Below are 57,269 nucleotides of genomic sequence, written 5' to 3'. Positions count from 1 at the left end.
ACGCTGGTGCGGTAGGCTTCGTCGACCTCGATCTGGCCACGGCTGTTGACCTTGATGCCGATGTTTTCCAGGCCCAGCTTGTCGGTGTTGCCGGTACGCCCGTTGCACCACAGCAAAGCGTCGGCCTTGATCTTCTTGCCTGACTTCAGGTGCAGGATCACACCGTTGTCCAGGCCCTCGACGCGCTCATACTCTTCGTTGTGACGCACGGTGATGTTGTTGTTGCTGAAGTGGTAGCTCAGCGCCTGGGAAATTTCCGAATCCAGGAAGCTCAGCAGCTGGCCACGGTTGTCCACCAGCTCTACCAGCACGCCCAGGCCACTGAAGATCGATGCGTATTCGCAACCGATCACGCCGGCACCGTACACGATCAGCTTGCGCGGGGTGTGGCTGAGGCTGAGGATGGTATCGCTGTCGTAGACGCGCGGGTGGTGGAAGTCGATGTCGGCCGGGCGGTACGGGCGCGAACCGGTGGCGATGATGATGTGCTTGGCATTGAGCTTCTCGACCACACCGTTCGGGCACACCACTTCGACGGTTTGCTCGTCGGCGAAGCTGCCGGTGCCGAAGAACAGGTCGACGCGGTTACGGGCGTAGTAGCCGGTGCGCGATGCAACTTGCTTGGCGATGACCTTCTCGGCGCTTTTCAGCACATCGGGGAACGAGAACCAGCGCGGCTCGCCGATGGCGCGGAACATCGGGTTGGTGTTGAACTGCATGATCTGCCGCACCGAGTGACGCAGTGCCTTGGACGGGATGGTACCCAGGTGGGTGCAGTTGCCCCCGACCTGGCGACGGCTGTCGACCATCGCCACCTTGCGCCCTGCTTTGGCGGCGTTCATTGCCGCACCTTCCCCGGCCGGGCCGGAACCCAGCACCACTACGTCGTAGTTGTAGACAGCCATGCGTACTCCTTCAGAACTGGCCCGCAAGCCACGGTCGCTCGCGGGGCGCGATCATGCCGCCGGGGCGTCATGAGAAAATTCGGGTGCAGTCTAATCAAGCGTGAACGCCGCGCACATTAACCCTTGGTCGCGTCGTAGGCCAATTTTGCCCGCACTACATATGGTGAACCATTCCCTGGCGGCCATCTTCCCTGCTTGCGCTTTCACTCGCCTTTCACCGCCCGTTCGAACGCGGGCGTAGCTCGGGAGACGAAGCCACCCTCGGCCCGAGTCACCAATACAGCAGCCAGGTCATGCGCCACGGCAAAATCCCAGCCGCGTTCAGGGCCCAGGATCAACAGCAGCGTCGAATAGCCGTCGGCCTGCAGCGCCGAGGCGTCGAGCACCGTGACCGCAGCCAGGTCGTGCTGCACCGGGCGCCCCAGGCGGGCATCGAAGGTGTGCGAATAGCGCCGGCCATTCTCCTCGAAATAGTGCCGATAGTCACCCGAGGTCGATACTGCAAGGCCATTGACCGGGATGATCTGACGGGCGATCTGGCGGTCTTCGCGGGGCAGCTCCAGGGCGATACGCCAAGGGCTGCCATCAGGCTTGCGGCCGACCGCCTTGAGCTCGCCGGTAGCTTCGGCGACAAAACTGGCCACGCCCATGGCGCGCAGGCGTGCGGCAATCAGGTCGACGGCATGGCCGGCGGCAATGCTGTTGAAGTCGAGCTGCACCGGGGCATCCTTGCACAAGGCCTGGCCGTCGGCGTGCAAATGCCGGTAGCCCACGCGCTGACGCACCTGGGCCAGGGCCTGCGGGCCGGGCACCTGTTCGTGACGCGCCTGGGGGCCAAAGCCCCACAGGTCGAGCAACGGCTCGACGGTGAGGTCGAAGGCGCCGTCGCTTTGCTCGGCCAGGTGCTGGCCGAAGTTGACCAGTTCGAGCATGTCGGCCGGCAGAGCCAGGCACTGGTTGGCGGGCAACTGGTTGAACTGGCTGACGGTGGAGTCGCCGCGGTAGGTCGAGTAGTGCTGGTCGATGTCGTGCAGGATGCCCTCAACCGCCCCCTGCACCTGGGCCGGTGCCGGGCCACCGGGCTCGCGCACATACTGGATGCTGTAGCTGCTGCCCATGGTCGGGCCGCCCAGGCGCTCCAGGGTGGGGCCCTGGTTGCAGGCTGTGAGTAGCAGGAGGATGAAAAGCAGGGCTATGCGCAAGGTTTGATTTCTCGATTGCCAGTGCCGGCCTCTTCGCGGGTGAACCCGCTCCTACAGGATTGTCGCTGGCCCCTGTGGGAGCGGGTTCACCCGCGAAAGGGCCAGCACTGGCAACACAAATTCTGGATAAAAAAACGGGAACCCGAAGGTTCCCGTTTTTTCATTGCCTTACAAGCGAATCAGCGTGGAAACGCTGGCGGGTTCACACCAGCCATCTCTTCCATCACGCGAACCACCTGGCAGCTGTAACCGAATTCGTTGTCGTACCAAACGTACAGGACAACGCGGTTGTCGTTGCAGATGGTGGCTTCGGCATCGACCACACCGGCGTGGCGCGAACCAACGAAGTCGGTCGAAACCACTTCCTGCGAGCTGACGTAGTCGATCTGCTTGTGCAGTTCCGAGTGCATGGCGGTCTGGCGCAGGTACTCGTTGATCTCGTCGCGGTTGGTGGCCTTTTCCAGGTTCAGGTTCAGGATGGCCATCGACACGTTTGGCGTCGGCACGCGAATGGCGTTGCCGGTCAGCTTGCCTTTCAGCACTGGCAGTGCCTTGGCGGCAGCGGTGGCGGCGCCGGTTTCGGTGATGACCATGTTCAGCGGCGCGGCACGGCCACGGCGGCTGCCCTTGTGGAAGTTGTCGATCAGGTTCTGGTCGTTGGTGAACGAGTGAACGGTTTCGACGTGGCCATTGACGATGCCGTACTGGTCGTTGATGGCCTTGAGCACCGGCACGATGGCGTTGGTGGTGCAGGAAGCGGCCGAGATGATCTTGTCATCGGCGGCGATGTCAGCGTGGTTGATGCCGTGCACGATGTTTTTCAGCGCGCCCTTGCCAGGTGCGGTGAGGATCACGCGGGCAGCGCCCGGGCAGGCCAGGTGCTGGCCGAGGCCGTCGGCGTCACGCCAGACACCGGTGTTGTCGACGATCAGCGCATCGTTGATGCCGTACTGGGTGTAGTCGACTTCGCTCGGGCTCTTGGCGTAGATAACCTGAATCAGGTTGCCGTTGGCGGTGATGGTGTTGTTGGCTTCATCGATGACGATGGTGCCGTCGAACGGGCCGTGCACCGAGTCACGGCGCAGCAGGCTGGCACGCTTGACCAGGTCGTTCTCGGCGCCTTTGCGCACGACGATGGCGCGCAGGCGCAGGCCATCACCACCACCGGTCTTCTCGATCAGGATGCGCGCCAGCAGGCGGCCAATGCGGCCGAAGCCGTACAGAACGACGTCGGTACCTTTGCGCGCCGAAGCGTTCTGCTGGCCAACCACCTCGGCCAGCTCTTCACGGACGAACTGCTCGGCAGTGCGGCCATTGCCTTCCTGCTTGAACTTGTTGGCCAGCTTGCCCAGGTCGACCGAAGCGGCGCCCAGTTTCAGCTCGCTCATGGCCTTGAGCAGGGGGAATGTCTCGTGGACGGACAGTTCGGTTTCGTCGGCCTGACGATGACGCGCAAAGCGGTGCGCCTTGAGGATAGAGATAACCGAACGGTTGATCAGGCTGCGGCCATAAATCGAGCTCACCACATTGTTGTTGCGGTAGAGCTGACCGATAAGCGGGATCATCGCTTCAGCCAGGGCTTCACGATCGATCCACTCACCAAGACACTGGTCGGGCTTCTGAGTCACGGGAACCTTCCACATGTAGGGACAGAAAAAAGGGGCTACATTATGACGCCCCAACGCGTAACGGGCAATGAGCGCCTGTCGCGGCCACGCAAGCCAGCGTTCATGCCCTTTCGAGCCTGACAGCCGGCACCGGCACCGGTACAATCGGTCTCTTTGCCGCAACGCTTGGAGTGCAATCTCCCGTGTCAGTTCTGCGCCTACCGCACATGTCGGCCACGGCCGGCAAACAAACCTGGGGCAACCTGCCCGGTGCCGCCCTCAGCCTGGCCATCGCCGAGGCCGCCAGCAGCGCTGGCCGCTTCACCCTGCTGCTGACGGCCGATAGCCAGGCCGCCGACCGTCTGGAACAGGAGCTGCGCTTCTTCGCTCCGGAGCTGCCGGTGCTACCGTTCCCCGACTGGGAAACCTTGCCCTACGACCTGTTCTCGCCGCACCAGGACATCATTTCCCAGCGCATCGCCAGCCTCTACCGGCTGCCGGAGTTGAGCCACGGCATCCTCGTGGTGCCGGTCACCACCGCCCTGCACCGCTTGGCGCCTACGCGCTTCCTGCTGGGCAGCAGCCTGGTGCTGGACGTGGGCCAGACCATCGACGTGGAGCAGATGCGCACGCGCCTGGAGGCCACCGGCTATCGCTGCGTCGATACCGTCTACGAGCATGGCGAGTTCGCCGTGCGCGGGGCGTTGATCGACCTGTTCCCGATGGGCAGCAAGCTGCCCTACCGCATCGACCTGTTCGATGACGAAATCGAGACGCTGCGCACCTTCGACCCCGAGACCCAGCGCTCGATCGACAAGGTCGACTCGGTGCGCCTGCTGCCGGCGCGCGAATTCCCGATGCAGAAAGAGGAAGTGACCCGCTTCAAGGCGCGCTTTCGCGAGCGCTTCGACGTCGACTTCCGCCGCAGCGCGATCTTCCAGGACCTGGCCAGTGGCATCATCCCTGCCGGCATCGAGTACTACCTGCCGCTGTTCTTCGAAGAAACCTCCACACTGTTCGACTACCTGCCGGCCGATACCCAGGTGTTCTCGCTGCCCGGCGTGGAGCAAGCCGCCGAACACTTCTGGAACGACGTGCGCGGCCGCTACGAGGACCGCCGCGGCGACCTGAGCCGGCCGCTGCTGCCGCCAGCCGAGCTGTTCCTGCCGGTGGAAGACTGCTTCGCCCGGCTCAAGCAATGGCCGCGAGTGGTGGTCAGCAGCGAAGACCTCGACCCTGGCGCTGGCCGCGAGCGCTTCCCGGCACGCGCCTTGCCCAACCTGGCGATCGAAGCCAAGGCCAACCAGCCATTGGCCGAGCTGGCCAACTTCCTCGACCAGTTCCCCGGCCGCGTGCTGTTCACCGCCGAATCGGCGGGCCGTCGCGAAGTGCTGCTGGAACTGCTCGAACGGCTGAAACTGCGCCCGCACACCGCCGACGGCTGGGCCGACTTCATTACCGGTAGCGAGCGCCTGGCGATCACCATCGCCCCGCTGGACGAAGGCCTGCTGCTGGATGACCCGGCCATTGCCTTGGTCGCCGAAAGCCCGCTGTTCGGCCAGCGGGTCATGCAGCGCCGGCGCCGTGACAAACGCGGCGAAACCGCCAACGACGCGGTGATCAAGAACCTGACCGAGCTGCGCGAAGGCGCGCCGGTGGTGCACATCGACCATGGCGTAGGCCGCTACCTGGGCCTGGCCACCCTGGAAATCGAGGGCCAGGCCGCCGAATTCCTCACCCTGGAATACGCCGAAGGTGCCAAGCTGTACGTGCCGGTGGCCAACCTGCACCTGATCGCCCGCTACACCGGTAGCGACGATGCCCTCGCCCCCTTGCACCGGCTGGGTTCGGAGACCTGGCAGAAGGCCAAGCGCAAGGCCGCCGAGCAGGTGCGCGACGTGGCCGCCGAGCTGCTCGACATCTATGCCCGCCGCGCCGCGCGCAAGGGCTATGCCTTTGCCGACCCGTCCGCCGACTACGCCACCTTCAGCGCCGGCTTCCCGTTCGAGGAAACCCCCGACCAGCAAGCCGCCATCGAGGCCGTGCGCACCGACATGCTGGCGCCCAAGCCGATGGACCGCCTGGTGTGCGGCGACGTTGGCTTCGGCAAGACCGAAGTGGCCATGCGCGCCGCGTTCATCGCCGTGCACAGTGGCCGCCAGGTGGCCGTGCTGGTGCCCACCACCCTGCTCGCCCAACAGCACTACAACAGCTTCCGCGACCGCTTCGCCGACTGGCCGGTGAGCGTGGAAGTGATGAGCCGCTTCAAGTCGGCCAAGGAAGTGGCCGCCGCTGCCGCAGACCTTGCCGAAGGCAAGATCGACATCCTCATCGGCACCCACAAGCTGCTGCAGGACGATGTGCGCTTCAAGGACCTGGGCCTGGCCATCATCGACGAAGAGCACCGCTTTGGCGTACGCCAGAAAGAACAGCTCAAGGCCCTGCGCAGCGAGGTCGACATCCTCACCCTGACCGCCACGCCGATTCCGCGCACGCTGAACATGGCAGTGGCGGGCATGCGCGACCTGTCGATCATCGCCACGCCACCGGCGCGCCGCCTGTCGGTACGCACCTTCGTCATGGAACAGAACAAGAGCACGGTCAAGGAAGCACTGCTGCGCGAGCTGCTGCGCGGCGGCCAGGTGTACTACTTGCACAACGATGTGAAAACCATCGAGAAATGCGCCGCCGACCTCGCCGAACTGGTTCCCGAGGCACGCATCGGCATCGGCCACGGGCAGATGCGCGAGCGCGAACTGGAACAGGTGATGAGCGACTTCTACCACAAGCGCTTCAACGTGCTGGTGGCCTCGACCATCATCGAAACCGGCATCGACGTGCCCAGCGCCAACACCATCGTCATCGAGCGCGCCGACAAGTTCGGCCTGGCCCAGTTGCACCAGCTGCGCGGCCGGGTCGGCCGCAGCCACCACCAGGCCTACGCCTACCTGCTGACGCCAACCCGGCAGAAGGTCAGCGCCGACGCCGAGAAACGCCTGGAGGCGATCGCCAACACCCAGGACCTCGGCGCGGGCTTCGTGCTGGCCACCAACGACCTGGAAATCCGCGGCGCCGGCGAGCTGCTGGGCGAAGGCCAGAGCGGGCAGATCCAGGCCGTGGGCTTCACCCTGTACATGGAAATGCTCGAACGCGCGGTCAAGGCGATCCGCAAGGGCACCCAACCCAACCTGGAGCAGCCACTGGGCGGCGGCCCGGAGATCAACCTGCGCCTGCCGGCGCTGATCCCCGAGGACTACCTGCCCGACGTGCATGCGCGGCTGATCCTGTACAAGCGCATCGCCTCGGCCGCCGACGAAGAAGGCCTCAAGGACCTGCAGGTCGAGATGATCGACCGCTTCGGCCTGCTGCCGGAGCCGACCAAGAACCTGATGCGCCTGACCTCGCTCAAGCTGCATGCGGAAAAGCTCGGCATCAAGAAAGTCGACGCCGGCCCCAATGGCGGCAAGCTCGAATTCGAGGCCGAAACCCCGGTCGACCCGCTGACCCTGATCAAACTGATCCAGGGCCAGCCCAAACGCTACAAGTTCGAAGGCGCCACCCAGTTCCGCTTCCTGGTCCCGATGGAACGCCCTGACGAACGCTTCAATACCCTGGAGGCGCTGTTCGAGCGCCTGACCCCACAGCCTGCCTAAGAGAAGACCCATGCGTGCCATCCGTTGCCTGACCCTGTTGCTTGCGCTGTTCGCGCCAGCTGCCTTCGCCGAAGGCCTGTATCAGGTAGAAATGATCCTGGTGCGGCAGAACAGCGTGCCCGCCTTCACCAGCCCGTTCGCCCCCGAAGACTGGAGCGCTGGCGCCCCGCGCCTGGAAAAAGACGCCGAGCGCCGCTTGGCGTTGGAAGACGAAGCCACCCGCCTGGAGGCCACCGCCGACTACACCGTGTTGCTGCACAAGGCCTGGCAGCAGCAGGTCGGCAGCGAACCCAGCCGTATCGCCCTGGGCGAAGGCGCCGAGCAATTCGGCCACTTCCCCATTGAAGGCAACCTGAGCATCGCCGAAGGGCGCTTCATCGCCGTCGAGGCCAACTTCTGGGTCAACCAGCTGGACGGCAACGGCAGTGTCTTGCAAAGCGAGCAGTTCAAGCAGAGCAACAGCAACGTCAAGGGTGGCCAGCTGACCTTCCTTGACGGTGGCCACCTGGCGCTGCTGCTGAAGGTGACGCCGCCGGGTACGCCAAAGATGCCGGTGATGGACCCGGAGATGATGGAGCAGTGATGTGAGCGATGGCGATGCGCAGCAGCTGCTGAGGGCCTATCCGGGCTGGGTCGACTTTATCGAGGCCGGCGCGCTGGCACGAGGCCGCAATTATGCAGAGCAAGAGCGCTCGCGCATCCTTTCGCAGCAAGGCCCCAAGGTCGAGGCAATCTGCAAAGGTTCGGCCGGCCAGACCTACCAGCAGACTATCAAGTTGGTCATCAATCATGGTGACCTGCACGTGTTTGGGCGCTGCACCTGCCCAGTCGCGCTCAACTGCAAGCATTGCATTGCAGCACTGCTGCAACTACAGGACGGCAGCGATGGCCCAGACACCGCAACCCCTGCCGAGCAAGCCGCCCTGTCGTTGCCACCAGACCTCAACCTGTGGGTCGAGGCCCTCGAATCGCCCTCCCAGCCTACAGCCCCGCGCGAGCCCGCGCGCAAAGGCCCGGCGATCTACTACCGCATTCACATGGAGCGGGAACACTGCCGGCTCGAACCGATCAAGGGCACCCGGCAAGCAGATGGCACCCTGAAGATCGGCCGCATCACCTCGATGCCCGAGATGATCTACTACACCCCCCGCTACGTTACGGAAGATGATGCACGCTTGCTGCGCCTGATCGACGCCCGCAGCCAGACGCTCACTCCGGTAGCGCAACTGGAAGGCAAGCAGGGCGCGGAGCTCTACAGCTACGCCCTGGCCACGGGTCGCCTGCTGTTCGAGGACGACGCTGAGCCGTTATCTCCTGGGCCGGAACTGGACGCCGAATTTCGCTGGGTCAGGCTGGACAATGGCAGCTACCGCGGCGCCTGGTACCACGATGGCCACCAGCTGCTGCAGGTGCTGCCCATCGAACCCATGCACTATGTCGACAGGCATTCGCATCAGACTGGCAAGCTGCGCCATGGCCTCGACCCCTTCATTGCCAGCCAGCTCGCGCGCGCGCCTGTTGTTCCCGAGCACTTGGTCATCCCCTTGAGTCATCGATTGAACGCCTTGAACCGCCACGTTCCCACCCCCACCGCCGTGAGCACCGAGCAAGTCGAAGACATCGCACCAAGAGGGCGACTGACCCTCGGCAGCCTCGAATTCAGCGCCTACATGCCCAAGACCGGGCGCATGCAACGGCAAATGCAACACCGCGCCGCACTGGCATTCGACTACGATGGCCTGCGCGCCAGTGGCAGCGACGACAAGCCACTGACCCGCCTGATTGGCAACACAAGCCAGCGCATCCGTCGCCAGCCGCAAGCAGAGCAAGCGTTGCGCAAGGTGCTGCGCGACTTCGGCTTCAAGCCCGCCACCCGGCAGAGCAAGGCTTTACCCGACAGCGCCGGCGAAATGTACCAGTTGCCCGACGACGAAGCCTGGCTGCGCTTTGCCCGCGAAGGCCTGCCGCGCCTGCGCGAGGCCGGCTGGGACATCGACATCCACCGCGACTTCGCCTTCAACCTGCAGGACGTGGACGACTGGTACGCGACCATCGAAGAAGCCCCAGGCCATGAATGGTTCGATCTGGAGCTGGGTATCGTGGTCGATGGCCAGCGCCACAGCCTGCTGCCGATCGTACTGCAACTGCTGCGCAGCAACCCGGAACTGCTGCGCCCCAGCGAACTGGCCCGGCGCAGTGACGACGAGCACCTGCTGATCGACCTCAACCGCGGCCGCCTGGACGCCCCGGCGTTGCGCGTCGCCCTGCCCTACGGCCGGATCAAGGCGGTAATGGGTACCCTGGGCGAGCTGTACCTGCACGAACCCACCGCTGGCCCGTCCCTGCGCCTGGACCGTGCCGATGCCGCACGCCTGAACGAAATCGAAGGCCTGCCCCTGCACTGGGAGGGTGGCGAGCATGTGCGCGACCTGGGCCGCCGCCTGCGCGATGCCCGCGACCTGCAAGTGGCGCCGCCAAGCGGGCTGCAGGCCAGCTTGCGCCCCTACCAGCAACAGGGCCTGAACTGGCTGCAAGCGCTGCGCGAGATGGGCACCGGCGGCATCCTAGGCGACGACATGGGCCTGGGCAAGACCCTGCAGGCCTTGGCCCACCTGCTGCTGGAGAAAGAGTCCGGGCGCCTCGGCACACCTGCTCTGGCGGTGATGCCTACCAGCCTGATACCCAACTGGCTGGACGAAGCCCAGCGCTTTGCCCCCAACCTGCGCGTGCTGGCCCTGCACGGGCCGGGGCGCAGCAAACATTTTGCCAAGCTGCATGAATACGACCTGGTCCTGACCACCTATGCCTTGATACCGCGCGACCTTGAACACCTGCGCGCCCAGGCCTGGCACGTGCTGGTTCTGGACGAGGCGCAGAACATCAAGAGCAGCACCAGCAAGGCCGCCCTCGCCGTCTGCGAGCTACAAGCTACCCAGCGCCTGTGTCTGACCGGCACACCGATGGAAAACAACCTGGGCGAGCTGTGGTCGCTCTTCCATTTCCTCATGCCCGGCTGGCTGGGTGACCTGAAACGCTTCAACCAGGACTACCGCACACCGATCGAGCGCCACGGCGACAGCGAGCGCCTGGCCCACCTGGTCACCCGCATCCGCCCGTTCCTGCTGCGTCGCACCAAGGAGCAAGTGGCCACCGAACTGCCGGCCAAGACCGAGATGGTGCACTGGGTGGAGCTCAGCGACGCCCAGCGCGACACCTACGAGGCCGTGCGGGTGGCCATGGACCAGAAAGTCCGCGACGAAATCGCCCGTAACGGTGCTGCGCGCAGCCAGATCGTGATCCTCGACGCCCTGCTCAAGCTGCGCCAGGTGTGCTGCGACCTGCGCCTGGTCAAAGGCGTGGAAAGCAAAGGCAACCAGGCTGACAAAGGCAAGCTCGGCGCGCTGCTGGAAATGCTTGAAGAGCTGCTTAGCGAAGGGCGCCGGGTGCTGCTATTCTCACAGTTCACCTCGATGCTGGCATTGATCGAGCAGGAACTGGAAAAGCGCAAGATCCGCTACAGCCTGCTGACCGGCGACACCCGCGACCGGCGTACGCCGGTGCAGCAGTTCCAGCAGGGTGACAGCGAAGTGTTCCTGATCAGCCTCAAGGCAGGTGGCGTGGGTTTGAACCTGACGGCCGCGGACACGGTGATCCATTTCGACCCCTGGTGGAACCCGGCCAGCGAAAACCAGGCCACCGACCGCGCCTACCGCATTGGCCAGGACAAGCCAGTGTTCGTGTTCAAGCTGATCACCCGGGGTACGGTGGAAGAGAAGATCCAGCTGTTGCAGCAGGAGAAGGCGGCGCTGGCGGCAAGCCTGCTGGATGGTGGGCAGGCCGGGCAGTGGCGGCTTGGGGATGAGGAAATCGAGGCACTGTTTGCGCCGCTGCCAGGGAAGCGTGGGCGTTAAAGCCTGAGTATTCTGCTGCCTGTACTGGCCTCTTCGCGGGCTTGCCCGCTCCCACAGGGATCGCACCGCTGGCGAGGCCTGTGCAGTACTTGTGGGAGCGGGCAAGCCCGCGAAGAGGCCAGCACAGACCTACATCAATCCCCAAATCAGCGCCGCACCTGTGGGAGCGGGTTTACCCGCGAAGAGGCCAGCAAGGTCAATCGACCAGTTGGGCTTCCTTCAACGCCGCCAACGCCTCCAGCCACCGCGGCTGCTGACGATAATCAGTCCGCGCGAACCCTTGCCCGCGCATACGCGCAATCCGCGGCGACGGCTTGACCTTCATCCGCTGCGCCGCAGTCAGCGCCAGCTCTGCCGCCGCCCGGTCATTGCATACCAGCCCCATGTCACAGCCGGCACTCAACGCCGCTTCGATACGACTGGCCGCATCGCCAACCACATGCGCACCGGCCATCGACAGGTCATCGCTGAAGATCACCCCGTCGAAGCCCAGCTCACCGCGCAGGATGTCCTGCAGCCAACGCCGCGAAAAGCCGGCCGGCTGCTTGTCAACCTGCGGGTAGATGACATGCGCCGGCATCACCGCCGCCAGCTGCCCGCTCAGGCGGCTGAACGGCACCAGGTCGGCCTGGCGCAGCTGCTCGAGGCTACGCTCATCGGTAGGGATGGCCACATGCGAGTCGGCCTCGGCCCAGCCATGCCCCGGGAAGTGCTTGCCGCACGCGGCCATGCCCGCCGCGTTCATACCGCGGATGAACGCCCCGGCCAGTTGCGTGGCACGCAGCGGGTCACCCTCGAAGGCGCGGCTGCCGACCACGGCGCTGCGCTGATGGTCCAGGTCGAGCACCGGGGCAAAGCTGAGGTCCAGGCCAACCGCCAGCACCTCGGTCGCCATCAGCCAGCCGCACTGCTCGGCCAGGTATTCGGCGTTGTCGTTATCGGCCAGCGCACGCATGGCCGGCAGGCGCACGAAGCCCTGGCGCAGGCGCTGCACGCGGCCGCCTTCCTGGTCCACCGCCAGGATCAGGTCGGGACGAATCGCGCGGATGGAGGCGCACAGCTCACGCACCTGGCGCGGGCTGTCGATGTTGCGGGCAAAGATGATCAGGCCAGCCACTTCGGGCTGGCGCAGCAGGTGACGGTCTTCGGCGGTCAGCCATTTACCGGCGATATCCACCATCAGGGAGCCTTGCAGGCTGACGGTCATGGGTAATCCTTCATTGAAGACTGAACAGAAGCGGCGCTAGCTTAGCCCAAGCGCCCCGCCCCGCCCAGCCTTCAGGCTTTGGCCGTGGTAGCGCCGGCGCCGCTTTTGCTGCGCGGGCGCAACTGCGCCGCCGCCATGGCCTCGTCGGTAACGCCGCTGTCAGCGCGCATGCCTGCAGCCAGGAACGGCACCATCAGGCGCATTACCTGCTCGATCGAGGTGTTGATACCGAAATCGGTTTCGGCAATCGCCCTCAGGGCCTTGATGCCAGACATGCTGAAGGCGGCGGCACCAAGCATGAAGTGCACGCGCCAGAACAGCTCCAGTGGAGGGATGCGTGGCGCGGCCTCGTTGACCAGCAGCATGTAGCGGCGGAACACCTTGCCGTACATGTCTTCCAGGTAACGCCGCAGGTGGCCCTGGCTCTGGCTGAAGGCCAGGCCCAGCAGGCGCATGAAGATCGACAGGTCGTTGTTGCTGCGCGGCTGCACGGCCAGGGCCTGCTCTACCAGCATTTCCAGCAGCTCTTCGAGGCTGGGCTTGTGCTCCGGCCTGGCCTGGCGCCGCTCCAGCTCACGCTCGAGGCTGGTGCAGAACGGCCCGAGGAAGCGCGAGAAAACCGCCTGGATCAGCGCCTTCTTGGAGCCGAAGTGATAGTTGACCGCCGCCAGGTTGACCCCGGCCTTGCTGGTAATCAGCCGCAACGAGGTTTCGGCGAACCCCCTTTCCGCGAACAACTGCTCGGCAGCATCGAGAATGCGTTCAACGGTTTCCGATTGGGCCATGACTACTCCGACTACTCCGCCAGACAAACAGGTGTTTGAAACATACGTTTCAGCCCTGCTTCTGTCAAGGCTCGGTGACCGGGCGGTCGCCATTTAAAAGCGCCAGGCGGCCCACTGCAAGTACAGCCCCTGCTGTTTATTACAGGTTTTTTCTTGCAGCGCATCCAGTACTGTATATAATCCCAGTCACTGTACAAAAAGACAGAGCGCTCACCATGTTGAAACTGACGCCACGCCAAGCCGAAATTCTCGCGTTCATCAAGCGCTGCCTGGAAGACAACGGCTTCCCGCCAACGCGCGCCGAGATCGCCCAGGAGCTGGGCTTCAAGTCGCCCAACGCCGCCGAGGAGCACCTCAAGGCCCTCGCCCGCAAGGGGGCGATCGAGATGACCCCGGGCGCCTCCCGTGGCATCCGTATCCCTGGCCTCGAGGCCAAGGCCGAAGAAAGCGGCCTGCCCATCATCGGCCGGGTTGCCGCCGGCGCGCCGATCCTTGCCGAACAGCACATCGAACAATCCTGCAACATCAACCCCGACTTCTTCCACCCCCAGGCCGACTACCTGCTGCGCGTACACGGCATGAGCATGAAGGACGTCGGCATCTTCGACGGCGACCTGCTGGCGGTGCACACCTGCCGCGAAGCCCGCAACGGCCAGATCGTCGTGGCCCGTATCGGTGACGAAGTGACCGTCAAGCGCTTCAAGCGCGAAGGCAGCAAGGTCTGGCTGCTTGCCGAAAACCCCGAATTCGCCCCCATCGAAGTCGACCTGAAAGAACAGGAACTGGTGATCGAGGGCTTGAGCGTCGGCGTCATTCGCCGCTGATCCAGGAGGCGTCATGCAGCAGTTCATTCACGCACCCGAGCAAGTCCAGTTGCCACTGTTCGAAGCATTCCTCGCCCAGCCCGTGCTACCGGGCCTGAAAGCCAGCGAACTGGCGCGCAAGAGCAGCCAGCCCGAGCTGTTCAGCGAACTGTCGCTGCGTGGTGCCCCCGGGCATTGCCACAGCCTGCTGGCACCGGTTTTGCGCGAACTGAGCGAAGAGGACGAAACCCGCTGGCTGACCCTGATCGCCCCGCCATCGAGCCTGACCCAGGCCTGGCTGCGCGATGCCGGGCTCAACCGTGAACGTATCCTGCTGCTGCAACCTCGTGGCAAGCAAAGCCCGCTGCAACTGGCCTGCGAAGCCTTGCGCCTTGGCCGTAGCCATACGGTGGTCAGTTGGCTGGGCAACGTCAATGCCACTGCTCGCCAGCAACTGCTGCGCGCAGCCAGTGCCGGAAACGCACAAAGCCTGAACATCCGCCTCGGCTGATGTTCAGGCTTTGCCTGTCAGTTCAAAAAGCCTGATGCCCTGCTGCACCTTCAGTGCAGCACGCGCGGCCCTTCATCACGCTCGAGCTCGCCATCCATCAGGCGACCGGCCATCTGCACGCCCACACTGAGCATGGCCTTGGCCACTTCCACATGCTGGCCCTGCAGGAACGCCTTGGCGTCTTCCGAGAAATCCAGGGTTACCAGAGAGCCCTCATCCTCGGCGCGACGCAGTTCGATGCGGCCATCAGGCAACTCGACAATTTCCAGAAAAGACGTAGACATAAATGGCAGTTCTCCGCGAAAGGCCAGTATTGTACCAGCCGTAACGGCACTCAGCACTCACTCAACGCGTCGCGGAAACGTCTCACCAAGCCCTTGAGGTTGTTGCGCCAGCTTTCCAGCTCGGCTTGCGACAGCGCAGGATGCTCGGGCTCATCGAGGTTGACGGCCTGGATCAGTGGCTGGGTGACATCGGTTTTCGCGGTTTTCTTCGCGACCGGTGGTCGGAACAAATCGGCATAAGCACCCAGCATTTGCGCCAGCCAGGTTTCCCGCTGGCGAGCCAGTTCCAGCAGTTCGGCCACTTCCGGGATGGCGATGCCGTTCAGGGCGTCGTCGGCCAGTGCCTGCTCGACCGTTGCAACCACAGGCAAACGGTAGAATCCACCGATCTCATGGCACAGGCCCAGCAGCGCGCCATACAGATGGAACAGTGCAGCCTCGCGCTCGGCCTGGACCAGGCCCTGGGCGTTCATGGCCTGGCTTTGCTCGGCCTTGGCCATGGACTCCAGGGCGAGGCCGGCGAAGAACAGTTTCTGGTTGGTGCGGGTGTAGAGTTCCTGGGCCATTTCAGTGCCCTCCCATCAGGCTGCAAGGCGGATAGCTGCATCATAAATGATTGGGGCCGCTTTGCGCCCCTTCGCGGGCTTGCCCGCTCCCACAAGTGCAGCGCCACATTCAAGGACGGCGCGATACCTGTGGGAGCGGGCAAGCCCGCGAAGGGGCGCGAAGCGGCCCCAATTACAGCACTGACAGATCAGCGCTTGTCTTCAACCTTCCACGCACCACCGTCGTAGAAGGCTTTCCAGCCGGTCGGCTTGCCATCGACTTCGGACTGCACGTACTGCTCCTTGGTCTTGCGGCTGTAGCGGATCACCGCCGGGCGGCCGTCCGGGTCTTTCTGCGGCGCATCGCACAGGAAGTGGTACTTCGGATCGATCTCATGCTTATGCGGCACGATCTCCAGCACCAGTGGTGCGCGGGTCTCACGGTTCTTGGGGAACTGGCTGGCGGCCAGGAACAGCCCCGAAGCGCCGTCACGCAGCACGTAGGTATCGTCGACCTTCTCGCACTTGAGCTCCGGCATGTCCACCTTGTCCATCTTCGGTGGCGCCGCCTCGCCGCTCTTGAGCAGCTTGCGGGTGTTCTTGCACGCCGGGTTGGTACAGCCGAAGAACTTGCCGAAACGGCCGGTCTTCAACTGCATCTCGCTGCCGCACTTGTCGCACTCCAGGCTCGGCCCTTCGTAGCCCTTGATGCGGTAGCTACCTTCCTCGATCTCGTAGCCGGCGCAATCCGGGTTGTTACCGCAGATGTGCAGCTTGTGCTTCTCGTCCAGCAGGTAGGCATCCATCGCCGTGGCGCAGATCGGGCAGCGGTGCTTGCCCAGCAGCACGCGCGATTCCGATTCGCCCTCGTCGTCAGCGGCAATCTCGTCGCCCGGCACGAGGTTGACAGTAGCCTTGCAGCGCTCTTTCGGCGGCAGGCTGTAGCCCGAGCAACCGAGGAACACGCCGGTGGAGGCGGTACGGATCATCATCGGCCGGCCACATTCCTTGCACGGAATATTGGTCATGGTCGGCTGGTTGGCGCGCATGCCGTCTTCGCTGGACTCGGCGGTCTGCAGCTTCTTGCTGAAATCGCCGTAGAACTCGTCAAGCACGTTCTTCCAGTCACGCTCGCCCTGGGCCACGTCGTCGAGGTTCTCCTCCATGTCGGCGGTAAAGCCGTAGTCCATCAGGTTGGAGAAGCTTTCCGACAGGCGCTCGGTAACGATATCGCCCATCTTCTCGGAGTAGAAGCGGCGGTTGTGCAAGGTCACATAGCCACGGTCCTGGATGGTCGAGATGATCGCCGCGTAGGTCGACGGGCGGCCGATGCCACGCTTTTCCATCTCCTTGACCAGGCTGGCTTCGGTGAAGCGCGCCGGCGGCTTGGTGAAGTGCTGGCTCGGGTCGATCTGGATCAGCTTCAGCGCTTCGCCCTGGACCATCTCTGGCAGCACGTCGTCTTCGCCAGGCTTGCTCTGCTGCGGCAGCACACGGGTGTAACCGTCGAACTTGAGGATACGGCCCTTGGCACGCAGCTCGAAGTCGCCTGCTGCCACGGTGACGCTGGTGGACAGGTACTGCGCCGGCGGCATCTGGCAGGCCAGGAACTGGCGCCAGATCAGCTCGTACAGGCGTTCGGCGTCACGCTCCATGCCACTGAGCTTGGTCGGGTGGGTATTCACGTCGGAAGGACGAATCGCTTCGTGCGCCTCCTGGGCACCTTCCTTGCTGCCGTACACCAGCGGCGCATCTGGCAGGTACTGCTTGCCGAACTCGCGCTCGATGTAGCTACGCGCCATGTCCAGGGCATCGGCTGACAGGTTGGTCGAGTCGGTACGCATATAGGTGATGTAGCCGGCTTCGTACAAGCGCTGGGCCATCATCATGGTTTTCTTCACGCCGAAGCCCAGGCGGTTACTGGCCGCCTGCTGCAGGGTGGAGGTAATGAACGGTGCCGATGGCTTGCTGCTGGTCGGGCGGTCTTCGCGCTTGACCACGCTATAGCTGGAAGCCTTGAGCTTTTCCAGCGCAGCCATGGCCTGGGCTTCGTTCAGCGGCTTGAACGCCTCACCCTTCTCGCGTGCCACCTCGAAGCGCACCTTGGCGTTCTTGGCAGTACCGAGGTCGGCGTGGATTTCCCAGTATTCTTCCGGGATGAAGGCACGGATTTCGCGCTCGCGCTCCACCACCAGCTTCACCGCCACCGACTGCACCCGGCCGGCCGACAGGCCACGGGCGATCTTGGCCCACAGCAACGGCGAAACCATGTAACCGACCACGCGGTCGAGGAAGCGCCGCGCCTGCTGGGCATTGACCCGGTCGATGTCCAGCTCGCCCGGCTGCGAGAAGGCATCCTGAATGGCCTTCTTGGTAATTTCGTTGAACACCACGCGCTTGTAGCGGGTGTCGTCGCCGCCGATGGCCTCGCGCAGGTGCCAGGCAATGGCTTCCCCTTCGCGGTCCAAGTCGGTTGCGAGGTAGATGGTGTCGGCATCCTTGGCCAGGCGGCGCAGCTCTTCGATCACCTTTTCCTTGCCGGGCAGGATCTCGTACTTGGCCTTCCAGCCCTGGTCGGGGTCGACGCCCATACGCGCCACCAGCTGGCGACGGGCCTTTTCCTTCGGCGAAAGCGCCGGTGCCTCACCCGCAACCTTGCCACGCTTGGCGGCCGGCTCTTTGCTTGCGCTGGCCGAACCGCTGGTGGGGAGGTCTCGGATATGGCCGATACTCGACTTCACCACGTACTGGTTGCCCAGGTACTTGTTGATGGTCTTGGCCTTGGCCGGGGATTCCACAATGACCAGCGATTTGCCCATGGATCGGAGTATTCCTGAATCTGAAGATGAAAAACGCGTCAGGTGCCTAGACGCGGCACCGCTATATATAGTGGCAAAAGTGTGAGGTCAAGTTCGAACGATCACTCGTGCGACTTACCCAGCAACCCGGGCAGCCCCTCTTCGGCCTTGACCAAAGCAAAGCGTGGCACCTGCTCGCCGTCAACCTCGACGGACTCCTGGAACATCGAAAGTGGCCGCACCCAGAAGCTGTAATCACCATACAGGCATTGGTAGAACACCATCCACTCTTCGCTCTCGGAGTGCCGCGCAACACTGAAGACACGGTACTCAGGCCCTTTGTAATGCCGGTATACGCCTGGTTGTATCTGCATGTTGCCCACCCTCTTGAATAAAACCTGAAAAAACAAAACCGGGGCACAAGGCCCCGGTCGCTGTCCCGCTACGCGATCAGACGCGTTCGAAGACAGTGGTGATACCTTGGCCGAGGCCGACGCACATGGTCGCCACCCCGAGGGTACCGCCATTTTGCTTCATGACATTGAGCAGGGTGCCGGAAATACGTGCCCCAGAGCAACCGAATGGGTGGCCCAAGGCAATGGCGCCGCCGTGCAGGTTAACCTTCTCATCCATCTTGTCGAGCACTTTCAAGTCTTTCAGCACTGGCAGGGCCTGTGCAGCGAAGGCTTCGTTGAGCTCGATGAAGTCGATGTCGGCCATGCTCAGGCCGGCACGCTTGAGGGCCTTCTGGGTCGATGGTACCGGGCCGTAGCCCATGATCGCCGGGTCGACACCGGCCACCGCCATCGAGCGGATCACCGCCAATGGCTGGATACCCAGGTCCATGGCACGCTGGCCAGACATGACGATCATGCACGACGCGCCGTCGGTGATCTGCGACGAGGTACCGGCAGTGACGGTGCCACCTTTCGGGTTGAATGCAGGCTTGAGCGACGCCAGGCCTTCGAGGGTGGTTTCCGGGCGAATGGTTTCGTCGAAATCGAACACCTTCAGGAAGCCGTTCTCGTCATAGCCCTGCATCGGGATGATCTCGTCCTTGAACTTGCCTTCGACCGTGGCCTTGTGGGCCAGCTGGTGCGAACGCAAGCCGAACAGGTCCTGCTGCTCACGGGTGATGCCGTGCATCTTGCCGAGCATCTCCGCAGTCAGGCCCATCATCCCGGAAGCCTTGGCGGCATGCAAGGACAGGTGCGGGTTGGGGTCGACGCCGTGCATCATGCTGACGTGGCCCATGTGCTCCACCCCACCGACCACGAACACATCGCCGTTACCGGTCATGATCGCCTGGGCAGCAGTGTGCAGCGCGCTCATCGACGAGCCGCACAGGCGGCTGACGGTCTGCGCCGCGGAAGTGTGTGGGATCTGGGTCATCAGCGAGGCCATACGGGCGATGTTCCAGCCCTGCTCCAGGGTCTGGTTGACGCAGCCCCAGATCACGTCCTCGACTTCTTTCGGGTCGACCTTGTCGTTGCGTTCCAGCAGCTTGCTGATCAGGTGCGCCGACATGTCTTCGGCGCGGGTATTGCGGTGCATGCCACCCTTGGAGCGGCCCATTGGCGTGCGACCGAAGTCGACAATCACCACGTCTCTTGGATTCAGGCTCATATCAAATCTCTCGCTCTAGCTCGTTGGCCGCTCAGTTGAAGAAGCGCTGGCCGTTCTTGGCCATTTCACGCAGCTTCGCGGTCGGGTGGTACAGCGGCCCCAGGTCGGCGTACCGATCGGCCAGGGCAACGAATTCGGCCACACCGATCGAGTCGATGTAGCGCAGCGCACCACCGCGGAAGGGAGGGAAGCCAATGCCGTAGACCAGGCCCATGTCGGCTTCGGCGGCGGTTTCGACGATGCCGTCTTCCAGGCAGCGCACGGTCTCCAGGCACAGCGGGACCATCATCCAGTTGATGATGTCTTCGTCGGTGACTTCACGCTGCTCGAAGACGATCGGCTTGAGCACGTCGAGCACACTGGCGTCGGCGACCTTCTTCGGCTTGCCGCGCTTGTCGGTCTCGTAGGCGTAGAAGCCCTTGCCGTTCTTCTGGCCCAGGCGGTTGGCCTCGTACAGCGCGTCGACGGCCGAGCGGCGCTCGTCCTTCATGCGGCCCGGGAAGCCTTCGGCCATGACGTCGCGGCCGTGGTGGCCGGTGTCGATGCCGACCACGTCCATCAGGTAGGCCGGGCCCATCGGCCAGCCGAACTTTTCCATGACCTTGTCGATGCGCACGAAGTCGACGCCAGCGCTGACCAGCTTGGCGAAACCGCCGAAGTACGGGAACAGCACGCGGTTGACCAAAAAGCCCGGGCAGTCGTTGACCACGATCGGGTTCTTGCCCATTTTCTTGGCGTAGGCCACGGTGGTGGCGACTGCCACGTCACTGGACTTCTCGCCACGGATCACTTCCACCAGCGGCATCATGTGCACCGGGTTGAAGAAGTGCATGCCGACGAAGTTTTCCGGGCGCCTGAGCGTCTTGGCCAGCAGGTTGATGGAGATGGTCGAGGTGTTGGAGGCGAGGATCGCATCATCCTTCACCTGGCCTTCCACTTCGGCCAGCACGGCCTGCTTCACTTTCGGGTTCTCGACCACCGCTTCGACCACGATGTCGACATTGGCGAAATCGCCATAGGACAGGGTCGGGCGAATGGCATTGAGTGCCTCGGCCATCTTGGCCGGGGTCAGGCGGCCTTTCTCGACGCGGTTGCCGAGCAGCTTGGAGGCCTCGTTCAGGCCCAGCTGGATGGCTTCCTCGCGAATGTCCTTCATCAGGATCGGGGTGCCCTTGACTGCCGACTGGTAGGCGATGCCGCCACCCATGATGCCGGCGCCGAGCACGGCCGCCTGCTTCACATCGTGGGCGATCTCGTCATGGGCCTTGGCCTTGCGCTTGAGCTCCTGGTCGTTCAGGAACAGGCCGATCAGGCTCGCGGCGACCGAGGTCTTGGCCAGCTTGGCAAAGCCTGCGGCCTCGACTTCCAGGGCCTTGTCACGGCCGAAGTTGGCGGCCTTCTGGATGCTTTTGATGGCTTCGACCGGGGCCGGGTAGTTCGGGCCGGCCTGGCCGGCAACGAAGCCTTTGGCGGTCTCGAAGGCCATCATCTGCTCGATGGCATTGAGCTTGAGCTTTTCCAGCTTCGGCTGGCGCTTGGCCTTGTAGTCCAGCTCGCCACTGATCGCGCGCTTGATCAGGTCCAGGGCACCGGCCTGCAACAGCTCAGGGGCGACCACGGCATCGACGGCGCCGACTTTCAGGGCGTCTTCTGCACGGTTTTCCTTGCCGGCGGCGATCCACTCGATGGCGTTGTCCGAGCCGATCAGGCGCGGCAGGCGCACGGTACCGCCAAAGCCCGGGTAGATACCCAGTTTGACTTCCGGCAGGCCAATCTTGGCGCTGCTGGACATGACCCGGTAGTCGGCAGCCAGGCACATCTCCAGGCCGCCGCCCAGGGCGATGCCGTTGATGGCAGCGACGGTCGGCACTTCGAGGTCTTCGAAGGCATTGAAAATGCGGTTGGCTTCCAGGTTGCCGGCGACCAGTTCGGCCTCGGGCAGCTTGAAGTTGTCGACGAACTCGGTGATGTCGGCGCCGACGATGAACACGTCCTTGCCACTGCTGACGATCACGCCCTTGACCGAGGCGTCGGCCTGGATGGCTTCGACGGCCTGGCGCAGCTCGTTCAGGGTCAGGCGGTTGAACTTGTTGACGGACTCACCCTTGAGGTCGAACTTGAGCTCGACGATGCCACTTTCAAGAGCCTTAACCGTGATGGCTTTACCTTCGTAAATCATCAACTGATCTCCACGATATGGAAGCTGAACTGTACACGCCGATCGCTGCAGCAAAAGCAGGCCTAGCTGCCCTGCCCCAGGCACACCCGTCAGCGCGCTAGTCGGAAGTATGGCTTGGCGTCATGACATACAAACGCTCAATTCATACGCCCGTTTGATTTGGGTGTGCACACATTCTCCGAAAAGATCGGCGTTGTCAAATGCTCACGAGCACAGCCGAAACGCGACTTTCCGGTCATTTTGTATCGTCCTGGTACAAAATATGATGACGGTGATCGCTGGCCATTCATGTCAGCGATTGACCACAAACATTTGCCCAGTGCTGCAACTTTCGCCTTGCGCGGCAACCTTGGGCGACTACACTGGCACTTGCTTGAATGAATACCCGGCCTGCCTGGCCTTTCTGCGCAGCAGAACGCAAAGCGGCGACTTGGCACCCCACCCCTTCAGGGGATCGGCCAAGCCGCCGCTTTGTCGTTATGTGCTATTGAATTCAACTCGTTCCCTGTGGGAGCGGGCGTGCCCGCGAAACTGGCAACTCGGTGTGTGGCACCGGCTTTGCCGGTGTTCGCGGGCGTGCCCGCTCCCACAGGGATCGGTGTCAGCTCATGAATCAGCTGTCAGGCCAAGGTTTCGAGGACGTAGGCAACATCCTGCAATACAGCCGTATCGCCCCGCTCGGTCCAGTACAAGGCAATCATCCGCGCATCGGCTTCGACCTTGTACACACTCGCCGGCAAGCGCGCCAAGGCCTCCATGAAGCGCGGGTCTTCGCAGGGTTCGCGCCACTGGTTCCACCACACCCCCGGGCTGATCTGCCAGAAGCTGAAGCTGTCTTCATGCCCGCGGCGGCGGGCCCGGTGGTATTGCGGGCAAGGGCTTGGCGGCTCCTTCTCCAGCCAGTGCGGCCACTGCTGCGGCGCCAGTTGCATGGCCAGGCCCATGCGCCGCGCCTCCAGGCGCAGCTTCATCTGCTCGCTCTGCTTGCGCGAGGTGCGCAGCCAGGAAAGCGGGCTGAGAATCAGCGCAAGGATTGACACCACCAGCAATACCGTCATATCAGTAGTTCCCATAAAACGTTGCAAATGAGCTGGTTAGCCATTTTTCACGGAAGACCCGCTCGAAAGCGACCATACTTCTTCTATCGCGATTGTCAGGAGTACCGCTCATGTCCTACGAACATCTTCTGGTCGCCGTCGACCTGACCGAAGAATGCGACCCGGTGATCAAACGCGCCATGGCGCTGGCCGCCCCATCGAATGCCAAGGTTTCGCTGGTGCATATCGTCGAGCCGATGGCCATGGCCTTTGGCGGCGACGTGCCTATGGACCTGTCGCAGCTGCAACAGCAGCAGTTCGACCAGGCCAAGGAGCGCATGGAGCGCCTGTTCAACAAATACCCTGACATCAACCGCGGCGACTCGCACCTGACCTATGGCCAGCCGCGCCAGGAAATCCATCAGCTGGCCAAGGACCAGCAGTGCGACCTGATCGTGGTCGGTAGCCATGGCCGTCATGGCCTGGCATTGCTGCTGGGCTCCACGGCCAATGACGTGCTGCATGGCGCGCCTTGTGATGTGCTGGCGGTGCGCTTGCAGAAGAAGGAATGATTCAGCCTGGGCCGGCCCTATCGCCGGCAAGCCAGCTCCCACAGGGACACCACAAGGTTTGAAATCCATGGTGCCTCTGTGGGAGCTGGCTTGCCGGCGATAGGGCCGGATCAGGCTAACAACTATCAGCCTTCCAGCTCAGCCCAGCGCTCCACCAGCGCATCCAGTTCGCCCTGCAGCTTCTCGATCCTGGCCAGCACTGCCGAGGTTTCCGCGATCGGCCGCTGATAGAAGCCCGCCGCATTCACTTCTTCCTGGGCCTCGGCCATACGCTGCTCCAACTCGTCGATCTGCCCTGGCAGCATCTCCAGCTCTCGTTGCAGCTTGTAGCTGAGCTTCTTCTTCGAAGGTTCTTCCGCTACCGGCGCAGCAGCAGCTGCAGGCTTGGCCTCGGCCTTCTCCACCACCGCGCTGTTGAGCTCGGACTTGCCGCCCTTGCTTTCGGTCACGCCCAGCAGCTTCGGCGAGCCACCCTGGCGAATCCAATCCTCGTAACCACCCACGTACTCACGCACCTTGCCCTCGCCTTCGAACACCAGGGTGCTGGTGACGACGTTGTCGAGGAAGGCCCGGTCGTGGCTGACCATCAGCACGGTGCCCTTGTAGTTGGACAGCACTTCCTCGAGCAGCTCGAGGGTTTCCACGTCCAGGTCGTTGGTCGGTTCGTCGAGCACCAGCAGGTTGGCCGGCTTGCTGAACAGCTTGGCCAGCAACAGGCGTGCACGTTCACCACCCGACAGCGCCTTGACCGGCGTGCGGGCACGCTGGGGGCTGAACAGGAAGTCGCCCAGGTAGCTCAGCACATGGCGGTTCTGGCCGTCGATCTCGATGAAATCGCGGCCTTCGGCCAGGTTGTCGATAACGGTCTTTTCCAGGTCGAGCTGGTGGCGCATCTGGTCGAAGTAGGCCACTTCCAGCTTGGTGCCGCGCTCGACCTTGCCTGCGGTCGGCTCCAGGTCACCGAGCATCAGCTTGAGCAAGGTGGTCTTGCCGGTACCGTTGGCGCCCAGCAGGCCGATACGGTCCTCACGCTGCAGGACCATGGAGAAGTCCTTGACCAGCATCGGCCCGTCAGCATGATGGAAACTGACGTTTTCCAGCACCATCACCTGCTTGCCGGACTTTTCCGCCGCCTCGATCTGGATGTTGGCCTTGCCCTGCCGTTCACGGCGCTCGCCACGCTCCACGCGCAAGGCTTTCAGTGCACGTACGCGGCCTTCGTTGCGGGTACGGCGGGCCTTGATGCCCTGGCGAATCCACACTTCTTCCTGGGCCAGGCGCTTGTCGAACAGCGCATTGGCGGTTTCTTCGGCGGCCAGGGCGGCCTCCTTGTGCACCAGGAAGCTGGCGTAATCACCGTTCCAGTCGATCAGGCCGCCGCGGTCCAGCTCGAGGATGCGAGTGGCCAGGTTCTGCAGGAAGGAACGGTCGTGGGTGATGAACAGCACCGCGCCGTTGAAGCCACGCAGGGCCTCTTCGAGCCAGGCGATGGCGCCGATGTCCAGGTGGTTGGTCGGCTCGTCGAGCAGCAGCAGGTCGGGCTCCGACACCAGCGCCTGGGCCAGCAGCACACGGCGACGCCAACCGCCGGACAGCTCGGCCAGGGTCTTGTCGGCCGGCAACTGCAGGCGGCTGAGGGTGCTTTCCACCACCTGCTGCAGGCGCCAGCCGTCACGGGCCTCCAGCTCGTGCTGGACGTGCATGAGTTTTTCCAGGTCTTCATCGCCCTGGATGTTCAGGCTCAGGTGGTGGAACTGCGCCAGCAACTCGCCAACGCCATCCAGGCCGGCAGCCACCACGTCGAACACCGTGCGCTCGTCAGCCACCGGCAGCTCCTGCGGCAGCTCGCCGATCTTCAGGCCCGGGGCACGCCAGATTTCGCCATCATCGCCCTTCTGCTCGCCCTTGACCAGGCGCAGCATGCTCGACTTGCCGGTGCCGTTGCGGCCGATGATGCACACCCGCTCGCCACGAGCGATCTGCCAGGACACTTTGTCCAGCAGCGGCATGGCGCCGAATGCGAGGGACACATCGCTGAATTTGAGCAGGGTCATGTTGGTCTCCATAAATCGGGCGCGCATTCTACCTGACTTGGCCCCTGACGGCATCCGCCTGACCATCCGAGCAAGGCTTTGCGACATCTGGTCAAACTTAATATCCCGATACAAGCGCAGTGCTTTCACCCGCTACCGGCAAACGGCTAAGCTAAGGCTATAGCTTCCAACAGTGCTGGCTCCGCCGTCACTTCCCCATGGTTCAACTGCCCGGACGTATCATGCGCAGCCGCCTGTTACATATTGCATCCTGCCTGCTGCTCACCGCCGCCACCTGCGCGGCGCAGGCCAGCAACCTCACCCTGCAACGCCAGTACTACGACGAGGCCAAGCGCGCGCTGGCCAAGGGCGACAAAGGCCCATACCTGCGCTATGCCCAGGCCCTGAGCGACTACCCGCTGACGCCCTACCTGGCCTACGACGAGCTCACCACCCGCCTGAAAAGCGCCAGCAACCAGGAAATCGAAGGTTTTCTCGCCAAGCATGGCGACCTGCCCCAGTCCAACTGGATGAAACTGCGCTGGCTGCGCTGGCTGGCCGAGCGCGGCGAATGGAACACCTTCGTCAAGTACTACGACCCCAAGCTCAACTTCACCGAGCTGGACTGCCTCAACGGCCAATACCAGCTCAGCCACGGCCTGCGCGCCGAGGGCTACGCCACGGCCGACAAACTGTGGAACGTCGGCAAGTCGCAGCCTGCGGCGTGTGATGCCCTGTTCGGCATGTGGGCGGCCGAAGGCCAGCTGACCGAGGCCAAGCGCTGGCAACGCACCAAGCTGGCGGCCGAGGCGCGCAACTACGGCCTGGCCAACAACCTGGTCAAGACGCTGACCACCCTCGGCCCGCAGGGGCGCCTGTTGGTCGCCGTGGCACAGAAGCCCGAGCTGCTCAACCAGCCGTCGCGCTTCACCCCGGTCAACGAGGCCATGTCCGATGTGGTCAGCCTGGGCCTGCGCCGCCTGGCCCGGCAGAACCCGGAGCGGGCCATGGCGCTGCTCGACGACTACGCCCAGCGCATGCACTTTTCACGCGACGAGAAGGTCGCCATCGCCCGCGAAATCGGCCTGACCCTGGCACGCCGCTACGACCCGCGCGCGCTCGACCTCATGACCCGCTACGACCCCGAACTGCGCGACAACACCGTCAGCGAGTGGCGCCTGCGCCTGCTGCTGCGCCTGGGCCGCTGGGAAGACGCCTACGAACTGACCCGCCGCCTGCCCCAGGACCTGGCCAGCAGCAGCCGCTGGAAGTACTGGCAGGCACGCAGCCTGGAGCTGGCACAGCCGAACAACCCGCAGATCCCGCTGCTGTACAAGACCGTGGCGCGTGAGCGTGACTTCTATGGCTTCCTCGCCGCCGACCGGGCACAGACGCCGTACCAGTTGAACAACAAACCGCTGGTGCTGAGCCCGCAGTTGGTCAGCAAGGTGCGCAATACCCCGGGCATCCAGCGCGCCCTGGAGTTCCACGCCCGCGGCCAGATTGTCGAGGGCCGCCGCGAGTGGTACCACGTCAGCCGCCACTTCAACCGCGACGAAATGGTCGCCCAGGCGCGCCTGGGCTATGACCTGCGCTGGTACTTCCCGGCCATCCGCACCATCAGCCAGGCGAAGTACTGGGACGACCTGGACATCCGCTTCCCGATGGCCCATCGCGATACCTTGGTGCGCGAGGCCAAAGTTCGCGGCCTGCATTCGAGCTGGGTATTCGCCATCACCCGCCAGGAAAGTGCATTCATGGAGGATGCACGCTCCCCGGTGGGTGCCAGCGGCCTGATGCAGCTGATGCCGGCCACGGCCAAGGAGACCGCGCGCAAGTTCAGCATCCCGCTGGCGTCACCGGCGCAGGTGTTCAACCCGGACAAGAACATCCAGCTGGGCGCAGCCTACCTCAGCCAGGTGCATAGCCAGTTCAACGGCAACCGGGTGCTCGCTTCCGCGGCCTACAACGCCGGGCCCGGACGGGTACGGCAGTGGCTGAAAGGCGCCAAGCACCTGAGCTTCGATGTGTGGGTGGAGTCGATCCCGTTCGACGAAACGCGCCAGTATGTGCAGAACGTGCTGTCGTATTCGGTGATCTACGGACAAAAGCTGAACTCGCCGCAGCCGCTGGTGGACTGGCATGAGCGGTATTTCGATGACATGTAATATTTGTTGAGCCTGTGCTGGCCTCTTCGCGGGTAAACCCGCTCCTACAACAATTTGCAAACCCTTGTAGGAGCGGGTTTACCCGCGAAGAGGCCAGCACAGGCAACACAGCTATTCCAGAACCTCCACTTCCATTCCCACCTCCAGCCACCCACAACCATCCACCGCCAGGTTCTGCCCGAACAGCACATCCCCCTCCTTCTCGCGAAAGCTCTTCAGTGTGGCCATCGGCTCGCGGTCGGCACTGCGTTCCCCGGTTGCCGGATCGATAGTGGTGAAGATGCACCGCACACTGGGCTTGAGCACGCGAAATTCCAGGCTGCCGATACGAATCCGCTTCCAGCCATCCTCGGCAAACGGCTCCGCGCCCTGTACCACCAGGTTGGGCCGAAAGCGCAGCATCTCCATCGGCCGGCCAATACGCCGATTGAGCTCATCCAGCGAGCCCTGGCCAATCAGCAACAAGGGGAAACCATCCGGGAACGCTGCCCGGTCACTGTTGAAGCCATAGCCATTGGGCAGGTAACGCGCACGCTGTTCCGGGCAGTGCACCAGGCGCACGGCCTTGCCCAGCAACGCGCTAAGCCAGGCCGCCGCGGCATCGCCAGCGTCCGGTACGCGCAAGGTATCGCGCCAGATGGTCACCCCACGCAGGGCGTCATCGGCAGGCGGCACCGGCACAGCCAACGGCGCCAGCCCAGGGGCCAGCAGCAGCAACTGGCCGCTGTCGTCATCGCGTGCCTCGATCTGGCCAAGTTGTGGCCAGGCACGCTGGGTCAGGAAGCGTCCGTTTTCCTCCTCGACCACCATCCAGCGCCGGTCACCCTGCAACCCCAACAAACCCACAGTGGATGCCTGCAGGCTTTGCGCCTGCGCTGACTTCACCGGGTATCGATACAGCTCACTGAGAAACATCCCTGCCGCCTCGCGTCATGGCAAATGCCAAGCTTATACCTGGCAGGGCCCGGTATCACGCAGTGGCGGCATCCAGCAGCAGGCGTTGCTTGACCACATCGACCAGACGATCAGGCTGGAACTTGGACAGGAAGTTGTCACAGCCTACCTTCTTGACCATGGATTCGTTGAAGCTGCCCGACAGCGAGGTATGCAGCACCACGTAAAGCCGCCGCAGACGGGCATCGCTGCGAATCTCGGTGGTCAGCCGGTAGCCGTCCATTTCCGGCATCTCGGCGTCGGTGAACACCATCAGCAGCTTCTCGCACACATCCTCGCCAGCGTCGGCCCAGCCCTTGAGCATGCGCAGTGCCTTCAAACCATCACTGGCCACGTGCAGCTTCATGCCCAACTGGGACAGGGTGTCACGCAACTGCGCCAGGGCCACGCTGGAGTCGTCCACCAGCAGCACCTCGCGACCGCGGGCCCGGGCCAGCACCGGGTCGGCAAGTTTTTCGCCGGAAACCCGGGCGTTATAGGGCACGATCTCGGCCAGTACCTTCTCTACGTCGATCACCTCCACCAGCTTGTCATCGACCTTGGTGATGGCGGTCAGGTAGTGTTGCCGCCCGGCGCTGGAAGGCGGCGGCATGATTGCCTCCCAGTTCATGTTGACGATGCGGTCGACCCCGCCCACCAGGAAGGCCTGCACCGAGCGGTTGTATTCGGTGACAATGATGGTGCTGTCCGGCCCCGGCTGCAGGGGGCGCATGCCGATCGCCTGGGACAGGTCGATCACCGGCAGGGTCTGGCCGCGCAGGTTGACCACCCCGCAGACAAAGGCGTGGCGCTGGGGCATCAGGGTCAGCTTGGGCAGTTGCAACACTTCCTGCACCTTGAACACATTGATCGCGAACAGCTGGCGGCCGCCCAGGCGAAACATGAGAATTTCCAGGCGGTTCTCACCCACCAGTTGCGTGCGTTGGTCTACCGTGTCGAGAATGCCAGCCATTGGAAAACCCCCAGGCTTGAGTCGAAAAAAGTGAAGTCATCCACCCTGTATCGGCGGCTTCACGCACACCTTGACCCTTGCGGGAAAATGCCGCGCAGACAATTGATATCACTTTAACATCATGTTTTACTGCGGGCACTCTGGATCAAAACAGCGAGGCAGAAAAAGTTCCTCACCTTAGCGCCGCATCAGGGAAACCCTTAGAGACAATCGGGTACAACCTGATGTTCGCGATATCCTTTAGCCATTAATGTGACGCCATTCTCATTGCATGAATGGAGTCAGGCTTTTGCTAGCTATCGTATCGGCGTGCCCGTCCCCTGCGCCACGCGCCGGGGGTTCATGATGGACAGCGCCTTATCGTTCAATGACGCCCTGCAGGGCTTCCTGCTGGATGCCCAGGTGTTGCTGACCCAGGCCCAGGAGTGCCTGCAGCACCTGGAACTGATCGACAACGACCCAGATGCCTGCCACTGCCTGGACCACACCCTCGACAGCCTCGCCCAGCAGGCCACGCGCCTGGGCCTGCGCGAAGTCGCCCACTACAGCACTGCCCTGCAGCAGTTGCTCGCACCGGCCTGCGACGGTGGTTGCCTGCAGCGCGAGGCCTTGCCCGCGATAGGGGCCTGCCTGACACTGCTGGCCTGGCAGCTGGAGTTGGTCGATACCCGTACCGGGCGGCTGAACCTGGACATCGGCGAGCAATTGGTGCTGCTGGGTGAGCTCGCCAAGGTCGTGCAGCAACCCTTCGCGCAAACCTGCACGTCCTGCGACGAGCAAGGTAGCGTATGCATCCACCCGCATAGCGAAGCGTTAGCCGGCACGCGCCCCGGCCGCTCATATCCAACGCATTAAGCCGAGGAAAAGTGCAACTAAGCACGTATATACAAGCCCCACCAAGGTCGAACTTGGGAAGTTCTCCAAGTTCACACGGGCCAAGTTGAATCATTGCCGCGCAAGTTACACGGCAAGTGCGTGTTGCGCGATCAATGGGTGGCACTCTGCTACCCCGAACCGCCCCACAGCCAGGCGTTTCAAGGCGTTACCCAGCCGCGACCGATGCACTGCGAAGTGGTAATATGCGCCCCCATAAACGCTTGCAACCTAGAGAAAGGTTGAAAGATCACGTGCTCGTACAAACATCGAAAGTACTGCGCCAAAGCCTCTGACAAGCATTGTGCAAGGCCTCCATCAGCAATACTTCAGTGGCTTCCCTACCTATGCTCCCACGCTTGAAGACTCTTTTGCGTTGCTGCTCCCGCGCTGACCTGCTGCGTTGGGTGACAGTTGGGCTGTGCGTGGCCTCCCTGGTCGCCAACCTGTCGCTGTACCTGGCCGACCGGGCGGTCCCGACCAGCCTGCTGGTGCTGCAGTTGGCCGCCACACTGGGCGTTGCCCTGCATCTGGGCCTGGGCGCCAGGTCGATCAGCCTGCGCCCGGCAGAACTGGCCGAGCGCATGCTCAAGGTGCAGGAAGACGAGCGCCAGCACCTGGGCCGGGAACTGCACGACGACATCGGCCAAATGCTCACCGCCGCCAAGCTGCAGTTGCAGTGGTTGCAACGGCGCATGCCCGACGAGCTGCAAGGTCACTGCGACGCCCTGCGCAGCACGCTGGACGACACCCTGGGCAACGTGCGCGATGTGTCCACCCTGCTCAACCCACGGCAGCTGGCCAGCCTTGGCCTCGAAGCCAGCCTGCGTGAGCATCTGGTGCGCACCCTTGCCAGCAGCGGCGTGCACTGGAGCCTGGCGTGCAACCAGCGCCTGGGCGGTATCGACGATGCCGTGGCCATGGCGGTGTTCCGCATTACCCAGGAGGCCGTGACCAACATGCTGCGCCACGCCCAGGCACGCAATCTGGTCATTCGCCTGCAGCGCACCCCGGAGGGGCTGGCATTGTCGATCCACGATGATGGCCGCGGCTTCGTCCCCGCCAGGCACCCGGCCGAGGCTGGCCAGCGCGGCCTGGCCGGCATGCAGGAGCGGGTAACCGCCTTGCAGGGCACCCTCGACATCACCAGCCAGCTCGGCCTGGGCACCTGCATCGAGGCGGTGTTCCCGTGGCCACCGCGCGCCCAGCAACGTGCCAGGAGTACTACCACCCATGACCTGTAGGCTGCTGCTGGTAGACGACCACTCGCTGATTCGCGCCGGGGTGCGCGCACTGGTCTGCGACATCCCCGGCTATTGCGTGATCGGCGAAGCCGATGACGGCAGCCAACTGCTCGAACAGGTGCGCACACTGGCACCGGACATCATCTTGCTGGACATCTCCATGCGCTCGACCAGCGGCCTGGATGCACTCACCCAACTGCGCGCCAGCGGCAGCACCTGCAAGGTGCTGATCCTGTCGATGCACACCGACCCGGACCTTATCATGCGGGCCCTGGAAAGCAGCGCCCATGGCTACCTGCTCAAGGACACCAGCGCCACCGAACTGGAACAGGCCTTGGGTGCGGTGCGCAACGGCGAGCGCTACCTCAGCCCGGCCATCGCCCACACGGTCATCAACCAGGCGCTGCGGCACACCAAGCAGGACAAGCAAGCTGGTAGCGAGCGACACAACCTCACTGCGCGGCAACTGGAAATCCTGCGCCTGATCGTGCGCGGCAAGTCGACCCGGGAAATCGCCACGGGCCTGGGCCTGTCGATCAAGACCGTGGAAACCCATCGCTCGCAAATCATGAAACGCCTGCAAATCCATGACGTGGCTGGCCTTGTGCTGTTCGCCGTGCGCGAGAAAATCATCAGCCTGGACGACTGAGCAATGGCGACCCTGCCGGCAGATGCAGGCGCAGTGCGGCGGGCCTGGCCTGGAAGCGCAGGTTGTCGGCCTGCAACGGCTCGCCATCGAGGTTGATGTCCAGCCCCTGCGAGCACTTGATCTCGACCCAGGGCAACCTGGCCCGGATGAACAGGCCGTCACCGGCCAACAACTCACGCAGGGCCCCTACCACCTCTTGCGGTGCTGGCAGGATGGCGATGTCGAGCAAGCCGTCGTTCACCACGGCCTCGGGGCACAATACCTGCCCGCCCCCGGCCTGGCGGCCATTGCCGATACCCAGCGCCAGCAAGTCCCCCTGCCAGTGGAAATCCGGCCCCTGCAGCTCCACCGAGGCCGCCTGCAGTTCGCTGAAGCGCGACAGCCCGGTGAACAGGTAGGCCGCGCCACCCAGCACTTTCTTCAGGTCTTCGGAGGTATTGGCGGTGACCTGGCTGCCAAACCCACCCGTGGCCATGTTGAGGAACAAGTGGTCGCCGGCCTGGCCCAGGTCAATCGCCTGCGCCGGTGCGTCCAACAGCGCCAGCGCCGCGGCAGGCTCCAGGGGCACGCCGGCAGCCTTGGCGAAATCATTGGCCGTGCCCAGCGGCAACAATGCCAGGCTGGCCTGGGCGCCCGCCAGCCCCATGGCTTCAGCGACATCGCGCAAAGTGCCATCCCCACCGCCAGCGACAATGTGGGTGTAGCCGCCAGCCAGCGCTTCGCCCACCAGTCGCTGGGCATCGCCTGCCTCCCAGGTTACCCGCACATCCAGCGGCCAGCCGCTGTCGCGCAGGCCATGTACGGCAGTGCGCAATTCGCCATTCATCGCCTGCTTGCCGTGCAGGATCAGCATTACCTTGCGCCCTTGCATCGCGCTTCTCCGTGAAGTGGACCAACCCAGATCTCGACCGTTTGCACTTACGAATCGTTGCATGCCCCGCAAAAAATAGCCGACTGACGCTCCTACAGTAGATCGCGTTGGCCGGTCATTTTTCCCACGCTCGAGAATGCGCGGCTATGCTCAGCAAATACCCTCTTTGCCAAGGACGCGCCCCCGGCAGTGGCTCACCACCTGCCGACAACGGGCGCGTCCTGTCATCTGCAGCATTCAGCGAGGATTCCGGGTCATGCGCATTCTCTGGACTCTGCCTTATCTACCCTGGCCGACCACCAGCGGCAGCAAGACCCGGCAATACCACCTGATCCGCGCACTGGCACAGCGGGGTCACCGGATTACCCTGCTAGTACAATCGAAAATCCCCCTCAGCGATGCGGCACGCGATACCCTGGAACCACTGCTCGAACGCCTGATCGTGCTGCCCCGGCGGCCACTGCACAGCCCAATGAACCTGCTGGCTGCGCCGATCATCGACTACCCCATGCGGGCAATCATCAATGGCCTGTCCCCTTGCCTGCGGCACTGCTTCGAGCAGTTGCTGGACGAGCCCTGGGATGTGATCCAGATCGAGCACAGCTACAGCTTTCAACCGTTCGAAAAAGCCCTGCAGACGCGCGGGCTACCCTACATGCTCAGCGAGCATACCCTCGAGTCGGTAATGGGCGGCGCCTGCCACGACCGCCTGCCCCTGTGGTTGCGCCCACTCAACGCCTTCGACCGCTGGCGCTACCGGCGCTGGGAACAGCGAGTGCTGCGCCAGCCCACCGAACTGGTGGCGGTCAGCGCCCACGATGCCGAGCTGATCGCGCAGATCAACGGGCGCCCGGTTAACGTGGTGGTGAATGGCGTGGATTGTGATTTCTACCAGCACGTGCAACCTGCACTGCACAGCCAGCGCCTGTTGTTCGTCGGCAACTTCGAGTATGGCGCCAACCTGGAGGCCATCGAGTGGGCGCTGGAAGAAATCATGCCGCAGGTGTGGATGAGCAACCCGGCGGTGCGCCTGGCGATTGCCGGGCATGCCATGCCGGCCAGCTGGAAGCTGCACTGGAACGATCCACGCATCGAATGGCTCGGCTACCGCCCCGATCTGCGCGAACTACAACGGCGTTCGGCACTGTTCTTCGCACCGCTGCGCTATGCCGGTGGCTCCAAGGTGAAAATCCTCGAAGCGATGGCCGCCGGCCTGCCGGTGATCACCACCGGCAAAGGCGTATCAGGCCTGGCGGCAAACAACGGCGAGCACTACCTGGGCAGTGATGACGGCGACCAACTGGCCCTGCTGATCACTCAGTTGCTCAACCAACCCTGGCGCATGAGCCAGCTGAGTGATGCCGGGCGCCGCTTCGCCCGCCAGCGTCATGACTGGAGCATGGCCGCGCAGCAATTGGAGCATGTACACATGCGCCTGGCCCAGGCGGCGGGGGCCGAAGCAGCGCCGCTGGCCAGTGCCTGGCTGGGCCGCTCAGCCAAGTAGCTCGCTGAAGGGAATGAATGGCACGCTGTCGCCCGGCTTCGGCGTGCTGCCTTCCCGTACTTCCACCAGCCCTTCGGCCCAGGCCGCGCTGCGCAGCACGCCAGAGCTCTGGTTCTTGTAGATGCGCACCTGGCCTTGCTCGATGCGCGCGCGCAGGTACTCGCGCCGCGTGCCAGGCTTGGGCCAGTCGAACCCTGCCGGCATGTCGAAACGCAGTGGTATGACATCGACCACGCCCTGGCGCCGCAACAGGTAGGGCCGGGTCAGCAAGCCAAAGGTGACCAAGGTCGAGGCCGGATTGCCCGGCAGGCCGATCACCGGTACCCCCTGGAAGTGGCCGAAGGTCAACGGCTTGCCTGGCTTGATCGCCAGTTTCCACAAGGCCAGCTCGCCGGCTTCGCGCAGGGCGGCACCGAGGTAGTCGGCTTCGCCCACCGAAACCCCGCCGGTGGACAGAATCAGGTCGACATCGCCCAGCTCGGCCAGGCAGGCGCGGGTGCGTGCCAGGTCGTCCGGCAGGATGCCCGCATCGACCACCTCGCAGCCCAGCCGCTGCAACCAGCTGACCAGCAGCCGGCGGTTGCTGTTGTAGATCTGCCCTGGCCCCAGTGGCAGGCCGGGCTCGACCAGTTCGTCGCCAGTGGATAGCACGGCCACCCGGACCTTGCGTATCACGTCCAGACGGCCATACCCCAGGGTCGCCGCCAGGCCCAGCTCGATCGGCCCAAGGCGCGTGCCAGCGCACATCACCTGCTCACCCTTGCGGGTTTCCTGGCCCTGGGGGCGGATGTTCTGCTCGGTTTTCAACGCTTCGAGAAAGCGTACCCGGCCATCGTCCAGCACTTCGGTGTTTTCCTGCATCTCGACGCAATCGGCACCTTCGGGCACCGGCGCCCCGGTGAAAATGCGCGCACAGGTACCCGCTTGCAGCGGTTGTGGCGCATGGCCGGCGAAAATCCGCTGGCTGACCGCCAGTGGCTCGCCCTGCCAGTCGGCCAGGCGCAGGGCATAACCGTCCATGGCACTGTTCGGCCAAGGGGGCAGGTCGAGCGTGGCGACCAGGTCGGTTGCCAGCACACGGCCTTCGGCCTCGGCCAGCGACAGGTTCTCGATGTCCCGGATCGGCGCCGCCTCGGCCAACGCCAGCAACCGTTCCAGGGCTTGTTCCACCGGCATCAGTGGCCGGGCCTGGCTGACCTCAGCCACGGCTATCACAGGCCGCTGCCTGCTTCAGGTGCGGCACAAAATTGCACGGCCGATGGCGCGCATCGAGCTGTTCGGCGAGGATACCGTCCCAGCCGGTGCGCACCGCATTGGTCGAACCCGGCAGGCAGCACACCAGGGTACCGTTGGCCAGCCCGGCCAGGGCACGCGACTGCACGGTGGAGGTGCCGATATCGGCCACGGAAATCTGCCGGAACAACTCACCAAACCCCTCCACCTGCTTGTCCAGCAGACAGGCCACGGCCTCGGGCGTGCTGTCGCGGCCGGTAAAACCGGTGCCGCCGGTAATCAGCACCACCTGCACGCTGTCATCGGCAATCCAGGTGGCGACCTGGGCGCGGATCTTGTACAGGTCGTCCTTCAGCAGCACGCGCTGAGCCAGGCGGTGGCCGGCTGCGCTCAGACGGTCGACGAACAGCTGGCCGGAGGTGTCGGTATCGAAAGTGCGGGTGTCGCTAACCGTGAGCACGGCGATATTCAGCGGCACGAAAGGGGTATCTGCCTTGGCTTTCATGGGGTCCGTCACAAGAAGATGGGATGGTCGCAGTTATAACACAACGCGTGCCCTGCACAGCGTCGTGCCCATGGCCCTTGCCCTCGATCAATGCCCTGGTTTTGCCGCTATGCTGCACTGTAGAAGGAACTTGCGTGGACGCCCTGCGTCTTAACTGTCATCAAGCACCATCGCACTGGAGAAACACGATGATTCAACGGACCCTACCCGCTTTCCTGCTCGCCCTGGGCCTGGGCGCCCTCGCGGGCTGCGCATCGCCCACCGTCATTACCCTGAACGATGGTCGCGAAATCCAGGCCACCGACACACCGTCGTATGATGAAGACTCCGGCTTCTACGAATTCGAGCAACTGGACGGCAAGCGCACACGCCTGAACAAGGACCAGATCCGCACCGTCAAAGAGCTCTGATCGGGACCTCCGATTTTGCAAACGCCCTTTTAACAACAAGGGCTTGCGTGCAAAAACGGGATGCAGTAGGATTTGCTCCATCGGAGTGTAGCGCAGCCAGGTAGCGCGTCTCGTTCGGGACGAGAAGGCCGCAGGTTCGAATCCTGTCTCTCCGACCAAATCCTGATCAAAAAAAGCCCGCTATATAGCGGGCTTTTTGTTGTGCCTGGAAAAATATCGCAGGCCTGATAGGCGGCCTATGGGTGCAACTGTCTTACTATTGCCTGGACTGGCCTCATCGCCGGCAAGCCAGCTCCCACCTCGACGGCATAGGCCTCAAGCCCTGTGCAGTACCTGTGGGAGCTGGCTTGCCGGCGATGAGGCCGGCCCAGGCAATACAAGACAGTTGCTCCCATGGTTTGAAGCCCTATGCGGTCCTTGTGGGAGCAGCGTGGTCCGTGTCAGGCGCTCAGGCGGGAGGTGACTTCGCCCAGTTGCCCCGACAACCCATGCAGGCGCTGCCCCGCCTGCTCGGTATGCTGTACCGCCTGCTGATTGGCCGTGGCGATGCGGGTGATTTCGATCAGGTTGCGCGAGATGTCCTCGGCCACGCTGGTCTGCTCTTCGGCTGCCGTGGCGATCTGCCGATTCATGTCGCGGATCGCCTCCACCGCCAGGGTAATGCGCTGCAGCATCTGCCCCGCCTGCTGCACCTGTTCGGCGCCCTCTTCACTGCGCTGCTGGCCGCTTTCGATGGCCTTGACCGCTTCCACCGCTCCCGACTGCACCGCTTCGATGATCTGGTGGATCTCGGCGATCGACGCCGCTGTGCGCTGGGCCAGGCTACGCACCTCATCGGCCACCACCGCAAAACCACGCCCGGCCTCGCCGGCGCGGGCCGCTTCGATAGCCGCGTTGAGCGCCAGCAAGTTGGTCTGCTCGGCAATGCCACGGATCACTTCGAGGACCTTGCCAATCCGTGTGCTGTCATGTTCCAGCTCACGAATCACCACCGCCGTGCTGGCGATTTCGCGGTTGACCACGCCGATGATGTCGATGGTCTGCTGCATCACCTGCTCGCCCGCCTGGGCGCTATGGTCGGCATCGTCCGCCGCACGAGCGGCCTCGGCGGCGTGGCGGGCAACTTCCTGGGCAGTGGCCGACATTTCGTGCATGGCCGTGGCCACCTGGTCGGTACGCTGGAACTGGTCATGGGTGCCGCTGGCCATGTCGCCGGCGATACTGCGCAACTGGCCGCTGGCACCTTCCAGCTCCTGGGCATTGTCCTTGAGACGGCCGACGGTGTCGGCGAGGAAGTCGCGCAAGGTGTTGGCTGCCCGTGCCAGGCGCCCCAGTTCGTCCTCCCGGCGGCTGTCCACCCGGGCGGCAAAGCGGCCCTGGCTGAGCTGCGCGACATACTCGATCAACTGGCGGATCGGTTCGACCAGGCTGCGGTTGACCAGCCACAGGCTGAGCAGCCCTACCAGCACCGCCGAGCCCAGCATAACCAACAGGCCCAGCCATACCGTGCGCTCGGCGCTGGCGTTGAGGCTGACGGCGCGCTGGCGGGCATCGGCGCGCAGTTGCTCGACCAGTTCGCTCATCTGCTCGCTGGCGGCGCGGTCCACGCCCTTGACCGCCAGGTCGCCGGCAACCGGGTCGCCACCAGCGGCGATGAAGGCCTGGCGGCCCTGGGCATAGGCCTGGCCCAGCTGGCGGTGGCTATCACGCAGTTGCTGCAGCGGCGCTTTGAGCCTAGCGTCGCTGCTGTCGATCAGTTGCCCGAGCAGTTGCTGCACCTGCTGCTCGCGGGCCTGGAACTGCTGCCAGTACTTGTCCATCTCCGCCGGCTGGCGCCCGCGCAGCAACACGTTCTTCCATTCCTGCACCTGGATCTTGAACTGCAGGTTGGCTTCGTCGATCAATTGCGAAGTCCGCAGCGGCCCGTCGACCAGCTCGGCATAGCCACGCACGCTGGACGAGAGAAACTGGAAACACACCAGGGCGATCAACAACATCGTCACCAGGCTGCTACCGAGCAGGAAGAGAATTTGCATTCTGAGGGATTTACGCACCATCTTGGATCTCGGGAACCAGGGGAAAGGCTGAGGGCCGCGATGCAGCCCCCGTTACTGGCAGGCCAAAAAAAAGCTGCCATCAAGCAATGGCAGCCAGGTCGAGCACTTACGCAACAGTTGAGCTAGATACTCTCAGGCAATTACTACAAAAATGTTACAACCCCGCGACAAGCTAGCCGCTGCTGAACTGCAAGGCCGCCAGCCGTGCATACAGCGGGCTTTCCTCGATCAACTGGCGATGGCTGCCCACCGCCACCAGTCGGCCCTTGTCGATTACCGCAATACGGTCGGCATGCTGCACCGTGGCCAAGCGATGGGCGATCACCAACGTGGTACGCCCGGCCATCAGGCTGGGCAGCGCCTGCTGGATCAGGTGCTCGCTCTGCGCATCGAGGGCACTGGTGGCTTCGTCCAGCAACAGGATGGGCGCATCGACCAGCAACGCACGGGCAATGGCCAGGCGTTGCCGCTGCCCGCCGGACAGGCCAATGCCGCCCTCGCCCAATGGCGTCTGGTAACCCTGCGGCAACTGCCGGATAAATTCGTCGGCATGGGCACCGCGGGCCGCCGCCTCTACTTCGGCCAACGTCGCTTCGGGTCGACCATAGCGAATGTTGGCCTCGACCGTGCCGCGAAACAGCGAGGGGTTTTGCGCCACCAGGGCGAACTGCTGGCGCAACTGGTCGGGGTCGAGTTCGGTAAGCGCCTGGCCATCGAGCAGGATGCGCCCTTGCTGGGGGTCGTAAAACCGCAGCAACAAGTCGAACAGGGTCGACTTGCCCGCCCCCGAGGGGCCCACCAGGGCCACGGTCTGCCCTGGCTCGATGGCCAGGCTCAGGCCATCGATGGCCGCCACCGAGGGACGTGACGGGTAGGCAAATACCAACTGTTGCAGCTCGATACGCCCGGTAGCCCGCTGCTGCGGCAGTGCCTGCACCACGGCAGGCGGCAGGATCGCACTGCGCGCCGCCAACAGCTCGGCAATGCGCTCGGCTGCGCCTGCCGCACGCTGCAGCTCGCCGATCACCTCGCTGAGGGTGCCAAAGGCGCTGCCGACGATCAGGCTGTAGAACACGAAAGCGGCCAGCTCGCCCGCGGAAATACGCCCGGCGATCACGTCCATGCCACCAACCCACAGCATCACCCCCACCGCACCCAGCACCAGCACGATCACCAAGGTGATCAGCCAGGCACGCTGGGCAATTCGCTGCCGGGCCACGCTAAACGCCGCTTCGACCGTACCGGCGAACAGTTCGCGGTCATGCGCCTGGTGGTTGTAGGCCTGCACGGTCTTGATCTGCCCCAGGGTCTCGGCCACGTAGCTGCCCACATCGGCGACCCGGTCCTGGCTCTGCCGCGACAGGCTGCGCACCCGGCGGCCAAATAGCAGGATGGGCGCCAGCACCAACGGCAGGGCCACCACCACGATGCTGGTGAGCTTGGGGTTGGTGATGAACAGCAACACCACCCCGCCAATGACCATCAGGACGTTGCGCAGGAACATCGACAGCGATGAACCGATCACCGACTGCAGCAAGGTGGTATCGGCGGTCAGCCGCGACTGGATCTCGGAACTACGGTTGTCTTCGAAGAACCCCGGATGCAGGCTGATCAGGTGGTCGAACACGGCACGGCGGATATCGGCCACACAGCGCTCGCCAATCCACGACACCAGGTAGAAACGGCTGAAGGTGCCCACCGCCAGGGCCAGCACCAGCACCAGGAACAGCCCGATGGTCTGGTTGAGCTGATGCGCGGAGCGGGTCATGAAACCCTGGTCCACCAGCAGGCGGATGCCCTGGCCCATGGACAAGGTGATGGCGGCGGTGACCACCAGGGCCAGCAAGGCCAGCAGCACCTGGCGACGGTACGGACGAACGAACTGCCAACCCAGGCGCAAGGCGCGGCGTTGGCGAGGGGAAACCGATTCGGGCATGGCGGCGACCAAAATGGCGGGGAAGCCGCAGACTACCACTCATCCAGGCCCGGGGAACCCTTGCAGGTCGCTATAGCCTATCGATCTAAGCAGGCTCTGGAGCTTTACCAGCGTTTCTGCTGGACTGTTCCTGCCGTGGCACCGCAGGCCCTGTCACAGGCCAGTCACGGCGCAGGGTTAGCCTGAGCTTGAACCTGATGAGGAGACAATACATGAGCTTGCAGCATGGCAGCGACAACCAGAAGCCCCAGACCACCCCACAAGCGCAGGTGTGCGGTTCGGTCATCGATGCCAAGGGGCGCGAAGTACCGATCACCGAGCAGATGATCCAGCAGGCCTGCAAGACACTGGAAGAAAGCCGGGACGAGCGCGTGCGCAAGGGTTGATCGGCGAATTTCTTGCAACCCGGCGCTTGCGCCGGTTTTTTATTGGGAGCAACTGTTTGTATTGCCTGGGCTGGCCTCATCGCCGGCAAGCCAGCTCCCACCTCGACCGCATGGGCCTCAAGACCTGTGCAGTACCTGTGTGTGGCTTGCCGGCGATGAGGCCAGTCCAGGCAATAAAAGACAGTGCTCCCACAGGTAACGCGCAGATCTAAAGCTTTGCGCAATCCCTGTGGGAGCTGGCTTGCCGGCGATGCTGTCAGACCAACACCCCACCCAAGGCACTGACCAGCTGCGCCAACTGCGGCGACTCCCCGCGCAAGCGCACCGCCAGCCCTTCGATCTCACGCCGTGGCGGGTACTGCTTGCGCAACTGGTCGAACGCCGCCCGCTGCTGCTGCGGGTCGTCGCTCAGGCTGCGGCGAAAATCGGCATCGTCCCGGCGCGGGTCGTACACGGCGCGGCACAGGGTCGCCAATGCCCAGGCCGGGTCGCTGCTGGCATCCAGTTCGATCTGCGCCAGCGGCGGCCTGGGTAGCAGGTCGGCCAGTTGCACCTGTTCATCCACACCCAGGAAGCGGCACAACGCCTGGTAGATCTGCGCAGTGCCACGCTGGCGGCCATCGAGGCTGTAGCCGGCAATGTGTGGCGAAGCCAGCGTGCACAGGTCGGCCAACGTCAGGTCGACCTGCGGCTCGCCCTCCCACACATCGAGCACCGCATGCACGTCTTCACGGTCCAGCAACAGCTCGCGCAGGGCCGCGTTGTCCACCACCGGGCCACGGCTGGCATTGACCAGCCAGGCACCCGGGCGCAGTTGCGCCAGTTGCGCCTGGCCCAACAGGTGCCAGGTCGGGTGCTCGCCGCCGCGCTGCAATGGGGTATGCAGGCTGATCACATCGCATTGCTGCAGGATGGTCTCGAGGCTGACGTAGTCGCCGCCCTCGGCGGCCTGGCGCAGCGGGTCGCACACCAGCACCTTCCAGCCCAGACCATGCAGCACTCGCACCAGGCGCCCCCCCACCTCACCCGCGCCCACCACGCCGTACACGCGTTCAGGCAGTGCCACGCCGTCCAGCTCGGCCAGGGTCAGCAGGCTACCCAGCACGTAATCCACCACGCCGCGGGCATTGCAGCCCGGCGCACTGCTCCAGCGAATGCCGGCTTCGGCAAAGTAGTCCAGGTCCAGGTGGTCGGTGCCGATGGTGCAGGTACCGACAAAACGCACACGGCTGCCTTCGAGCAACTGGCGGTCGACCTTGGTCACCGAGCGCACCAGCAGTATGTCGGCGTCCTTGACGCTTGCCGCATCGAGGCTTCGGCCCGGGTAGCGGCGGATTTCGCCAAAACCCTGGAAGAAGGCATCGAGCAGCGGGATGTTCTCGTCGGCAACTATCAGCATGGCGCTCTCCTGTCTGGGGAACGCAGTGTAGGCGCAACGCCGGGCGTGTTCCAGAGCGGTTCAGTCGGCTTTCTTGCGGATCCAGTACAGGAAGGTACCGGCGTGCTCCTGCTGCTGCAGCAATTCGTGGCCGAGGAAGTTGCAGAATTTTGGGATGTCGCGGCGGGTCGAGGGGTCGGTGGCGATGACCTTGAGCAGGCCGCCAGCGGCCAGGTCACGCACGTGCTGGTGCAGCATCATCACAGGTTCCGGGCAGTTCAGGCCGGTGGCGTCGAGGATGGCGTCGGGGGTGAAATCGGTCATGGGGGGCTCCGCAAATGATGGTCATTGTCGCGCATAGCGCGACGCCGTCCAAGCACCGCTTGCAAGCCCACCGCTGCCGCTACCGCTCTTGATCTTGATCTTGATCTGGCTTTTGATCTTGATCTTGATCTTGATCTTGATCTTCGCGACTTCAGGAGGCCGAACGCAGGTCTTGCGGAGGGAGGTGACGGGCATGGATGCCCGTCAAGCGCTGAGGCCCCATGGATGGGGCCTGCAGCGCGTACTCCCGGGAGCGAGGCCGGAGTGAGGGAACCCCGGAGCGCAGCGCAGGGGCCGGATGATGGGAGCGCAGCGTTTTTTGGTTACTTTTTGTCGCGTTTGACAAAAAGTGACTCGCCGTAAGGCGAAAAGGTGAGTATGCGTCGCCATCGCAAACGGACTGTTCGCCGTTTCAATACCGCCGCATAAGCTCTTGCTCTTGCTCTGAGGGCGTGGGCCTTAACACAGTGTAAACATTCGTTCGCGATGGTGGCGCCAAGTCACCTTTCCGCCCTTCCGGCGGGTTACTTTGGTCTTGGCCAAAGTAACCAAAGCCGCCCGCTCCCATCATCCGGCCCCTACGCTGCGCTCCGGGGTCCCCTCGCTACGGGCATGCTCCCGGGAGTACGCGCTGCAGGCCCCATCCATGGGGCCTCAGCGCTTGACGGGCATCCATGCCCGTCACCTCCCTCCGCATGCCCTTCGCTCGGCCTCCTGAAGTCGCAATCTGCGGCGCCTGAACTATCGCGCGCTTAGAAGCAAAAGCAAAAGCGGAAGCGGAAGCGGAAGCAAATCGATAGCTTCGCTCGCGCTCGTCAGCGCGCTTTCAGATCCAGCCGGCGCAGATGGCAGGTCACTTCCTCACGGTCGTGATACAGCTGCTTGCAGGCAATCGATACCTTGATCTTGCGCGCCTTGAACGTCGCCTCCATGCGGTCGAGCAGCCGCCGCACTTCGGCGTAGCGTTGCTTCATCGGCAACTTCAGGTTGACCACCGCCTCGCGGCACAACCCCTCGCCCAGCCAGGTTTCGATCAACGAAGTGGTGCGCGCCGGCTTCTCGACGATGTCGCACACCATCCAGTCCACCGGCTGCTTCGGCTGCCAGGTAAAACCATCGGCCATCAGGTGCTGAACCAGCCCGGTATCCATCAGGCTCTCGGCCATCGGCCCGTTATCGATGGCAGTCACCAGCATGCCGCGACGCACCAGCTGGTAAGTCCAGCCGCCCGGCGAGGCGCCCAGGTCGACGCCGGTCATGTCATCACCCAGGCGCTGCTCCCACTGCTCACGCGGGATGAACTGATGCCAGGCTTCTTCCAGCTTGAGGGTCGAACGGCTAGGTGCCTCGCGGGGGAACTTCAAACGCGGGATGCCCATCGGCCACAACGCGCTGTTGTTGGCCGGGGCAACGCCGGCGAATACCCGTCGGCCGCTGATGAAGGTGAGCAACAGCCGTGGGCGGCTGGCGTCGTCGACCAGGCGACCGGCCTTTTCCAGGGCCTTGCGCAGCGGTACTTCGAACTTGCGACAAAAGGTGGACAATTCCTTGCCTTCGTTGCTGTCCAGCACTTCCAGCCACAAGCTGCCGAACACCGGGAAGTCGGCCAGATGCTCCAACAGCACGCTGATACGATCGCTCTCCGGCAGTTCCACATAACCGCCACGGGCCCACTGCCGTGGGAAAATTAGCTCGCTGAAACGCAGGCCCCCCATCAGCCGCTCGGCACCGCCCTCCTCAGTACAGACAAACTCGGCGCTGGCGCTTTGCGGCTTGCCTTTGGCATAGCCGGCAATGCCCAGGCGGGCGGCATGTTCGCTGATTTCGGCGCAAACCTCGCCCTCGAAACCGGGCCGGCAATGCATGAACAGGGTATTCATCTTTCACTCCACTACGGCTGGCGCGCCACAGGCGCCGGCAGGGCGGCGATGATAAAGGAAGATCGGAACCTGCGACACACCCCGCCGGTCCAGAAAAGGGTCAGGTGGCGCAAACCGGTCTAACCTGACCATTCAGCCAGGTCCGTGCCGTGCGGACCGATACACAACGGTGCCACCGGCAACCCCTGAGTCGTTGCCGGGCACCGGCGCAGAAGGAGTTGGCAATGCCCTCGCTCGATAGCCTGAACACCCTCAAACCCCTGAAGGTCGGCAACCAGACCTACCACTACTTCAGCCTCACCGAGGCCGCCCGCCAACTGGGCGACCTGCAGCGCCTGCCCATGTCGCTGAAGGTGCTGCTGGAAAACCTGCTGCGCTGGGAGGACGGCAAGACCGTCACCGGCGACGACCTGCGCGCCCTCGCCCAATGGCTGGGCGAACGCCGTTCCGACCGGGAGATCCAGTACCGCCCGGCGCGGGTGCTGATGCAGGACTTCACCGGCGTGCCGGCCGTGGTCGACCTGGCCGCCATGCGCGCGGCCATGGCCAAGGCCGGTGGCGATCCGCAGCGGATCAACCCGCTGTCACCAGTGGACCTGGTGATCGACCACTCGGTGATGGTCGACCGCTACGGCACGCCGCAGGCCTTCGGCCAGAACGTCGACATCGAGATGCAACGCAATGGCGAGCGCTACGCCTTCCTGCGCTGGGGCCAGAGCGCCTTCGACAACTTCCGCGTGGTACCACCGGGCACCGGCATCTGCCACCAGGTCAACCTGGAATACCTGGGCCGCACGGTGTGGACCCGTGAAGCCGATGGCCGTACCTACGCCTTCCCCGACACCTTGGTCGGCACCGACTCGCATACCACCATGATCAACGGCCTGGGCGTGCTCGGCTGGGGTGTCGGTGGCATCGAGGCCGAGGCGGCCATGCTCGGCCAGCCGGTGTCGATGCTGATCCCCGAAGTGATCGGCTTCAAGCTCACCGGCAAGCTGCGCGAAGGCATCACCGCCACCGACCTGGTGCTGACCGTGACGCAGATGCTGCGCAAGAAAGGCGTGGTGGGCAAGTTCGTCGAGTTCTATGGCGACGGCCTGGCTGAACTGCCGTTGGCCGACCGCGCGACCATCGCCAACATGGCCCCGGAATACGGTGCCACCTGCGGTTTCTTCCCGGTCGACCAGGTGACCCTGGACTACCTGCGCCTATCGGGCCGCCCCGAGGCGACGGTGCAACTGGTCGAGCAGTACTGCAAAGCCCAGGGCCTGTGGCGCCTGCCGGGCCAGGAGCCGCTGTTCAGCGACGCCCTGGCGCTGGACATGAACGAGGTCGAGGCCAGCCTGGCAGGGCCCAAGCGGCCGCAGGACCGCGTGGCGCTGGGCCAGGTCAGCCAGGCCTTCGACCACTTCATCGAACTGCAACCCAAGCCGTTGGCCAGGGAAGTTGGCCGCCTGGAAAGCGAAGGTGGCGGCGGCGTGGCGGTAGGCAACACCGACCAGGCCGGCGAGATCGACTACAGCCATCAAGGCCAGACCCACACTCTGCGCGATGGCGCCGTGGTGATTGCCGCGATCACCTCATGCACCAACACCTCCAACCCCAGTGTGATGATGGCAGCCGGGCTGGTGGCGAAAAAAGCCCTGGAAAAAGGCCTGCAACGCAAACCCTGGGTCAAGAGCTCGCTGGCACCGGGCTCCAAGGTGGTCACCGACTACTTCAAGGCGGCTGGGCTCACCCCCTATCTGGACCAACTGGGTTTCGACCTGGTCGGCTATGGCTGCACCACCTGCATCGGTAACTCCGGCCCGCTGGATGAAGCCATCGAGAAAGCCATTGGCAGCGCCGACCTCACCGTGGCCTCGGTGCTGTCGGGCAACCGCAACTTCGAAGGCCGCGTGCACCCGCTGGTCAAGACCAACTGGCTGGCTTCGCCGCCGCTGGTGGTGGCCTACGCCTTGGCCGGCAGCGTGCGCCTGGACCTGACCCGCGACCCGCTGGGTACCGGCAAGGACGGCCAACCGGTGTACCTGCGTGACATCTGGCCCAGCCAGCAGGAAATCGCCGCTGCCGTGGCCAAGGTCGACACGGCGATGTTCCACAAGGAATACGCCGAAGTGTTCGCCGGCGATGCACAATGGCAAGCGATCGAGGTGCCACAGGCGGCCACCTATGTGTGGCAGGCCGACTCCACCTATATCCAGCATCCACCGTTCTTCGACGACATCGGCGGGCCGCCACCACAGATCGTCGACATCCAGGGCGCGCGGATCCTGGCGCTGCTGGGCGACTCGGTAACCACCGACCACATCTCCCCGGCCGGCAACATCAAGGCCGACAGCCCCGCCGGGCGCTACCTGCGCGAACAGGGTGTGGAACCACGCGACTTCAACTCCTACGGCTCGCGGCGTGGCAATCATGAAGTGATGATGCGCGGCACTTTCGCCAACATCCGTATCCGCAACGAAATGCTCGCAGGCGAGGAAGGCGGCAATACCTTGTACGTGCCCACTGGCGAGAAGCTGTCGATCTACGACGCGGCCATGCGCTACCAGCAGGAAGGTACCCCGCTGGTGGTGATCGCCGGCCAGGAATACGGCACCGGCTCAAGCCGCGACTGGGCAGCCAAGGGCACCAACCTGCTGGGGACCAAGGCAGTGCTGGCGGAGAGTTTCGAACGTATTCACCGCTCCAATCTGGTGGGTATGGGCGTGCTGCCGTTGCAGTTCAAGGCCGGGCACAACCGCAAGCAACTGGGGTTGACCGGCAAGGAGCGGATAGATGTGCAGGGCTTGAACGGCGCGCAGATCCGCCCGGGCATGAGCCTGCCGTTGCGCATCACCCGCGAGGATGGGCAGCAGGAACAGATCGAGGTGTTGTGCCGGATCGACACTTTGAATGAGGTGGAGTACTTCAAGGCGGGGGGGATTCTGCATTATGTGTTGCGTCAGCTGATTGCTGGTTGAAACGGGTAGATCCGGCTGGAGATTTGCCCTGCTCTTGAGATCGAGCGCCGCCCGCGTGGCGCTCGATGCTGGCTCTCGGCCCGCCGATCAGTCATCATTCGACTCATCCGTCATTAAACAGCAGTAAAAACGCAATAATGACGCCAACTGGCTTGAACTTGCTCGCTGACTACTCCAAATCGAGTAATGGCTCATTGCCACAGATCAAGCATATTAAATATCCATTCAATAAAACCAGTGGCTTGCCGATACCTATCGAAAGCCCTGCGGACTATCAACCCATGCGTAACAACCAGCCGATTACCCAGCGAGAACGGACTTTCCCTGCCCAGCAGCGGTTGATCTCCACCACCAATGCCAAAGGGGTGATCACCTACTGCAACGATGCCTTCATCGAAATCAGCGGTTTCACCCGCGAGGAGCTGACTGGCGCGCCGCACAACCTGGTACGCCACCCCGACGTACCGCCTGCTGTGTTTGCCCACATGTGGCAAACCCTCAAGCAGGGCCAGCCGTGGATGGGCATCGTCAAGAACCGCTGCAAGTCCGGCGACCACTACTGGGTCAACGCCTATGTCACGCCAGTTTTCGACAACAACCAGGTAGTCGGCTTCGAGTCGGTGCGGGTCAAGCCCAGCGCCGAGCAGATACGCCGCGCCGAGGCGTTGTACCAGCGCATCAACCAGGGCAAACCGCCGGTACCGCGCCGGGACAAGTGGCTGCCGGTGCTGCAAGACTGGCTGCCGTTCATCCTGATCAGCCAGGTGGGCTTCCTGATCGGCAACTGGCTTGGCCATTCCTGGGGCTTCGCCCTGGCCGCCGGGCTTTCCGTACCCCTCGGCCTGCTCGGCCTGAGCTGGCAGCAGCGCGGCCTCAAGCGCCTGCTGCGCCTGGCCGAGCAGACCACCTCCGACCCGCTGATCGCGCAGATGTTCACCGATAGCCGCGGCGTGCAGGCGCGCCTGGAAATGGCCATGCTCAGCCAGGACGCACGCATGAAAACCTGCCTGACCCGCCTGCAGGACAGCGCCGAACACCTCAGCGAACAGGCGCGCCAGTCCGACGCCCTGGCGCACAAGAGTTCCTCGGGGCTGGAGCGCCAGCGGGTAGAAACCGAGCAGGTCGCTGCCGCGGTCAACCAGATGGCCGCCACCACCCAGGAAGTGGCCAACCACGTGCAGCGCACAGCCGACGCAACCCAGGAAGCCAACCGCCTGACCAGCCAGGGCCGGCAGATTGCCGGGGAAACCCGCGAGGCCATTGAGCGCCTGTCGGCGGCGGTGGGCGAGACCGGCCAGACGGTCACGCAGTTGGCCAAGGACAGTGACGAGATTGGCGGCGTGGTGGACGTGATCAAGGGCATTGCCGACCAGACCAACCTGTTGGCGCTGAACGCAGCCATCGAAGCGGCGCGTGCTGGTGAGATGGGCCGTGGCTTTGCCGTGGTGGCTGACGAAGTACGCCAGTTGGCCCAACGCACCGCCGAGTCCACCGGGCAGATCCATGGCCTGATCGCCAAGCTGCAACAAACCGCCAGCAATGCCGTGCTGACCATGGAAACCGGCCACCGCCAGGCGCAGGAAGGCGTCGACCGCGTGATGCAGGCCGACGAGGCACTGGTGGGGATCAGCGAAGCGGTGGCCAACATTACCGACATGGCCACCCAGATTGCCGCGGCGACCGAGGAACAGACTGCGGTGGCCGACGAGATCAGCCGTAATATCAGCACCATCGCCGAGCTGGCCGACCAGACCGCCGAACAGGCCCAGCACTCGGCACTGCTCAGCGAAGAACTGACCAGCACGGCGGGAAGCCAGTACTCGCTGGTGGAGCGGTTCAACCGCTAAGGCCTGGCACACACTTTCCCTGTGGGAGCACCTGTCTTGTATTGCCTGGACTGGCCTCATCGCCGGCAAGCCAGCTCCCACAGGTACGGTGCTGGCTTCGAGTTAACGCTGTGCCGTGGGAGCGGCCTTGTGTCGCGATAGGGCTGCGCAGCAGCCCCAGCGATACCAGCGGCCCCACAAGGACTGTAAAAGCCCGACTACCTGCGTTACCAGTCCAGGCAAAGACGGCTCTCGAAATAGCGCTCTTCGCCGCTCAACGGGTCCTTGAAACGCAAGCTCTGCGCCAGCAATTTCAACGGCCGCTGATAGTCATCCTCTTCCTTGAGCAACTGCGGATAGAACGGGTCATTGCAGATCCCTGCCCCCAAGGCCGCCATGTGCACACGCAACTGATGGGTCTTGCCGGTTACCGGTGACAACCCGTAGCGCCACAGCTCACCGTTCTTCTCCAGCACTTCGGCCAGGGTTTCGCTGTTGTCCTCCCCTGCCACCTCATGCATGCGGAAAAACGGCTCGCCATGCACCAGGCGGCTTTTGTGCACCAGCGGAAAGTCATGCTGCGGCATGGCTGCGGCAATGGCCTGGTAACGCTTGTCGATACGCCGCTCGGGGAACAGGCGCTGGTAGGCACTGCGGGTGTGCGGGTTGGCGGAGAACAGCACAAGCCCGGCGGTATGCCGGTCGATGCGGTGCAACGGCACCAGATGTGGATTGCCCAGGCGGCGGATCAGGCGGCGCAGCAAGGTCTGCTCGACATATTCACCGGTCGGCGTGACCGGCAGGAAATGCGGCTTGTCGGCCACCACCAGGTGCTCATCCACATGCAGCACTGCCTCCTGCACTGGGATCGGCCGTTCGTTCGGCACTTCGCGGAAGTAGTGCAAACGCATGCCACGCTTGTAAGGCAACCCGGCCGAAACCGCGCGCCCCTCGGCATCCAGCACCCGGCCACGGGCAAAGCGGTCGAGCCACTGGGCCCGGCCGATGGCCTTGAAATGGTCACACAGGCAATCAAGCACCGTCGCCCAGTTACCGGGTGGCAGGCACACCGTACTGGCTTGCTGGCGGGCGGGGTCGAAAGGCGCGGTCATGGCAAGGCTCGAAACATTCACGGCCGTGCATTATCCCCCAAGCCCGCGCCCTCAACCAGCCTGGCTCATCGCCTCGCTGCGCTCCTTCAGCCAGCGCAGCACCTGCACAGGCTCCCAGCGGCCTGGGTCGTAGAGGGCATACAGCAAACCCTGGTAGCCCACCACATCCAGCCCGCGATGGTAGCCGGCACGCTGGAACAAGGCTTCGATCTCGGCGAAACAGGTATTGAAGTGGACCTTGCCGAACGGCGTACGGTCTTCGGTCACCAGGCCCTCGAGGCGCAGTTCCAGAACGGCGTCAGCCACCCGCTCGACGGGCATGCGATTGACGCTGTACTTGAGTTGCTCGACGTTGAGCATGGATTCACCTCGATACTGTATTTATGTACAGCATACGAACATCCCCTTGCCGCCGTCAATGCGCTTCATTGCAGCCCCGGCAGGTAGCCGGTGCCTTTGCGGATGGTCAGCACCTGCCGCCGAGGCGCGCCGTGCGTCACGGACAGGTGCACCCAGCTGTCGAACTCCAGGATAAGTTGATCGAAGGGCACGGCACTTTCGCTGATCCGGCGCACGGTTTCACGCGGGCAGACTTCGATCACCGTGAAGTCTGCCGCCAACCCTTGAACATGCTGGCTATTAGAGACGCCGCCAATCAACCGATTGACCTTCTCACTGCGATAACCGCTGCTGACGATAATTGGCACGTCGAACAGTGCACGCACCTGTTCGAGCGCACAACACAGCAATTGCAGGTTGGCCCGGGCTTCGGGGGGCGGTGTGTTATCGAAGCCGTCCCTGGCGGCGAGCTGGGAAACGGTCATTTCATCGAACGTGAAATGTGGCGTGATCAACATGGCGAGGTATCCCGATGATGGAGAAGGAGACCGGCAGCAGTGCACCGGCACCTGATCATCAGCGCGCATCACTCGCCATGGAGCAGGGTTGAAACTCCTCTGATGCCATCATTGCCCAAGGAACGCCACCACCTGCTCGGCATCGAACGGCCAGTGCAGCTCGGCGCCATTGTCGCAGCGTCGCAGTACCGGAATGATCAGGCCATAACGCTCGAACAAGGGCTCGCTCTCGGCGATATCGACCAGTTCCACCAGCAGGCCATGATCGACGAAGGGCATCAGCACCGCCTCGGCCACTTCGCACAGGTGGCAGCCGAGGGTGCCGAACAGTTGGCATTCAGGCAGCATGGGGCAAGTCCCGGTTTGGCAGAGAGAAAAGCCTATTCTAGGTCCGTCCTGCCTTCCGTGCACCTGACCTGGCTCAATCCTGGCTGGTGGCGCCGATACGGTGCAGCGACAGGTCCGCGCCCTGGAACTCCTGCTCATGGCTCAAGCGCAGGCCATGCAACGCTCGAATCGCACCGTAGACGGCAAAGCCGCCAGCCAATGCCACCAGCACACCCATCAGGCTGCCCAGCAACTGGCTGACCAGGCTGACGCCACCCATGCCGCCCAGGGCCGCCTGACCGAACACGCCGCAGGCAATGCCACCCCATACCCCACACAGACCATGCAGTGGCCATACACCCAGCACGTCATCGATCTTCCAGCGGTTCTGCGCGGCGGTGAAGGTCCAGACGAACAACGCACCCGCCACCAAGCCAGTGGCCAGCGCGCCAATCGGGTGCATCAGGTCGGAACCGGCGCAAATGGCCACCAGCCCGGCCAACGGCCCGTTATGCAGGAAGCCCGGGTCGTTACGCCCGGCCAGCAAGGCTGACAGGGTGCCACCGACCATGGCCATCAGCGAGTTGATCGCCACCAGGCCGCTGACGCCCTGCAGGGTCTGCGCACTCATGACGTTGAAACCGAACCAGCCGATGATCAGGATCCACGACCCCAGCGCCAGGAAGGGAATGCTCGACGGCGCAAACGCCACCAGCCGGCCATCGCGGTAACGCCCGCGACGCGCGCCCAGCAACAGTACCGCCGCCAGTGCCAGCCAGCCACCCATGGCATGCACCACCACCGAGCCGGCGAAGTCATGGAACGGCGCGCCGAAACGTGCCTGCAACCAGGCCTGCAGGCCCAGGTTGCCGTTCCACACCACGCCCTCGAAGAACGGGTAGATGAACGCCACGATCAACGCCGTGGCACACAACTGCGGCACGAAGCGCGCCCGCTCGGCAATGCCCCCGGAGACGATCGCAGGGATCGCCGCGGCGAAGGTCAGCAGGAAGAAACACTTGACCAGCGCGTAGCCATGGTCGGCAGCCAGCTCCGCCGCTGGCTGGAAGAAATTGACCCCGTAGGCGATCCAGTAGCCGATGAAGAAGTACACCAGCGCCGAGATGGCGAAATCGCTGAGGATCTTCGACAAGGCGTTGACCTGGTTCTTGTGGCGCACCGTGCCCACTTCGAGAAAGGCGAAGCCGGCATGCATGGCCAGCACCAGGATGGCGCCCATGAGAATGAACAAGGTGTTGGAACCGTGGACCAGGGAGTCCATCGCGCTGTGCATGTTTTCCATGAAATAGGCAGACCTGCTGAAAAAGGCACCAGGACAGTTCAAGAACCTGCATCCTTGCACCGAATCGGTGCCAGCCCCCTGCCCTGTTTCGGTGAGCCGGGCGGAGCCTGCGTGGTTTTTTCTTGGGTTTGTCGTGGATTGGGTTAAGGTTTATCGGTACCCGCTGCGCTGGCGCCCCGAATCGGCGCAATGCCCAGCGGTGGCGCCCCGCAACGTGGCAAAGGCTTAGCAAGGCCCATACCAGCGTTGGCACTTGAACCTTCTGCGCGTGCTATCACTCGAACTACCAACACTCATCGACAGGGAGAGACCCATGGCCAGCAAATCGGCAAAGACTGCACAAGAGATATTGATGGCTGACTTCCAGGCCTTGGTCCGCGACACCGAGAAGCTGCTGGCCGACACTGCCAACCTGGCCGGCGACCAGGCGGACGAGTTGCGTGAGCAGATCCACGAGCGCCTGGCGCAGGCCCGCGAAACCTTGCAGCTGACCCAGGACTCGGTGCGCGAACGCGGCCAGGCAGCGTTGGGCGGCGCCGAGCAGTACGTGCAGGAGAATCCCTGGCAGGCGATCGGCATCGCGGCCGGCGTCGGGCTATTGATCGGCCTGCTGGCCAACCGGCGCTAAGGGGTTCCCATGGATAATGACGCCAACGGCGCCAGCGCTTCGGGCAAGCGCCTGGGCGCCGCCGCGCTGGGGCTGCTGCACAGCCATATCGAACTGTTCGGCATCGAATTGCAGGAGCAGAAGGGGCGCACCCTGAGCCTGCTGCTGTTCGCCGGCCTGGCCCTGGTGTTCGCCCTGCTGCTGCTGACGGCGCTGTCCGGGCTACTGCTAGTGCTGCTGTGGGACAGCTACCGCCTAGCCGGCATCATCGGCCTGTGCGTGTTCTACGGCATCGCCGCGTTGTACTGCGGGCTGCGTTTGAAGGCGGCGGTGTTCGACGAGTCGTCGCCCTTCGGCGCCACCCTCGAAGAACTCGCCAAGGACCGGGAGCGCCTGTTGCCATGAGCCTGCCAGAACTGCCAAACACGCGTAACCCGCGCGAACTGCGCAAGGCGCTGCTGCGCCTGCGCATGGAAATGCACCGCCAGGAAATCCGCCATGAGTCCGGGCAACTGCTGGAACCGCTGCGCCGCGTGCGTGGCATGGGCAGTTCGCTGCAGGGCGGGCTGGGGATCAAGTATGCACCGTTGTGGGGGATCGGCGCCGTGGTAGCGCTGGGCTTTCTCACCGGTAAAGGCGTGCGCAGCGGTAACCTGACGCGCCTGGTACGGTTGGGCACCAGCCTGCTGCCGCTGGTGCGCCTGTACCTGCAAGGCTCGCGCCGCCCCTGATATCTCTGTGGGAGCGGTGTCGACCTGCCCCTTGCGCAGATGCAGACGACACTGGAAGCTATACTCTTCGATCCACAGGAGACCGCGCCTTGGACTGGCACACCCTGCTCACCCGCGAACGCCTGGGCAAAGCCCTGTACAGCGCCGATGAACTCGGGCGCAGCCCTTTTCACAAGGACCACGACCGCATCATCTTCTCCGGCGCCTTCCGCCGCCTCGGGCGCAAGACCCAAGTGCACCCGGTTTCCAGCAACGACCATATCCACACGCGCCTGACCCACTCGCTGGAAGTCAGCTGCGTCGGCCGTTCGCTGGGCATGCGCGTCGGCGAAACCCTGCGCGACAGCCTCCCGGACTGGTGCGCTCCCAGCGACCTAGGGATGATCGTGCAATCAGCCTGCCTGGCCCACGACATTGGCAACCCGCCGTTCGGCCACTCCGGCGAAGATGCCATCCGCCACTGGTTCCAGCAGGCTGCCGGGCGTGGCTGGCTGGACGACATGAACGACGACGAGCGGGCCGACTTCCTCAACTTCGAAGGCAACGCCCAAGGCTTTCGCGTGCTCACCCAACTGGAGTACCACCAGTTCGACGGCGGTACCCGGCTGACCTACGCCACCCTCGGCACCTATCTGAAGTACCCCTGGAGCGCACGCCATGCCGACGCCCTGGGCTACAAGAAACACAAGTTCGGCAGTTACCAGAGCGAACTGCCCCTGCTCGAGCAGATCGCCCGCAAGCTCGGCCTGCCGCAACTGGAACATCAGCGCTGGGCGCGCCACCCGCTGGTCTACCTGATGGAAGCGGCGGATGACATCTGCTACGCGCTGATCGACCTGGAAGACGGGCTGGAAATGGAGTTGCTGCAATACGCCGAAGTCGAAGCACTGCTGCTCGACCTGGTCGGCGACGACCTGCCTGAAACCTACCGCCAGCTCGGCCCATGCGACTCCCGGCGGCGCAAGCTGGCGATACTGCGCGGCAAGGCCATCGAACACCTGACCAACGCCGCCGCCCGCGCCTTCGTCGAGCAGCAGCAGGCCTTGCTGGCCGGGCAACTGCCTGGCGACCTGGTCGAGCACATGCACGGCCCGGCCAAGCGCTGCGTGCTGCAGGCCAAGGACATGGCACGCAACAAGATCTTCCAGGACAAGCGCAAGACCCTGCACGAAATCGGCGCCTATACCACCCTGGAAATTCTGCTGAATACCTTCTGTGGCGCCGCCCTCGAACAGCACGGCGGGCGCACGCCATCGTTCAAGAGCCGCCGAGTGCTCGACCTGATCGGTAACAATGCCCCGGACCCGCACGGCTCGCTGCACAGCGCCTTCCTGCGCATGATCGACTTCATCGCCGGGATGACCGACAGCTATGCCAGCGAAATGGCCCGCGAAATGACTGGGCGCTCCAGCCCGACCTGAACCGCACCGGTGCAGGCTGGGCATAGCCCGGCGCTGCACCGGTCATTGCAGGAAACTTCCTACATATACAGGCGACAGACTAAACAGCACGAATAAAAACAAATGAAAATTTACCAAACACGCTTTGACATCGAGTTAAACACGCGCATTTCGTAGCCTGTTTTGTTTTCTCTTGTAAGCCGTTTCCCATATAGGGCTAATAGCCCTTCCTCGCACGCCTGACGACTTCCAACTGCGATAAGGTGCCACCCGTCATCCTCAATCGCCCGCAGGGAAGTTGAACATGCAATCCATATTTATTGTCGACGACCATCCCGTCATCCGCCTGGCCGTGCGTATGTTGCTGGAAAACCAGAACTACAAGATTGTCGGCGAATCGGACAACGGCGTGGACGCCATGCAGATGATTCGCGAGACCAACCCCGACCTGGTCATCCTCGACATCAGCATCCCAAAGCTAGACGGGCTGGAGGTGCTTGCCCGCTTTCAGGCCATGGCCCTGCCCTTGAAGGTTCTGGTATTGACCGCCCAGTCCCCCGCATTGTTTGCCACGCGCTGCATGCACTCGGGTGCTGCGGGCTACGTGTGCAAGCAGGAAGACCTGAGCGAACTACTCAGTGCAATCAAAGCCGTACTGGCCGGTTACAACTATTTCCCCAGCCAGGCAATAAAGCACAACCAGATCATAGATACCGACCTGCAACTTTTCCGCCAGGTGAATGACCGCGAACTGATGGTGCTGCAACTCTTCGCCCAAGGCCGAAGCAACAAGGAAATTGCCAAGGGCATGTTCCTCAGCAGCAAGACTGTCAGTACCTACAAGAAGCGCTTAATGCATAAGCTGCAGGTCGGCACGCTGGTCGACCTGATCGAAATGGCCAAACGCAACGCGCTGGTCTGAGGGTGGTCATGGCGCATCACATCACTCGCCTGCTGCTCGCCCTCCTTCTGTTCAGCGGCGTGGCACAGGCCCAGGAGGCCTCGTCCTATACGTTGCTGGCACGGTCAACGGCCAGGCCTGTCCAGCCAAAGCTCACCGCCGAGCAACGGCAATGGCTGGACAGCCGCCAGGAACTGGTGCTGGGTACCTCGGCACCGGACTACCCACCCTTCGACATCACCAGTGGCGGGCGCGAC

Annotated in this window: 50 protein-coding genes, 1 tRNA gene and 1 pseudogene (2 of these 52 cut by a window edge); 22 read left to right on the top strand and 30 right to left on the bottom strand. The window is 63.6% G+C overall.

Annotation, left to right across the window (positions count from 1 at the left end):
* The 3 genes from sthA to TZ03_RS15345 all read right to left on the bottom strand — a co-directional run.
* Positions 1 to 905, bottom strand: partial view of a Si-specific NAD(P)(+) transhydrogenase gene (gene sthA / locus TZ03_RS15355; protein ID WP_051098854.1) — the 5' portion only. 490 nt of this gene lie to the left of the window's left edge; the window shows 905 of its 1,395 coding nt (coding positions 1-905); its start codon is at positions 903 to 905; its stop codon lies off the left edge, out of view.
* 203 nt (positions 906 to 1,108) lie between these two features.
* Positions 1,109 to 2,107 (bottom strand): FAD:protein FMN transferase, encoded by a 999-nt coding sequence (locus TZ03_RS15350; protein ID WP_051098853.1) that lies wholly within the window; start codon positions 2,105 to 2,107, stop codon positions 1,109 to 1,111.
* A 179-nt stretch (positions 2,108 to 2,286) separates the two neighbouring features.
* Entirely contained in the window at positions 2,287 to 3,750 is a 1,464-nt protein-coding gene (locus TZ03_RS15345) for a glyceraldehyde-3-phosphate dehydrogenase (protein ID WP_051098852.1), read from the bottom strand.
* A gap of 167 nt (positions 3,751 to 3,917) precedes the next feature.
* On the opposite strand from TZ03_RS15345, the gene mfd reads away from it, so the two are divergent.
* The 3 genes from mfd to TZ03_RS15330 are packed head-to-tail and all read left to right on the top strand — an operon-like array spanning position 3,918 to position 11,278.
* The gene (mfd, locus tag TZ03_RS15340; RefSeq protein ID WP_051098851.1) at positions 3,918 to 7,367 is read left to right on the top strand and encodes a transcription-repair coupling factor; all 3,450 of its coding nucleotides are present in this window, start codon (positions 3,918 to 3,920) and stop codon (positions 7,365 to 7,367) included.
* A gap of 10 nt (positions 7,368 to 7,377) precedes the next feature.
* Positions 7,378 to 7,950 carry a CsiV family protein gene (locus TZ03_RS15335; protein WP_051098850.1) on the top strand — a complete coding sequence of 191 codons (573 nt, stop codon included), beginning with the start codon at positions 7,378 to 7,380 and terminating at the stop codon, positions 7,948 to 7,950.
* A gap of 1 nt (position 7,951) precedes the next feature.
* Positions 7,952 to 11,278: a DEAD/DEAH box helicase gene (locus tag TZ03_RS15330; RefSeq protein WP_082056634.1), complete on the top strand. Its 3,327-nt coding sequence runs from the start codon at positions 7,952 to 7,954 to the stop codon at positions 11,276 to 11,278.
* Between the two features lie 196 nt (positions 11,279 to 11,474).
* Here TZ03_RS15330 and nagZ read toward each other — a convergent pair whose 3' ends face one another.
* Both nagZ and TZ03_RS15320 read right to left on the bottom strand, forming a co-directional pair.
* A complete protein-coding gene (nagZ, locus tag TZ03_RS15325) occupies positions 11,475 to 12,473 on the bottom strand; it encodes a beta-N-acetylhexosaminidase (protein WP_177328474.1) in 999 nt (332 codons plus the stop codon).
* 83 nt (positions 12,474 to 12,556) lie between these two features.
* Positions 12,557 to 13,270: a TetR/AcrR family transcriptional regulator gene (locus TZ03_RS15320; RefSeq protein ID WP_051098848.1), complete on the bottom strand. Its 714-nt coding sequence runs from the start codon at positions 13,268 to 13,270 to the stop codon at positions 12,557 to 12,559.
* A 215-nt stretch (positions 13,271 to 13,485) separates the two neighbouring features.
* Between TZ03_RS15320 and lexA the strand changes: the two genes are divergently transcribed.
* A complete protein-coding gene (lexA, locus tag TZ03_RS15315) occupies positions 13,486 to 14,094 on the top strand; it encodes a transcriptional repressor LexA (protein WP_004376420.1) in 609 nt (202 codons plus the stop codon).
* A gap of 13 nt (positions 14,095 to 14,107) precedes the next feature.
* The gene (gene sulA / locus TZ03_RS15310; RefSeq protein WP_051098847.1) at positions 14,108 to 14,584 is read left to right on the top strand and encodes an SOS-induced cell division inhibitor SulA; all 477 of its coding nucleotides are present in this window, start codon (positions 14,108 to 14,110) and stop codon (positions 14,582 to 14,584) included.
* 50 nt (positions 14,585 to 14,634) lie between these two features.
* On the opposite strand, the gene TZ03_RS15305 is transcribed toward sulA, so the two are convergent.
* The 7 genes from TZ03_RS15305 to TZ03_RS15275 all read right to left on the bottom strand — a co-directional run bounded on the left by TZ03_RS15305 (position 14,635) and on the right by TZ03_RS15275 (position 23,074).
* Positions 14,635 to 14,868 (bottom strand): hypothetical protein, encoded by a 234-nt coding sequence (locus TZ03_RS15305; protein ID WP_004376430.1) that lies wholly within the window; start codon positions 14,866 to 14,868, stop codon positions 14,635 to 14,637.
* A 50-nt stretch (positions 14,869 to 14,918) separates the two neighbouring features.
* Positions 14,919 to 15,434 carry a DUF6586 family protein gene (locus TZ03_RS15300; RefSeq protein WP_051098846.1) on the bottom strand — a complete coding sequence of 172 codons (516 nt, stop codon included), beginning with the start codon at positions 15,432 to 15,434 and terminating at the stop codon, positions 14,919 to 14,921.
* Between the two features lie 188 nt (positions 15,435 to 15,622).
* The gene (topA, locus tag TZ03_RS15295; protein WP_051098845.1) at positions 15,623 to 18,232 is read right to left on the bottom strand and encodes a type I DNA topoisomerase; all 2,610 of its coding nucleotides are present in this window, start codon (positions 18,230 to 18,232) and stop codon (positions 15,623 to 15,625) included.
* A 101-nt stretch (positions 18,233 to 18,333) separates the two neighbouring features.
* Complete coding sequence (locus tag TZ03_RS15290; protein WP_023661154.1) at positions 18,334 to 18,585, bottom strand: DUF1653 domain-containing protein; 252 nt, start codon at positions 18,583 to 18,585, stop codon at positions 18,334 to 18,336.
* A gap of 76 nt (positions 18,586 to 18,661) precedes the next feature.
* A complete protein-coding gene (gene fadA / locus TZ03_RS15285; protein ID WP_051098844.1) occupies positions 18,662 to 19,837 on the bottom strand; it encodes an acetyl-CoA C-acyltransferase FadA in 1,176 nt (391 codons plus the stop codon).
* A 31-nt stretch (positions 19,838 to 19,868) separates the two neighbouring features.
* The gene (gene fadB / locus TZ03_RS15280) at positions 19,869 to 22,016 is read right to left on the bottom strand and encodes a fatty acid oxidation complex subunit alpha FadB (RefSeq protein ID WP_051098843.1); all 2,148 of its coding nucleotides are present in this window, start codon (positions 22,014 to 22,016) and stop codon (positions 19,869 to 19,871) included.
* Positions 22,017 to 22,636: 620 nt separating this feature from the next.
* Complete coding sequence (locus tag TZ03_RS15275; RefSeq protein WP_051098842.1) at positions 22,637 to 23,074, bottom strand: hypothetical protein; 438 nt, start codon at positions 23,072 to 23,074, stop codon at positions 22,637 to 22,639.
* A gap of 110 nt (positions 23,075 to 23,184) precedes the next feature.
* Between TZ03_RS15275 and TZ03_RS15270 the strand changes: the two genes are divergently transcribed.
* On the top strand, positions 23,185 to 23,625 hold the full coding sequence (locus tag TZ03_RS15270) for a universal stress protein (RefSeq protein ID WP_051098841.1): 441 nt from the start codon (positions 23,185 to 23,187) through the stop codon (positions 23,623 to 23,625).
* Positions 23,626 to 23,750: 125 nt separating this feature from the next.
* Here TZ03_RS15270 and TZ03_RS15265 read toward each other — a convergent pair whose 3' ends face one another.
* On the bottom strand, positions 23,751 to 25,679 hold the full coding sequence (locus TZ03_RS15265; protein WP_051098840.1) for an ATP-binding cassette domain-containing protein: 1,929 nt from the start codon (positions 25,677 to 25,679) through the stop codon (positions 23,751 to 23,753).
* A gap of 221 nt (positions 25,680 to 25,900) precedes the next feature.
* Here TZ03_RS15265 and TZ03_RS15260 point away from each other — a divergent pair, with 221 nt between their 5' ends.
* The gene (locus TZ03_RS15260; RefSeq protein WP_051098839.1) at positions 25,901 to 27,826 is read left to right on the top strand and encodes a transglycosylase SLT domain-containing protein; all 1,926 of its coding nucleotides are present in this window, start codon (positions 25,901 to 25,903) and stop codon (positions 27,824 to 27,826) included.
* Positions 27,827 to 27,937: 111 nt separating this feature from the next.
* Here TZ03_RS15260 and TZ03_RS15255 read toward each other — a convergent pair whose 3' ends face one another.
* Entirely contained in the window at positions 27,938 to 28,741 is an 804-nt protein-coding gene (locus TZ03_RS15255) for an MOSC domain-containing protein (RefSeq protein WP_051098838.1), read from the bottom strand.
* Positions 28,742 to 28,796: 55 nt separating this feature from the next.
* Positions 28,797 to 29,732 carry a chemotaxis protein CheV gene (locus TZ03_RS15250; protein ID WP_051098837.1) on the bottom strand — a complete coding sequence of 312 codons (936 nt, stop codon included), beginning with the start codon at positions 29,730 to 29,732 and terminating at the stop codon, positions 28,797 to 28,799.
* Between the two features lie 345 nt (positions 29,733 to 30,077).
* On the opposite strand from TZ03_RS15250, the gene TZ03_RS15245 reads away from it, so the two are divergent.
* From TZ03_RS15245 to TZ03_RS15235, 3 genes are all read left to right on the top strand, one after another.
* The gene (locus TZ03_RS15245; RefSeq protein WP_051098887.1) at positions 30,078 to 30,587 is read left to right on the top strand and encodes a hypothetical protein; all 510 of its coding nucleotides are present in this window, start codon (positions 30,078 to 30,080) and stop codon (positions 30,585 to 30,587) included.
* 365 nt (positions 30,588 to 30,952) lie between these two features.
* The gene (locus tag TZ03_RS15240; protein WP_051098836.1) at positions 30,953 to 31,849 is read left to right on the top strand and encodes a sensor histidine kinase; all 897 of its coding nucleotides are present in this window, start codon (positions 30,953 to 30,955) and stop codon (positions 31,847 to 31,849) included.
* Positions 31,839 to 32,498, top strand: a complete 660-nt coding sequence (locus TZ03_RS15235; RefSeq protein ID WP_051098835.1) for a response regulator — start codon at positions 31,839 to 31,841, stop codon at positions 32,496 to 32,498. Before TZ03_RS15240 ends, TZ03_RS15235 begins: the two co-directional genes overlap by 11 nt.
* On the opposite strand, the gene yegS is transcribed toward TZ03_RS15235, so the two are convergent.
* Positions 32,482 to 33,369: a lipid kinase YegS gene (gene yegS, locus TZ03_RS15230; protein ID WP_051098834.1), complete on the bottom strand. Its 888-nt coding sequence runs from the start codon at positions 33,367 to 33,369 to the stop codon at positions 32,482 to 32,484. The two genes, TZ03_RS15235 and yegS, sit on opposite strands and share 17 nt — an antisense overlap.
* A 256-nt stretch (positions 33,370 to 33,625) precedes the next feature.
* Between yegS and TZ03_RS15225 the strand changes: the two genes are divergently transcribed.
* Complete coding sequence (locus tag TZ03_RS15225) at positions 33,626 to 34,873, top strand: glycosyltransferase family 4 protein (RefSeq protein ID WP_051098833.1); 1,248 nt, start codon at positions 33,626 to 33,628, stop codon at positions 34,871 to 34,873.
* Here TZ03_RS15225 and glp read toward each other — a convergent pair.
* Positions 34,862 to 36,088 carry a gephyrin-like molybdotransferase Glp gene (gene glp / locus TZ03_RS15220; RefSeq protein WP_051098832.1) on the bottom strand — a complete coding sequence of 409 codons (1,227 nt, stop codon included), beginning with the start codon at positions 36,086 to 36,088 and terminating at the stop codon, positions 34,862 to 34,864. The two genes, TZ03_RS15225 and glp, sit on opposite strands and share 12 nt — an antisense overlap.
* Entirely contained in the window at positions 36,072 to 36,611 is a 540-nt protein-coding gene (moaB, locus tag TZ03_RS15215) for a molybdenum cofactor biosynthesis protein B (RefSeq protein ID WP_051098831.1), read from the bottom strand. Before moaB ends, glp begins: the two co-directional genes overlap by 17 nt.
* Positions 36,612 to 36,799: 188 nt before the next feature.
* On the opposite strand from moaB, the gene TZ03_RS15210 reads away from it, so the two are divergent.
* Both TZ03_RS15210 and TZ03_RS15205 read left to right on the top strand, forming a co-directional pair.
* Entirely contained in the window at positions 36,800 to 37,021 is a 222-nt protein-coding gene (locus TZ03_RS15210; RefSeq protein ID WP_051098830.1) for a YgdI/YgdR family lipoprotein, read from the top strand.
* A gap of 81 nt (positions 37,022 to 37,102) precedes the next feature.
* A tRNA-Pro gene (locus tag TZ03_RS15205) sits at positions 37,103 to 37,179 on the top strand.
* Between the two features lie 282 nt (positions 37,180 to 37,461).
* Here the strand turns inward: TZ03_RS15205 and TZ03_RS32010 are convergent.
* From TZ03_RS32010 to TZ03_RS15195, 3 genes and pseudogenes are all read right to left on the bottom strand, one after another.
* Positions 37,462 to 38,166 (bottom strand): methyl-accepting chemotaxis protein, encoded by a 705-nt coding sequence (locus tag TZ03_RS32010; RefSeq protein WP_414860312.1) that lies wholly within the window; start codon positions 38,164 to 38,166, stop codon positions 37,462 to 37,464.
* 228 nt (positions 38,167 to 38,394) lie between these two features.
* Positions 38,395 to 38,505: pseudogene (locus tag TZ03_RS32005) on the bottom strand (hypothetical protein); the annotation flags it as partial.
* 745 nt (positions 38,506 to 39,250) lie between these two features.
* Complete coding sequence (locus tag TZ03_RS15195; protein ID WP_051098886.1) at positions 39,251 to 41,014, bottom strand: ABC transporter transmembrane domain-containing protein; 1,764 nt, start codon at positions 41,012 to 41,014, stop codon at positions 39,251 to 39,253.
* A gap of 212 nt (positions 41,015 to 41,226) precedes the next feature.
* On the opposite strand from TZ03_RS15195, the gene TZ03_RS31255 reads away from it, so the two are divergent.
* On the top strand, positions 41,227 to 41,400 hold the full coding sequence (locus tag TZ03_RS31255) for a PA1571 family protein (RefSeq protein ID WP_177328472.1): 174 nt from the start codon (positions 41,227 to 41,229) through the stop codon (positions 41,398 to 41,400).
* Between the two features lie 256 nt (positions 41,401 to 41,656).
* Here the strand turns inward: TZ03_RS31255 and pdxB are convergent, their stop codons facing one another.
* From pdxB to rlmM, 4 genes are all read right to left on the bottom strand, one after another.
* Positions 41,657 to 42,799, bottom strand: coding sequence for a 4-phosphoerythronate dehydrogenase PdxB (gene pdxB, locus TZ03_RS15190; RefSeq protein WP_051098828.1), 1,143 nt, complete (start codon positions 42,797 to 42,799; stop codon positions 41,657 to 41,659).
* 60 nt (positions 42,800 to 42,859) lie between these two features.
* Entirely contained in the window at positions 42,860 to 43,102 is a 243-nt protein-coding gene (tusA, locus tag TZ03_RS15185; protein WP_051098827.1) for a sulfurtransferase TusA, read from the bottom strand.
* A 21-nt stretch (positions 43,103 to 43,123) separates the two neighbouring features.
* Entirely contained in the window at positions 43,124 to 43,297 is a 174-nt protein-coding gene (locus TZ03_RS31250) for a hypothetical protein (RefSeq protein WP_177328471.1), read from the bottom strand.
* 620 nt (positions 43,298 to 43,917) lie between these two features.
* Positions 43,918 to 44,982, bottom strand: coding sequence for a 23S rRNA (cytidine(2498)-2'-O)-methyltransferase RlmM (rlmM, locus tag TZ03_RS15180; RefSeq protein ID WP_051098826.1), 1,065 nt, complete (start codon positions 44,980 to 44,982; stop codon positions 43,918 to 43,920).
* Positions 44,983 to 45,206: 224 nt separating this feature from the next.
* Between rlmM and acnA the strand changes: the two genes are divergently transcribed.
* Positions 45,207 to 47,948 (top strand): aconitate hydratase AcnA, encoded by a 2,742-nt coding sequence (gene acnA / locus TZ03_RS15175; protein ID WP_051098825.1) that lies wholly within the window; start codon positions 45,207 to 45,209, stop codon positions 47,946 to 47,948.
* A gap of 281 nt (positions 47,949 to 48,229) precedes the next feature.
* Complete coding sequence (locus TZ03_RS15170) at positions 48,230 to 49,795, top strand: methyl-accepting chemotaxis protein (RefSeq protein ID WP_051098824.1); 1,566 nt, start codon at positions 48,230 to 48,232, stop codon at positions 49,793 to 49,795.
* 206 nt (positions 49,796 to 50,001) lie between these two features.
* Here the strand turns inward: TZ03_RS15170 and TZ03_RS15165 are convergent, their stop codons facing one another.
* From TZ03_RS15165 to TZ03_RS15145, 5 genes are all read right to left on the bottom strand, one after another.
* Positions 50,002 to 50,886, bottom strand: a complete 885-nt coding sequence (locus tag TZ03_RS15165; protein WP_051098823.1) for a pseudouridine synthase — start codon at positions 50,884 to 50,886, stop codon at positions 50,002 to 50,004.
* Between the two features lie 51 nt (positions 50,887 to 50,937).
* On the bottom strand, positions 50,938 to 51,246 hold the full coding sequence (locus TZ03_RS15160) for a hypothetical protein (RefSeq protein WP_051098822.1): 309 nt from the start codon (positions 51,244 to 51,246) through the stop codon (positions 50,938 to 50,940).
* A gap of 65 nt (positions 51,247 to 51,311) precedes the next feature.
* Complete coding sequence (locus TZ03_RS15155; protein WP_051098821.1) at positions 51,312 to 51,743, bottom strand: D-Ala-D-Ala carboxypeptidase family metallohydrolase; 432 nt, start codon at positions 51,741 to 51,743, stop codon at positions 51,312 to 51,314.
* 108 nt (positions 51,744 to 51,851) lie between these two features.
* Entirely contained in the window at positions 51,852 to 52,091 is a 240-nt protein-coding gene (locus TZ03_RS15150) for a glutaredoxin family protein (protein WP_051098820.1), read from the bottom strand.
* 73 nt (positions 52,092 to 52,164) lie between these two features.
* A complete protein-coding gene (locus TZ03_RS15145) occupies positions 52,165 to 53,373 on the bottom strand; it encodes an ammonium transporter (protein ID WP_051098819.1) in 1,209 nt (402 codons plus the stop codon).
* A gap of 313 nt (positions 53,374 to 53,686) precedes the next feature.
* Between TZ03_RS15145 and TZ03_RS15140 the strand changes: the two genes are divergently transcribed.
* The 6 genes from TZ03_RS15140 to TZ03_RS15115 all read left to right on the top strand — a co-directional run.
* Complete coding sequence (locus TZ03_RS15140; RefSeq protein WP_051098818.1) at positions 53,687 to 54,001, top strand: DUF883 family protein; 315 nt, start codon at positions 53,687 to 53,689, stop codon at positions 53,999 to 54,001.
* A 9-nt stretch (positions 54,002 to 54,010) separates the two neighbouring features.
* On the top strand, positions 54,011 to 54,385 hold the full coding sequence (locus tag TZ03_RS15135) for a phage holin family protein (RefSeq protein ID WP_051098817.1): 375 nt from the start codon (positions 54,011 to 54,013) through the stop codon (positions 54,383 to 54,385).
* Positions 54,382 to 54,711: a hypothetical protein gene (locus tag TZ03_RS15130; protein WP_051098816.1), complete on the top strand. Its 330-nt coding sequence runs from the start codon at positions 54,382 to 54,384 to the stop codon at positions 54,709 to 54,711. Before TZ03_RS15135 ends, TZ03_RS15130 begins: the two co-directional genes overlap by 4 nt.
* Before the next feature lie 89 nt (positions 54,712 to 54,800).
* Positions 54,801 to 56,132, top strand: coding sequence for a deoxyguanosinetriphosphate triphosphohydrolase (locus TZ03_RS15125; RefSeq protein ID WP_051098815.1), 1,332 nt, complete (start codon positions 54,801 to 54,803; stop codon positions 56,130 to 56,132).
* Between the two features lie 283 nt (positions 56,133 to 56,415).
* On the top strand, positions 56,416 to 57,033 hold the full coding sequence (locus tag TZ03_RS15120; protein ID WP_051098814.1) for a response regulator transcription factor: 618 nt from the start codon (positions 56,416 to 56,418) through the stop codon (positions 57,031 to 57,033).
* 8 nt (positions 57,034 to 57,041) lie between these two features.
* Positions 57,042 to 57,269 carry the beginning of an ATP-binding protein gene (locus TZ03_RS15115; protein ID WP_051098813.1) on the top strand. It continues 3,399 nt past the right edge of the window, so the window shows 228 of its 3,627 coding nt (coding positions 1-228); it begins with the start codon at positions 57,042 to 57,044; its stop codon lies beyond the right edge, outside the window.

Source organism: Pseudomonas sp. 10-1B (assembly GCF_000935045.1).
Lineage (GTDB): Bacteria > Pseudomonadota > Gammaproteobacteria > Pseudomonadales > Pseudomonadaceae > Aquipseudomonas.
Note: the sequence above shows the minus strand (reverse complement) of the source record. Positions and strands in the feature narration are given on the sequence as shown.

Bases quoted from the DNA above. Each gene is read 5' to 3' on its own strand.
- sulA (WP_051098847.1), top strand. From the start codon at position 14,108: ATGCAGCAGTTCATTCACGCACCCGAGCAAGTCCAGTTGCCACTGTTC.
- TZ03_RS15270 (WP_051098841.1), top strand. From the start codon at position 23,185: ATGTCCTACGAACATCTTCTGGTCGCCGTCGACCTGACCGAAGAATGC.
- TZ03_RS15140 (WP_051098818.1), top strand. From the start codon at position 53,687: ATGGCCAGCAAATCGGCAAAGACTGCACAAGAGATATTGATGGCTGAC.
- fadB (WP_051098843.1), bottom strand. From the start codon at position 22,016: ATGATTTACGAAGGTAAAGCCATCACGGTTAAGGCTCTTGAAAGTGGC.
- TZ03_RS15130 (WP_051098816.1), top strand. From the start codon at position 54,382: ATGAGCCTGCCAGAACTGCCAAACACGCGTAACCCGCGCGAACTGCGC.
- fadA (WP_051098844.1), bottom strand. From the start codon at position 19,837: ATGAGCCTGAATCCAAGAGACGTGGTGATTGTCGACTTCGGTCGCACG.
- moaB (WP_051098831.1), bottom strand. From the start codon at position 36,611: ATGAAAGCCAAGGCAGATACCCCTTTCGTGCCGCTGAATATCGCCGTG.
- TZ03_RS15155 (WP_051098821.1), bottom strand. From the start codon at position 51,743: ATGTTGATCACGCCACATTTCACGTTCGATGAAATGACCGTTTCCCAG.
- acnA (WP_051098825.1), top strand. From the start codon at position 45,207: ATGCCCTCGCTCGATAGCCTGAACACCCTCAAACCCCTGAAGGTCGGC.
- TZ03_RS15320 (WP_051098848.1), bottom strand. From the start codon at position 13,270: ATGGCCCAATCGGAAACCGTTGAACGCATTCTCGATGCTGCCGAGCAG.
- TZ03_RS15300 (WP_051098846.1), bottom strand. From the start codon at position 15,434: ATGGCCCAGGAACTCTACACCCGCACCAACCAGAAACTGTTCTTCGCC.
- TZ03_RS15210 (WP_051098830.1), top strand. From the start codon at position 36,800: ATGATTCAACGGACCCTACCCGCTTTCCTGCTCGCCCTGGGCCTGGGC.
- TZ03_RS15170 (WP_051098824.1), top strand. From the start codon at position 48,230: ATGCGTAACAACCAGCCGATTACCCAGCGAGAACGGACTTTCCCTGCC.
- TZ03_RS15145 (WP_051098819.1), bottom strand. From the start codon at position 53,373: ATGGAAAACATGCACAGCGCGATGGACTCCCTGGTCCACGGTTCCAAC.
- lexA (WP_004376420.1), top strand. From the start codon at position 13,486: ATGTTGAAACTGACGCCACGCCAAGCCGAAATTCTCGCGTTCATCAAG.
- TZ03_RS31255 (WP_177328472.1), top strand. From the start codon at position 41,227: ATGAGCTTGCAGCATGGCAGCGACAACCAGAAGCCCCAGACCACCCCA.
- TZ03_RS15290 (WP_023661154.1), bottom strand. From the start codon at position 18,585: ATGCAGATACAACCAGGCGTATACCGGCATTACAAAGGGCCTGAGTAC.
- TZ03_RS15235 (WP_051098835.1), top strand. From the start codon at position 31,839: ATGACCTGTAGGCTGCTGCTGGTAGACGACCACTCGCTGATTCGCGCC.
- TZ03_RS15225 (WP_051098833.1), top strand. From the start codon at position 33,626: ATGCGCATTCTCTGGACTCTGCCTTATCTACCCTGGCCGACCACCAGC.
- TZ03_RS15165 (WP_051098823.1), bottom strand. From the start codon at position 50,886: ATGACCGCGCCTTTCGACCCCGCCCGCCAGCAAGCCAGTACGGTGTGC.
- rlmM (WP_051098826.1), bottom strand. From the start codon at position 44,982: ATGAATACCCTGTTCATGCATTGCCGGCCCGGTTTCGAGGGCGAGGTT.
- TZ03_RS15260 (WP_051098839.1), top strand. From the start codon at position 25,901: ATGCGCAGCCGCCTGTTACATATTGCATCCTGCCTGCTGCTCACCGCC.
- TZ03_RS15150 (WP_051098820.1), bottom strand. From the start codon at position 52,091: ATGCTGCCTGAATGCCAACTGTTCGGCACCCTCGGCTGCCACCTGTGC.
- TZ03_RS31250 (WP_177328471.1), bottom strand. From the start codon at position 43,297: ATGCCCGTCACCTCCCTCCGCAAGACCTGCGTTCGGCCTCCTGAAGTC.
- TZ03_RS15245 (WP_051098887.1), top strand. From the start codon at position 30,078: ATGGACAGCGCCTTATCGTTCAATGACGCCCTGCAGGGCTTCCTGCTG.
- TZ03_RS15195 (WP_051098886.1), bottom strand. From the start codon at position 41,014: ATGCCCGAATCGGTTTCCCCTCGCCAACGCCGCGCCTTGCGCCTGGGT.
- TZ03_RS15240 (WP_051098836.1), top strand. From the start codon at position 30,953: ATGCTCCCACGCTTGAAGACTCTTTTGCGTTGCTGCTCCCGCGCTGAC.
- TZ03_RS15120 (WP_051098814.1), top strand. From the start codon at position 56,416: ATGCAATCCATATTTATTGTCGACGACCATCCCGTCATCCGCCTGGCC.
- TZ03_RS15345 (WP_051098852.1), bottom strand. From the start codon at position 3,750: ATGTGGAAGGTTCCCGTGACTCAGAAGCCCGACCAGTGTCTTGGTGAG.
- TZ03_RS15305 (WP_004376430.1), bottom strand. From the start codon at position 14,868: ATGTCTACGTCTTTTCTGGAAATTGTCGAGTTGCCTGATGGCCGCATC.
- pdxB (WP_051098828.1), bottom strand. From the start codon at position 42,799: ATGCTGATAGTTGCCGACGAGAACATCCCGCTGCTCGATGCCTTCTTC.
- TZ03_RS15335 (WP_051098850.1), top strand. From the start codon at position 7,378: ATGCGTGCCATCCGTTGCCTGACCCTGTTGCTTGCGCTGTTCGCGCCA.
- TZ03_RS15275 (WP_051098842.1), bottom strand. From the start codon at position 23,074: ATGACGGTATTGCTGGTGGTGTCAATCCTTGCGCTGATTCTCAGCCCG.
- topA (WP_051098845.1), bottom strand. From the start codon at position 18,232: ATGGGCAAATCGCTGGTCATTGTGGAATCCCCGGCCAAGGCCAAGACC.
- TZ03_RS32010 (WP_414860312.1), bottom strand. From the start codon at position 38,166: ATGTCGGCCACTGCCCAGGAAGTTGCCCGCCACGCCGCCGAGGCCGCT.
- yegS (WP_051098834.1), bottom strand. From the start codon at position 33,369: ATGCAAGGGCGCAAGGTAATGCTGATCCTGCACGGCAAGCAGGCGATG.
- TZ03_RS15265 (WP_051098840.1), bottom strand. From the start codon at position 25,679: ATGACCCTGCTCAAATTCAGCGATGTGTCCCTCGCATTCGGCGCCATG.
- TZ03_RS15160 (WP_051098822.1), bottom strand. From the start codon at position 51,246: ATGCTCAACGTCGAGCAACTCAAGTACAGCGTCAATCGCATGCCCGTC.
- TZ03_RS15255 (WP_051098838.1), bottom strand. From the start codon at position 28,741: ATGTTTCTCAGTGAGCTGTATCGATACCCGGTGAAGTCAGCGCAGGCG.
- tusA (WP_051098827.1), bottom strand. From the start codon at position 43,102: ATGACCGATTTCACCCCCGACGCCATCCTCGACGCCACCGGCCTGAAC.
- TZ03_RS15250 (WP_051098837.1), bottom strand. From the start codon at position 29,732: ATGGCTGGCATTCTCGACACGGTAGACCAACGCACGCAACTGGTGGGT.
- TZ03_RS15135 (WP_051098817.1), top strand. From the start codon at position 54,011: ATGGATAATGACGCCAACGGCGCCAGCGCTTCGGGCAAGCGCCTGGGC.